The organism is Arthrobacter sp. SLBN-53 (assembly GCF_006715585.1).
GTDB lineage: Bacteria > Actinomycetota > Actinomycetes > Mycobacteriales > Mycobacteriaceae > Mycobacterium > Mycobacterium neoaurum_A.
In genome coordinates, this window is the sequence record NZ_VFNN01000001.1 from 2,173,115 (window position 1) to 2,229,855 (window position 56,741).

General features: G+C 67.0%; 56 protein-coding genes (2 of these 56 running past the window's edge). 26 read left to right on the forward strand and 30 right to left on the reverse strand.

Features of this window, described 5'->3' with window-relative positions:
* Positions 1–458 carry the 5' end (the start) of a guanine deaminase gene (locus FBY28_RS10340; protein ID WP_141866459.1) on the reverse strand. The gene continues 889 nt to the left of window position 1, outside the view, so only the first 458 of its 1,347 coding nucleotides appear in the window; it begins with the start codon at positions 456–458; its stop codon lies off the left edge, out of view.
* A gap of 85 nt (positions 459–543) precedes the next feature.
* Here FBY28_RS10340 and FBY28_RS10345 point away from each other — a divergent pair, with 85 nt between their 5' ends.
* Positions 544–1,368, forward strand: a complete 825-nt coding sequence (locus FBY28_RS10345) for an FAD binding domain-containing protein (protein ID WP_141866461.1) — start codon at positions 544–546, stop codon at positions 1,366–1,368.
* Complete coding sequence (locus FBY28_RS10350) at positions 1,365–4,079, forward strand: molybdopterin-dependent oxidoreductase (protein ID WP_141866463.1); 2,715 nt, start codon at positions 1,365–1,367, stop codon at positions 4,077–4,079. Before FBY28_RS10345 ends, FBY28_RS10350 begins: the two co-directional genes overlap by 4 nt.
* On the opposite strand, the gene fadA6 is transcribed toward FBY28_RS10350, so the two are convergent.
* Complete coding sequence (gene fadA6 / locus FBY28_RS10355; RefSeq protein WP_019512536.1) at positions 4,076–5,260, reverse strand: steroid 3-ketoacyl-CoA thiolase FadA6; 1,185 nt, start codon at positions 5,258–5,260, stop codon at positions 4,076–4,078. The two genes, FBY28_RS10350 and fadA6, sit on opposite strands and share 4 nt — an antisense overlap.
* Positions 5,260–5,853, reverse strand: a complete 594-nt coding sequence (locus FBY28_RS10360) for a TetR/AcrR family transcriptional regulator (RefSeq protein WP_141866466.1) — start codon at positions 5,851–5,853, stop codon at positions 5,260–5,262. Before FBY28_RS10360 ends, fadA6 begins: the two co-directional genes overlap by 1 nt.
* A 450-nt stretch (positions 5,854–6,303) precedes the next feature.
* Between FBY28_RS10360 and FBY28_RS10365 the strand changes: the two genes are divergently transcribed.
* Positions 6,304–8,196, forward strand: coding sequence for a hypothetical protein (locus FBY28_RS10365; RefSeq protein ID WP_141866468.1), 1,893 nt, complete (start codon positions 6,304–6,306; stop codon positions 8,194–8,196).
* 83 nt (positions 8,197–8,279) lie between these two features.
* On the opposite strand, the gene ipdF is transcribed toward FBY28_RS10365, so the two are convergent.
* Together ipdF and ipdE1 are read right to left on the reverse strand one after the other, a co-directional pair.
* Positions 8,280–9,068: a (5R,7aS)-5-hydroxy-7a-methyl-1-oxo-2,3,5,6,7,7a-hexahydro-1H-indene-carboxyl-CoA reductase gene (ipdF, locus tag FBY28_RS10370; protein WP_141866470.1), complete on the reverse strand. Its 789-nt coding sequence runs from the start codon at positions 9,066–9,068 to the stop codon at positions 8,280–8,282.
* Positions 9,068–10,231, reverse strand: coding sequence for an acyl-CoA dehydrogenase IpdE1 (ipdE1, locus tag FBY28_RS10375; protein WP_141866472.1), 1,164 nt, complete (start codon positions 10,229–10,231; stop codon positions 9,068–9,070). The genes ipdF and ipdE1 overlap by 1 nt, the downstream gene beginning before the upstream one ends.
* Positions 10,232–10,278: 47 nt before the next feature.
* On the opposite strand from ipdE1, the gene fadD3 reads away from it, so the two are divergent.
* Genes fadD3 through ipdE2 form a run of 4 tightly spaced genes read left to right on the forward strand, consistent with a single transcriptional unit; the run spans position 10,279 to position 14,888 of the window.
* Positions 10,279–11,853 (forward strand): 3-((3aS,4S,7aS)-7a-methyl-1,5-dioxo-octahydro-1H-inden-4-yl)propanoate--CoA ligase FadD3, encoded by a 1,575-nt coding sequence (gene fadD3 / locus FBY28_RS10380; RefSeq protein ID WP_141866474.1) that lies wholly within the window; start codon positions 10,279–10,281, stop codon positions 11,851–11,853.
* A gap of 1 nt (position 11,854) precedes the next feature.
* Complete coding sequence (locus FBY28_RS10385) at positions 11,855–13,003, forward strand: acyl-CoA dehydrogenase family protein (RefSeq protein WP_141866476.1); 1,149 nt, start codon at positions 11,855–11,857, stop codon at positions 13,001–13,003.
* Positions 13,000–13,956 (forward strand): acyl-CoA dehydrogenase family protein, encoded by a 957-nt coding sequence (locus FBY28_RS10390; protein WP_141866478.1) that lies wholly within the window; start codon positions 13,000–13,002, stop codon positions 13,954–13,956. Before FBY28_RS10385 ends, FBY28_RS10390 begins: the two co-directional genes overlap by 4 nt.
* The gene (gene ipdE2, locus FBY28_RS10395; RefSeq protein WP_141866480.1) at positions 13,953–14,888 is read left to right on the forward strand and encodes an acyl-CoA dehydrogenase IpdE2; all 936 of its coding nucleotides are present in this window, start codon (positions 13,953–13,955) and stop codon (positions 14,886–14,888) included. The genes FBY28_RS10390 and ipdE2 overlap by 4 nt, the downstream gene beginning before the upstream one ends.
* Before the next feature lie 39 nt (positions 14,889–14,927).
* On the opposite strand, the gene FBY28_RS10400 is transcribed toward ipdE2, so the two are convergent.
* Positions 14,928–15,479 (reverse strand): isochorismatase family protein, encoded by a 552-nt coding sequence (locus FBY28_RS10400; RefSeq protein ID WP_141866481.1) that lies wholly within the window; start codon positions 15,477–15,479, stop codon positions 14,928–14,930.
* A 26-nt stretch (positions 15,480–15,505) separates the two neighbouring features.
* Here FBY28_RS10400 and FBY28_RS10405 point away from each other — a divergent pair, with 26 nt between their 5' ends.
* Positions 15,506–16,678 (forward strand): pyridoxal phosphate-dependent aminotransferase, encoded by a 1,173-nt coding sequence (locus tag FBY28_RS10405; protein ID WP_141866483.1) that lies wholly within the window; start codon positions 15,506–15,508, stop codon positions 16,676–16,678.
* Here the strand turns inward: FBY28_RS10405 and FBY28_RS10410 are convergent, their stop codons facing one another.
* Positions 16,679–18,259 (reverse strand): HNH endonuclease signature motif containing protein, encoded by a 1,581-nt coding sequence (locus FBY28_RS10410; RefSeq protein ID WP_141866485.1) that lies wholly within the window; start codon positions 18,257–18,259, stop codon positions 16,679–16,681.
* A 60-nt stretch (positions 18,260–18,319) separates the two neighbouring features.
* On the reverse strand, positions 18,320–19,144 hold the full coding sequence (locus FBY28_RS10415) for an alpha/beta fold hydrolase (protein ID WP_141866487.1): 825 nt from the start codon (positions 19,142–19,144) through the stop codon (positions 18,320–18,322).
* A gap of 194 nt (positions 19,145–19,338) precedes the next feature.
* Between FBY28_RS10415 and FBY28_RS10420 the strand changes: the two genes are divergently transcribed.
* Positions 19,339–20,748 (forward strand): xylulokinase, encoded by a 1,410-nt coding sequence (locus FBY28_RS10420; RefSeq protein WP_141866489.1) that lies wholly within the window; start codon positions 19,339–19,341, stop codon positions 20,746–20,748.
* Here FBY28_RS10420 and FBY28_RS10425 read toward each other — a convergent pair.
* The 3 genes from FBY28_RS10425 to FBY28_RS10435 are packed head-to-tail and all read right to left on the reverse strand — an operon-like array spanning position 20,745 to position 24,801.
* Positions 20,745–22,661: an acetoacetate--CoA ligase gene (locus FBY28_RS10425; protein ID WP_141866491.1), complete on the reverse strand. Its 1,917-nt coding sequence runs from the start codon at positions 22,659–22,661 to the stop codon at positions 20,745–20,747. The two genes, FBY28_RS10420 and FBY28_RS10425, sit on opposite strands and share 4 nt — an antisense overlap.
* A complete protein-coding gene (locus FBY28_RS10430) occupies positions 22,658–23,449 on the reverse strand; it encodes a 3-hydroxybutyrate dehydrogenase (protein WP_141866492.1) in 792 nt (263 codons plus the stop codon). Before FBY28_RS10430 ends, FBY28_RS10425 begins: the two co-directional genes overlap by 4 nt.
* The gene (locus tag FBY28_RS10435) at positions 23,446–24,801 is read right to left on the reverse strand and encodes an MFS transporter (protein ID WP_141866494.1); all 1,356 of its coding nucleotides are present in this window, start codon (positions 24,799–24,801) and stop codon (positions 23,446–23,448) included. The genes FBY28_RS10430 and FBY28_RS10435 overlap by 4 nt, the downstream gene beginning before the upstream one ends.
* A 74-nt stretch (positions 24,802–24,875) precedes the next feature.
* On the opposite strand from FBY28_RS10435, the gene FBY28_RS10440 reads away from it, so the two are divergent.
* Both FBY28_RS10440 and FBY28_RS10445 read left to right on the forward strand, forming a co-directional pair.
* Positions 24,876–25,775: a LysR family transcriptional regulator gene (locus tag FBY28_RS10440; protein ID WP_286177918.1), complete on the forward strand. Its 900-nt coding sequence runs from the start codon at positions 24,876–24,878 to the stop codon at positions 25,773–25,775.
* 67 nt (positions 25,776–25,842) lie between these two features.
* Positions 25,843–26,832 carry a hypothetical protein gene (locus tag FBY28_RS10445; RefSeq protein ID WP_141866498.1) on the forward strand — a complete coding sequence of 330 codons (990 nt, stop codon included), beginning with the start codon at positions 25,843–25,845 and terminating at the stop codon, positions 26,830–26,832.
* A gap of 68 nt (positions 26,833–26,900) precedes the next feature.
* Here the strand turns inward: FBY28_RS10445 and hsaB are convergent, their stop codons facing one another.
* The 4 genes from hsaB to hsaA are packed head-to-tail and all read right to left on the reverse strand — an operon-like array spanning position 26,901 to position 30,443.
* Positions 26,901–27,467 (reverse strand): 3-hydroxy-9,10-secoandrosta-1,3,5(10)-triene-9,17-dione monooxygenase reductase subunit, encoded by a 567-nt coding sequence (gene hsaB / locus FBY28_RS10450; RefSeq protein ID WP_141866500.1) that lies wholly within the window; start codon positions 27,465–27,467, stop codon positions 26,901–26,903.
* 7 nt (positions 27,468–27,474) lie between these two features.
* Entirely contained in the window at positions 27,475–28,374 is a 900-nt protein-coding gene (gene hsaC / locus FBY28_RS10455; RefSeq protein WP_141866502.1) for an iron-dependent extradiol dioxygenase HsaC, read from the reverse strand.
* A gap of 12 nt (positions 28,375–28,386) precedes the next feature.
* Positions 28,387–29,259, reverse strand: coding sequence for a 4,5:9,10-diseco-3-hydroxy-5,9,17-trioxoandrosta-1(10),2-diene-4-oate hydrolase (gene hsaD, locus FBY28_RS10460; protein ID WP_174241595.1), 873 nt, complete (start codon positions 29,257–29,259; stop codon positions 28,387–28,389).
* Positions 29,259–30,443: a 3-hydroxy-9,10-secoandrosta-1,3,5(10)-triene-9,17-dione monooxygenase oxygenase subunit gene (hsaA, locus tag FBY28_RS10465; protein ID WP_141866506.1), complete on the reverse strand. Its 1,185-nt coding sequence runs from the start codon at positions 30,441–30,443 to the stop codon at positions 29,259–29,261. The genes hsaD and hsaA overlap by 1 nt, the downstream gene beginning before the upstream one ends.
* 149 nt (positions 30,444–30,592) lie before the next feature.
* Between hsaA and FBY28_RS10470 the strand changes: the two genes are divergently transcribed.
* Positions 30,593–31,648 (forward strand): ferredoxin--NADP reductase, encoded by a 1,056-nt coding sequence (locus FBY28_RS10470; protein ID WP_141866508.1) that lies wholly within the window; start codon positions 30,593–30,595, stop codon positions 31,646–31,648.
* Between the two features lie 37 nt (positions 31,649–31,685).
* Positions 31,686–32,261 carry a hypothetical protein gene (locus FBY28_RS10475; protein WP_216847613.1) on the forward strand — a complete coding sequence of 192 codons (576 nt, stop codon included), beginning with the start codon at positions 31,686–31,688 and terminating at the stop codon, positions 32,259–32,261.
* A 47-nt stretch (positions 32,262–32,308) separates the two neighbouring features.
* Here the strand turns inward: FBY28_RS10475 and FBY28_RS10480 are convergent, their stop codons facing one another.
* The gene (locus FBY28_RS10480) at positions 32,309–34,438 is read right to left on the reverse strand and encodes an acyl-CoA dehydrogenase family protein (RefSeq protein WP_174241597.1); all 2,130 of its coding nucleotides are present in this window, start codon (positions 34,436–34,438) and stop codon (positions 32,309–32,311) included.
* 251 nt (positions 34,439–34,689) lie between these two features.
* Between FBY28_RS10480 and kstR the strand changes: the two genes are divergently transcribed.
* From kstR to FBY28_RS10495, 3 genes are read left to right on the forward strand one after another with little or no spacing between them, the layout of a single operon-like run.
* Positions 34,690–35,295, forward strand: a complete 606-nt coding sequence (gene kstR / locus FBY28_RS10485; protein WP_162269047.1) for a cholesterol catabolism transcriptional regulator KstR — start codon at positions 34,690–34,692, stop codon at positions 35,293–35,295.
* 3 nt (positions 35,296–35,298) lie between these two features.
* Positions 35,299–36,051: a trehalose-phosphatase gene (gene otsB, locus FBY28_RS10490; RefSeq protein WP_141866511.1), complete on the forward strand. Its 753-nt coding sequence runs from the start codon at positions 35,299–35,301 to the stop codon at positions 36,049–36,051.
* Between the two features lie 48 nt (positions 36,052–36,099).
* On the forward strand, positions 36,100–36,756 hold the full coding sequence (locus FBY28_RS10495) for a class I SAM-dependent methyltransferase (protein WP_141866513.1): 657 nt from the start codon (positions 36,100–36,102) through the stop codon (positions 36,754–36,756).
* On the opposite strand, the gene FBY28_RS10500 is transcribed toward FBY28_RS10495, so the two are convergent.
* From FBY28_RS10500 to FBY28_RS10515, 4 genes are all read right to left on the reverse strand, one after another.
* Positions 36,722–37,822 (reverse strand): Rv3575c family transcriptional regulator, encoded by a 1,101-nt coding sequence (locus FBY28_RS10500; protein ID WP_141866515.1) that lies wholly within the window; start codon positions 37,820–37,822, stop codon positions 36,722–36,724. The two genes, FBY28_RS10495 and FBY28_RS10500, sit on opposite strands and share 35 nt — an antisense overlap.
* 64 nt (positions 37,823–37,886) lie before the next feature.
* Entirely contained in the window at positions 37,887–38,744 is an 858-nt protein-coding gene (locus tag FBY28_RS10505; protein ID WP_141866517.1) for a metal ABC transporter permease, read from the reverse strand.
* Positions 38,741–39,508 (reverse strand): metal ABC transporter ATP-binding protein, encoded by a 768-nt coding sequence (locus FBY28_RS10510; RefSeq protein WP_141866519.1) that lies wholly within the window; start codon positions 39,506–39,508, stop codon positions 38,741–38,743. The genes FBY28_RS10505 and FBY28_RS10510 overlap by 4 nt, the downstream gene beginning before the upstream one ends.
* A complete protein-coding gene (locus tag FBY28_RS10515; RefSeq protein WP_216847614.1) occupies positions 39,508–40,488 on the reverse strand; it encodes a metal ABC transporter solute-binding protein, Zn/Mn family in 981 nt (326 codons plus the stop codon). The genes FBY28_RS10510 and FBY28_RS10515 overlap by 1 nt, the downstream gene beginning before the upstream one ends.
* 81 nt (positions 40,489–40,569) lie before the next feature.
* On the opposite strand from FBY28_RS10515, the gene FBY28_RS10520 reads away from it, so the two are divergent.
* Entirely contained in the window at positions 40,570–41,706 is a 1,137-nt protein-coding gene (locus FBY28_RS10520) for a GTP-binding protein (RefSeq protein ID WP_141866522.1), read from the forward strand.
* A gap of 58 nt (positions 41,707–41,764) precedes the next feature.
* Here FBY28_RS10520 and aztD read toward each other — a convergent pair whose 3' ends face one another.
* Genes aztD through aztB form a run of 3 tightly spaced genes read right to left on the reverse strand, consistent with a single transcriptional unit; the run spans position 41,765 to position 45,878 of the window.
* Positions 41,765–42,961, reverse strand: coding sequence for a zinc metallochaperone AztD (gene aztD, locus FBY28_RS10525; protein WP_174241598.1), 1,197 nt, complete (start codon positions 42,959–42,961; stop codon positions 41,765–41,767).
* A 20-nt stretch (positions 42,962–42,981) separates the two neighbouring features.
* Positions 42,982–43,887, reverse strand: a complete 906-nt coding sequence (gene aztC / locus FBY28_RS10530; protein ID WP_141866524.1) for a zinc ABC transporter substrate-binding protein AztC — start codon at positions 43,885–43,887, stop codon at positions 42,982–42,984.
* Positions 43,884–45,878, reverse strand: a complete 1,995-nt coding sequence (gene aztB, locus FBY28_RS10535) for a zinc ABC transporter permease AztB (RefSeq protein ID WP_141866526.1) — start codon at positions 45,876–45,878, stop codon at positions 43,884–43,886. Before aztB ends, aztC begins: the two co-directional genes overlap by 4 nt.
* Positions 45,879–45,898: 20 nt before the next feature.
* Here aztB and aztA point away from each other — a divergent pair, with 20 nt between their 5' ends.
* Positions 45,899–46,561 (forward strand): zinc ABC transporter ATP-binding protein AztA, encoded by a 663-nt coding sequence (gene aztA, locus FBY28_RS10540; RefSeq protein WP_141866528.1) that lies wholly within the window; start codon positions 45,899–45,901, stop codon positions 46,559–46,561.
* An 11-nt stretch (positions 46,562–46,572) separates the two neighbouring features.
* Complete coding sequence (locus FBY28_RS10545) at positions 46,573–47,331, forward strand: LamB/YcsF family protein (RefSeq protein WP_141870160.1); 759 nt, start codon at positions 46,573–46,575, stop codon at positions 47,329–47,331.
* Here the strand turns inward: FBY28_RS10545 and FBY28_RS10550 are convergent.
* On the reverse strand, positions 47,324–49,477 hold the full coding sequence (locus tag FBY28_RS10550) for a heavy metal translocating P-type ATPase (RefSeq protein ID WP_141866530.1): 2,154 nt from the start codon (positions 49,475–49,477) through the stop codon (positions 47,324–47,326). The two genes, FBY28_RS10545 and FBY28_RS10550, sit on opposite strands and share 8 nt — an antisense overlap.
* A 19-nt stretch (positions 49,478–49,496) precedes the next feature.
* Positions 49,497–49,781, reverse strand: a complete 285-nt coding sequence (locus FBY28_RS10555) for a DUF1490 family protein (RefSeq protein WP_141866532.1) — start codon at positions 49,779–49,781, stop codon at positions 49,497–49,499.
* A gap of 65 nt (positions 49,782–49,846) precedes the next feature.
* Here FBY28_RS10555 and FBY28_RS10560 point away from each other — a divergent pair, with 65 nt between their 5' ends.
* The gene (locus FBY28_RS10560; protein ID WP_216847616.1) at positions 49,847–50,833 is read left to right on the forward strand and encodes a permease; all 987 of its coding nucleotides are present in this window, start codon (positions 49,847–49,849) and stop codon (positions 50,831–50,833) included.
* Entirely contained in the window at positions 50,830–51,528 is a 699-nt protein-coding gene (locus FBY28_RS10565; RefSeq protein WP_141866534.1) for a TIGR03943 family putative permease subunit, read from the forward strand. The genes FBY28_RS10560 and FBY28_RS10565 overlap by 4 nt, the downstream gene beginning before the upstream one ends.
* On the opposite strand, the gene FBY28_RS10570 is transcribed toward FBY28_RS10565, so the two are convergent.
* A complete protein-coding gene (locus FBY28_RS10570; protein ID WP_141866536.1) occupies positions 51,516–51,848 on the reverse strand; it encodes an ArsR/SmtB family transcription factor in 333 nt (110 codons plus the stop codon). The genes FBY28_RS10565 and FBY28_RS10570 overlap by 13 nt on opposite strands.
* Before the next feature lie 99 nt (positions 51,849–51,947).
* On the opposite strand from FBY28_RS10570, the gene FBY28_RS10575 reads away from it, so the two are divergent.
* Positions 51,948–53,153: an MFS transporter gene (locus FBY28_RS10575; protein WP_141866538.1), complete on the forward strand. Its 1,206-nt coding sequence runs from the start codon at positions 51,948–51,950 to the stop codon at positions 53,151–53,153.
* Positions 53,154–53,162: 9 nt separating this feature from the next.
* Positions 53,163–53,828: a 5,6-dimethylbenzimidazole synthase gene (bluB, locus tag FBY28_RS10580; protein WP_141866540.1), complete on the forward strand. Its 666-nt coding sequence runs from the start codon at positions 53,163–53,165 to the stop codon at positions 53,826–53,828.
* Here bluB and rpsR read toward each other — a convergent pair.
* From rpsR to rpmB, 4 genes are read right to left on the reverse strand one after another with little or no spacing between them, the layout of a single operon-like run.
* The gene (gene rpsR / locus FBY28_RS10585; protein ID WP_141866542.1) at positions 53,825–54,076 is read right to left on the reverse strand and encodes a 30S ribosomal protein S18; all 252 of its coding nucleotides are present in this window, start codon (positions 54,074–54,076) and stop codon (positions 53,825–53,827) included. The two genes, bluB and rpsR, sit on opposite strands and share 4 nt — an antisense overlap.
* Entirely contained in the window at positions 54,076–54,381 is a 306-nt protein-coding gene (gene rpsN / locus FBY28_RS10590) for a 30S ribosomal protein S14 (protein ID WP_141866544.1), read from the reverse strand. The genes rpsR and rpsN overlap by 1 nt, the downstream gene beginning before the upstream one ends.
* Entirely contained in the window at positions 54,381–54,551 is a 171-nt protein-coding gene (gene rpmG / locus FBY28_RS10595) for a 50S ribosomal protein L33 (protein WP_187697610.1), read from the reverse strand. Before rpmG ends, rpsN begins: the two co-directional genes overlap by 1 nt.
* Positions 54,548–54,784, reverse strand: a complete 237-nt coding sequence (gene rpmB / locus FBY28_RS10600) for a 50S ribosomal protein L28 (RefSeq protein WP_019512585.1) — start codon at positions 54,782–54,784, stop codon at positions 54,548–54,550. The genes rpmG and rpmB overlap by 4 nt, the downstream gene beginning before the upstream one ends.
* Before the next feature lie 114 nt (positions 54,785–54,898).
* Between rpmB and mrf the strand changes: the two genes are divergently transcribed.
* The 3 genes in view from mrf to FBY28_RS10615 are tightly spaced (at most 25 nt apart) and all read left to right on the forward strand, a layout consistent with a single transcriptional unit that may run on beyond the window.
* Positions 54,899–56,095 (forward strand): ribosome hibernation factor-recruiting GTPase MRF, encoded by a 1,197-nt coding sequence (mrf, locus tag FBY28_RS10605; RefSeq protein ID WP_141866545.1) that lies wholly within the window; start codon positions 54,899–54,901, stop codon positions 56,093–56,095.
* Positions 56,092–56,334, forward strand: coding sequence for a type B 50S ribosomal protein L31 (locus FBY28_RS10610; protein ID WP_141866547.1), 243 nt, complete (start codon positions 56,092–56,094; stop codon positions 56,332–56,334). Before mrf ends, FBY28_RS10610 begins: the two co-directional genes overlap by 4 nt.
* Before the next feature lie 25 nt (positions 56,335–56,359).
* On the forward strand, positions 56,360–56,741 hold the beginning of the coding sequence (locus tag FBY28_RS10615) for an MBL fold metallo-hydrolase (RefSeq protein WP_141866549.1). 533 nt of this gene lie beyond the right edge of the window; only the first 382 of its 915 coding nucleotides appear in the window; it begins with the start codon at positions 56,360–56,362; the stop codon falls past the right edge of the window.

Below are 56,741 nucleotides of genomic sequence, written 5' to 3' on the forward strand. Positions count from 1 at the left end.
CCGGTGCGGCAGGATTCCTCGAAGAGCGCGTCCTGGGCCTCGGGGAACGCCGAGCCGAACACCATTGCGGTGGTGGTGCCGACCGCGATCCGGCGCGCGCAGAAGTCGCCGGCCACCGCACGTGCATACTCGGTGTCGGCCAGCATCGCCTCGGCGGGAAAGATGCAGCGCTGCAACCAGTCCAACAGCTGCCCGCCACCGTAGGAGTCGGTGCAGCGGGTCTGCGGGAAGTGCAGGTGTGTGTCGACGAATCCCGGCAGCAGGAAGCCCGGACGGCAGTCCACAACCGTGGCCTCGGCATAGCGGGCCGGCAACCTGTCGTATCGGCCGCTGAAGCCGATGGTGCCGGTATCGTCCACCGCGAGAACCCCGTCGGAAATGCTCACCAGGTGGTCCCGTGCCTGCGTCAACTCTGGTGACCCGCCGATGTGGATCAGGTGTCCGCGGTACACACGCATCCTCTGATTGTCACAGTGTCTGCACGACTGCGCAGTTCGACGGTTTCGGGCTGCGCGGCCATCATGTTGCCCTTAGGGTCGTCAGATGGACCTCAACAGCGTCGAGGCGGTGCGCACGCCCGCCCGCCGTGACGAGGTGTGGCCACTGAGGTCGACCGACGCCATCCTGGCCGGCGGCACCTGGCTGTTCTCCGAACCTCAGCCCGCCGTATCCCGCCTTGTCGACATCACCGGACTGGGATGGGCACCGGTCACACTGAGCGAGGAGGGCGTGGAACTCGCGGCGACGTGCACGGTGGCCGAACTCGGCAAGCTCTCGACACTGCTGCCATCCGACCAACCGCACTGGATCGCGGCTCCGCTGTTTGCGCAGTGCTGTACCGCGTTGTTGGCCTCGGCCAAGATCTGGCGCACCGCCACCGTGGGCGGCAACATCTGCCTGTCCTTCCCCGCCGGGGCGATGATCTCCCTGGTCTCCGCTCTCGACGGCACCGTCACCGTATGGGGCGCCGATGGGTCCGATCGTGTCCTACCGATCACCGACTTCGTCATCGGCGACTCCCGCAATGCGCTGCAGCCGGGAGATCTCCTGCGCTCGGTTCGGATACCTGCCCGTGCGCTCACCGCGCGCACCGCCTATCGCAAGCTCGCCCCGTCGCCGCTGGGCCGGTCCAGCGCCGTGGTCATCGGACGGCGCCACGCCGACGGCGAGTTCGTGGTCTCCGTCACCGCAGCCACGGTGCGCCCGCTGGTGTTCCGCTTCGACGCCCTGCCCACCGCCGCCCATCTGCGTGACGCGCTGGGGGCAATCGCCGAGCAGGACATCACCCGCGATGTGCACGGTGATCCGGACTGGCGGCGGGCGGTGACGCTGACCCTTGCCGAACAGATTCGTACCGAGCTGACATGAAGGTCACGGTCAACGGCAACGACTGCACCGACATCGCGCGTCCCGGCCAGTGTCTGCGTACCTACCTGCGCGAGCGTGGCCACTTCGAGGTGAAGAAGGGCTGTGATGCCGGCGACTGCGGCGCCTGTTCGGTGCTGGTCGACGGTGATCCCGTGCATTCCTGTGTGTTTCCCGCCTTCCGGGCGGACGGACGCCACGTCACCACCGTCGCGGGGCTGGGCACGCCCGAGAACCTGCATCCGGTACAGCGACGTTTTCTGGAAGCCGCGGGATTCCAGTGCGGATTCTGCACCGCGGGCATGGTCACCACCGCGGCGGCACTGCCCCCCGCCGGTTCCACCGACCACACCGACGACCTACCTCAGCAGCTCAAGGGAAACCTTTGCCGATGCACCGGCTATCGCGCCATCGGGGACGCGATAGCCGGCGTCACGAATACCGAGAAACCCGGTGGCAGCGATGTCGGTCGATCGATCGGCGCGCCCGCCGGTGTCGCGGTGGTCACCGGCACCGAGCAGTACACGATGGACGAGACACCGGACGGATTGCTGCACCTTGCGGTGCTGCACAGTCCGGTGCCACACGCCCGCATCCGATCGATCGATATCGACGCGGCCCAGTCGATCCCGGGCGTACGACTGGTCCTGACCCACCATGACAGCCCACCGGTCCGATTCTCGACGGCCCGCCACGAATCACGAGATGACGATCCTGACGACACCGCGATCCTCGACGACACCGTACGTTTCGTCGGCCAGCGGGTGGCCGCGGTGATCGCCGATGATCCGGGTACCGCCGAAAAGGCCTGCCGGGCAATTGTTGTCGACTACGAGATCCTGCCCGCGGTGTTCGATCCGGAGGCCGCGCGGGCGCCGGGCGCGCCGGCGCTGCATGCCGACAAGGGACCCGAATCCCGCATCTGCGATCCGGCGCGCAACCTGGTCGCCGAACTGCACGGCGAGGTGGGTTCGGTTCAGGACGGTATCGCGGCGGCCGAATCGGCCGGGGGTGCCGTCGTGCACGGCCGCTGGCAGACCCAGCGGGTACAGCATGTGCATCTGGAGACCCATGGCTGCACCGGATGGCGGGATCCTCACGGGCGCTTGGTCATCCGGACCAGCTCACAGGTTCCCTTCCTGGTGCGCGACGAACTGTGCCATATCTTCGGCCTGGAGCCGGACGGGGTGCGGGTGTTCACCCGCCGTGTCGGTGGCGGATTCGGCGGCAAGCAGGAGATGCTGACCGAGGATCTGGTGGCGATGGCGGTGCTGCGGCTGGGCAGACCGGTGCGCTACGAGTTCAGTCGCACCGATCAGTTCACCGTGGCGCCGTGCCGGCATCCGTTCCGGGTGGACGTCACCGTCGCCGCCGATGCCGACGGCATTCTCACCGCACTGGCGGTCGATGCACTGGTCGACGCCGGCGCCTACGGTAACCACAGTCCCGGTGTGATGTTCCACGGGTGCGGGGAATCCGTTGCGATATACCGCAGTCCGAACAAACGGGTGGATGCCCACGCCGTCTACACCAACAACCTCCCATCCGGCGCGTTTCGCGGTTACGGTCTCGGACAGGTCATGTTCGCCGTCGAATCCGCGATCGACGAATTGGCGCATCGGCAAGGCATCGACCCCTTCGAGTTCCGACGGCGCAATGTCGTCGTTCCCGGTGACCGGTTCGTGGACTCCCACGTCCTCGACGACGACCTGACCTTCGGGAGTTACGGCCTCGACCAGTGCCTGGACCTCGCTGAGGCTGCGCTGCGGGCCGGCAACGGAGCGGTCGCACCCGCTGGGTGGGCGGTCGGCGAGGGCATGGCCATCGCGATGATCGCCACGATCCCGCCGCGCGGGCATTACGGCGAGGCGACGGTAACCGTCGATGCCGACGGTGTGTACACGCTCGATGTCGGGACCACCGAGTTCGGCAATGGCACCACCACTGTGCACACCCAACTCGCGGCGACCGAACTGGGCACCGTTCCCGAACGGATCGTGATACGTCAATCCGACACCGCAACAACCGGTTACGACACCGGCGCGTTCGGCTCGGCGGGAACCGTGGTCGCCGGCCGAGCCACGCTGCTGGCGTGCCGAGAACTGAGCACCCGGTTGACCGCGGCCGCCAGTGCATTGAGCGGAGCCGACCGCGCGACATGCACGTTGGGACGCAACGGTGTTCAGTGCGGTGATCGCCTGGTGGACTTTTCGGCGCTGCCCACACCGATGAGCAGCACCGCGGTCCACGACGGCACACCACGGTCGGTCGCGTTCAACGTGCAGGCCTTCCGGGTCGCGGTCAATACCGAGACCGGCGAGATCCGGATCCTGCAGTCGGTCCATTCCGCCGATGCCGGAGTGGTGATGAATCCCCAGCAGTGCCGTGGTCAGGTGGAAGGCGGAGTGGCACAGGCGATCGGCTCGGCGCTGTTCGAGGAGATCCAGATCGACCCCGACGGTGTGGTGACGACCGCGACGCTGCGCAACTACCACATTCCCCAGTTCGCGGATGTTCCGTTCACGGAGGTGTACTTCGCCGATACATACGACGAGTTGGGGCCGCTCGGCGCCAAGTCGATGAGCGAGTCCCCGTACAACCCGGTCGCCCCCGCGCTGGCAAACGCGATAGCCGATGCATGCGGTGCGCGCATGCATCGGCTACCGATGACGCCGGCCCGGGTGTGGCGGGAGTTGCGCTCCGCGCAGTCCTAGAGCCGTTCGATGATGGTGACGTTGGCGGTGCCGCCACCCTCGCACATCGTCTGCAGGCCGTAACGCCCGCCGGTGCGCTCCAGGGTGTTGAGCATCGTGGCGAACAACTTGGCACCGGTGGCACCGAGCGGGTGGCCGAGCGCGATGGCCCCGCCACTGGGATTCACCTTGGCCGGGTCCACCCCGGTCTCCTTGATCCATGCCTGGACGACGGGCGCGAACGCCTCGTTGATCTCGACCGTGTCGATATCGTCGATGGACAGTCCGGTCTTCTCCAACGCGTAATGGGTGGCCGGGATCGGGCCGGTGAGCATGTACACCGGATCGGCACCGCGGGCACTGATGTGATGGATCCGGGCGCGCGGCGTCAGGCCGTGCTGCTTCACCGCGTCCGCGGAGGCGAGCAGCACCGCGCTGGCACCGTCGGAGATCTGGCTGGCCATGGCGGCAGTCAGTCTTCCGCCATCGACGAGGGTCTTGAGCCCGGCCATCTTCTCCAGGGTCGTATCGCGAGGGCCCTCGTCGGTGACGAAGGCGGTCCCGTCGATCTGGACCGGGATGATCTCGTTCTCGAAGTAGCCCGCGCGGATGGCTTCCTGCGCCCGTTGGTGGCTGGCCAGGGCGTAGCGCTCCATGTCCTCGCGGGACAGGTTCCACTTCTCGGCGATCATTTCGGACCCGCGGAACTGCGAAATCTCCTGGTCGCCATAGCGGTGCAGCCAACCCTTGGACTCGTTGGTCGGCGAGGTGTAACCGAATTCCTTACCGACGATCATGGCCGAGCTGATCGGGATCTGGCTCATGTTCTGCATACCGCCGGCCACGATGAGATCGGCCGTGCCGGACATGATCGCCTGCGCCCCGAAGGAGATGGCCTGCTGGCTGGATCCGCACTGGCGGTCGACGGTCACGCCGGGGACTTCCTCGGGGAAGCCGGCGGCCAGCCACGACAGCCGTGCGATGTTGCCTGCCTGTCCGCCCACCGCATCGACACAACCCGCGATCACGTCGTCCACCGCACCGGGGTCGACGTCATTGCGATCGAAGAGTCCGCGCCAGGCCGTGGCACCGAGGTCGACGGGGTGCACGCCGGCCAGTGACCCGTTGCGCTTTCCGATAGCGGTGCGCACGGCGTCGATGACAAATGCTTCTGAGGCCACTGCCTTTGAGCCCAAGGCCATTACGAGACTCCTTCTGTGGTGATACCGCCAAGAACGATGGCGAGGTACTGGCGGCCGACTTCTTCGGCCGTGAGCGGTCCACCGGGTTGGTACCAACGCACGGAGACCCAGGTGGTGTCGCGGATGAAGCGATAGATCAGGTCGACGTCGAGGTCGGGCCGGAACGACCCGTCGGCAACTCCGTCGTGCAACAGGTCGACCCACATCTTGCGCTGTTCCCGGTTGCGCTCGTCGACGAAGCCGAACTGATCCAGCGCAGACAGGCGTTTGGCCTCATCCTGGTAGATCACCACCTGCGCGTGGCGGTGTTCGATCGCTTCGAAGGACGCCATGAACAGCCCCTTGAGCCGGTCAAGGGGCGTCGATTCGCTCGAGAGGACCTGTTGATAGCGCTCGAAGAGCCAATCGAGGAAATCGCGGAGGACCTCCTCGACCATCTGTTCCTTGGATTTGAAATGGTGGTAGAGGCTGCCCGAGAGAATTCCCGCGGAATCGGCGATATCGCGCACGGTGGTGGCCTTGAGGCCACGCTCGGCGAACATCGTCGCCGCGAGCTGCAGTAGCTCGTCGCGACGGCTGGCCGGCTGTGTCATTGACACAGCGTACCAACCAAGCACTTGCTAGGTCGAGCACCTGGCACATGCGGCGGCGCGAGAGCACTATCCAGCCCGCGCAGAATGTGACCTTCATCACACTTAGCTTGGCTCAGCATATTCACGAAGGAACCGTTCCGTGCACACTTGTTCACCACACCCTCGCAGTCGGTGAGATTCCGGCAATCTGCGCGTAACAACGTTTCCTGTGCAACATCTGCAGGAACGCTGACAAGACACCGCGCACAGCAATGTCCGAACAGCCATCGGGCGCCCTCGAGGACGGCCCACCCCCTGTTCGATCGACAGCGATACCGCCGGTTCAGCTAATTCGTGTGCGATCTAGCTAGAACTGACGTTCTCGCAAAATGCGACCGTATCGGCCCCCCGCTCCATAAGCTCACCGTGATCTATTCGATACAACTGACCAGTTTCAAGGGGAAACCGCATATGGAGATCTCAGCCCGTCCCTACTTCAAGGCGGGAGTCGCCCTGACAGCGGCCAGCGCCATCGCGCTCACCCCGCTGATGGTCCCGACCGAGGGCCGTACCTTTGCGATACCCAAGGTCAGCACGGCTGAGGTGCAGTTGGCTGCCGTCATCAACCCCGCCGATGTCGACCGGTTGATCGCGGCACTGCGCACCGGCCTCGCCGATATCACCAACGGCATCGGGTCGGTCGAGACCTTCACCACCGACACCCTTGCCGGTGCCCTCGCCGAGGCCCAGCGCCTCAACACCGGTTTCTGGGATCCCATCGTCGCTGCCGCCGGAACCGGTGTCCTCGGCTCACTGGTGACCGCGGTCAGCAACTACTCTCAGGCCAGCCTGGCGATGACGGCGGAGAGCATCAACGGGGTCGCCGGCTCGACTGTCACGCTGCCCGGCGATATCACCAACATCATCGGCAGCACCCTGATCGGCTCGCTGAACACCGCGCTGTACGCCATCACCGATGTGATCAACAACCCGTTCAAGTTGTCCAGCTACACCGGTCTGCTGGCCGGCGTGGTGAACATCATCGGCGACGCCCTGGTGGGGCAGGACCCCAACCATGACACCGGCCTGTTGTCCGGGCCTGCCGGGACCAACAGCATTTTGTCGACCGCGCTGATTGCCACCCTCGGCGGCGTCGTCGGCACCGTCGGACTGGGCTTCAGTGGGATCACCGGCCAGGTCAATCTCGCGGTGGACTCGCTGAACGCCGCACTGGACACACTCGCCCAGCAGAGCGGCAGTCAGCTGCTCACCGGAGTGGTCGGTCTCATCCAGGGCCTGGCCATCAACCCGATCAAGATCATCAACAACGCCGGCGTTCTCAACGGGCTGGTCGAGATCGGCTTCCCGCTGCTCGGTGCGGTGTCCCCGATCACGGACGCCACGGCGAAAGCCGTGATCGGCGTGCAGAACGGACTCAATGTCGCACTGGACGCCATCGGATCCAATCCTCTCGATCTGGCCAGTTACACCACCGCGCTGGGTGGACTGTTCAACGGCGGATTCGACGTCACGGGTGCCGGTATCACGATCGGCACCTCGCTGCTCACCACGCCAGGCAGCCTGCTGGCCGGTGTCACCAAGACGACCGCGGGCCTCGTCACCGAGCTGACCACCAATCTCGCCGCGACCGTCGCCGCGGCCCTCACCCAGATCGGCCTGGGCCAGGCCGCCGAACTGGTGGTCAACCTGGGCGCCGCGGTGAACACCGCGGTCAACTCGGTCCGCGACATCGTCGCCGACAACGTGTTCGGTGGGATCAACGGTGTCATCACCAACATCAGCACCGGCCTGAACGGTGTCAACGAGAACGCCAGGACCATCATCGATAACCTGCTCAACTACCACCCGGTGGCACCGGCCGGCGCGACTGCCGACTCGCTCGGCGCCGGTCCGGAGGGCGGCGAGGTGTCTGCGTCGTTGGTTGCCGACAACACCACCAACGAGACCGAGGCCGAGGCCACCAACGAGGCCGAGACTCAGGAAGCGGCCGCATCCGATGAGACGGCAGCGGTGACGGAGGAGTCAACCGAGGAGCTGACCTCGGTCACCGAAGCCTCGACCACTGAACAGGATTCCGAGGACTCGGAGACCGCCGAGTCCACCCGGACGGCCTTCATCTCCTCCGCATCCGAGAGTGCCGAATCCGAGAGCACCACCGACGGAACCGAGGACACCGGCAAGACCGCTGCGCGGACGAACGGGGCGGGTACCGCTGCGCCGTCCGTCACCGAGTCGGTGTCCACAGATACCGCCGCGGCCAACGAGTCGACCGACCGTGAGTCGACCGATCGTTCCGAAGGGCCCGACCGGAGTGCGTCCGCCGGAGGCGACAGCACCGACTGACCGGACCCGATATCAAGCACCACGCCGCAGCGCCCTGTCCGGGCCGCTGCGGCGTGGTGTTTTTCGGGTCAGCTGTCGGTCGGTCAGGCGCGCTGACTGGAGACCGAGATGACCTCTCCGGTCAGGTAACTGGAGTAGTCGCTGGCCAGGAAGGCGATGGTGGATGCGATCTCCCAGGGTTCGGCCGCACGGCCGAAGGCCTCGTCGCCGGCGAGGCGGTCCAGCAGCTCTGCCGACGAGGTCTTCTCCAGAAACTTGTGCCGCGCGATGCTCGGGGACACCGCATTGATCCGGACCCCGTACTCGACGGCTTCGATTGCGCTACAGCGGGTCAGCGCCATGACGCCGGCCTTGGCCGCGGCGTAGTGCGACTGCGAGTGCTGGGCACGCCAGCCCAGCACGCTGGCGTTGTTGACGATGACACCGCCGTGCGGCGCGTCCCGGAAGTAGCGCAACGCGGCCCGGGTGGCGCGCATGACCGAGGTCAGCGTCACGTTGACGACGCGGTCCCATTCCTCGTCGGTCATATCGACGACGGGAGTCTGCCCACCGAGACCGGCATTGTTGACCAGAACATCCAGGCGGCCCGCCTTCTGCACCGATTCGGTGATCAGGTTGTCGACGGCGGCGGTGGAGGTGACATCGCAAACCACCGAATCGACCTTGCCAAGTCCCAGTGCCGCGAGCTCCTCTCGGGTCTCACCGAGCCGACGCTCGTGGAAGTCGGAGACCACGACGTCGGCACCCTCCAACAGTGCCCGCCGGGCGGTGGTCGACCCGATCCCGGTACCGGCCGCCGCAGTGACCAGGACGACCTTTCCCTTCAGAAGTCCGTGTCCGGCAATCTCTTCGGGTACTTCTGACAGGCTCATCAGCCTTTGGCCTCTCGTGGTAGGCCGAGCACCCGCTCGGCGATGATGTTGCGCTGGATCTCGTTGGATCCGCCGTAGATGGTGTCGGAGCGGGAGAACAGGTACAGCCGTTGCCATTCGTCGAATTCGCCATTGTCGAGGGTGAGCCCAGCGGTCCCCTGCACGTCCATCGCGATCTCGCCGAGCTCGCGATGCCAGTTGGCCCACAACAACTTCGACACGTTGTCTTTTCCTGGGGCGGCCTGGCCGCCTCCTTCGACGTCCATCGTCGCAAGCGAATAGGAACGCATCGCCTTCAGACCGGTCCAGGATCGAGTCAACCGCTCGCGGATCAGTGGGTCATCGGCGGCACCGGTGCGCTTGGCCAGTTCTACCAAGTTGGAATGCTCACGGGCATAACGGATCTGCTGACCCAGCGTCGACACACCACGTTCGAAGGTCAGCAGGCCCATCGCGACCCGCCAGCCGTCACCGGGTTCCCCGACGACAAGGTCGGCCTCGGTACGGGCGTCGTCGAAGAACACCTCGTTGAACTCGGAGTCGCCGGTCAGCTGAATGATCGGGCGGATCTGCACGCCCGGCTGATCCAGCGGCACCAGCAGGAAGGACAGCCCGGCATGTCGCTTGGACCCCTTCTCGGATCGCGCGACCACGAAGCACCACTGCGCCCAGTGCGCCAGCGACGTCCAGACCTTCTGCCCGTTGAGCACCCAGTGGTCACCATCGAGCACAGCAGTGGTCGACACATTGGCCAGATCGCTACCGGCATTGGGCTCGGAGTAGCCCTGGCTCCACAGCTCGGTGACATCGCGGATACCCGGCAGGAAACGCTGCTGCTGTTCGGGCGTTCCATAGGCGATCAGCGTCGGGCCCAGCAGTTCCTCACCGAGGTGATTCACCTTGTCCGGCGCGTCGGCCTTGGCGTACTCCTCGTAGAAGGCCACCCGGTGCGCGACCGTCAGACCACGGCCGCCGTGCTCCTCCGGCCAGCCCAGGCAGGTCAGGCCTGCCGCGGCCAGATGCTGGTTCCACGCCCGGCGTTCCTCGAAGGCCTCATGCTCACGACCCGGGCCGCCGAGGCCCTTGAGCGCTGCATATTCACCGACGAGGTTGTCGGCGAGCCACTGCCGGACCTCGGCCCGGAACTCCTCGACCTCAATCACCCTTGTAGGCTAACCTACCAAGCACTTGCTTTGTTAGAGGAGCGTCAATGACGAGCGACCCGCAGGCCGGTGGGCAGGAGCGCAGCGACCGGGGAATCAGAACCGTTCCGGCGGTCCTGGACCGGATTGCCGTGCAGTTTTCCGACCACGATGCGGTGGTGACGGCCGACAGACGTCTCACCTACCGGCAGCTCCGCGACGAGGTTCGGCGCGCAGCCGCGGCAATGATCGATCTCGGAGTGGCCGCGGGCGACCGCGTGGCCATCTGGTCGCCGAATACCTGGCATTGGGTGGTCGCCGCGCTGGCCACCCACCATGCGGGCGCCATCGTGGTCCCGCTGAACACCCGCTACACCGCCTCCGAGGCGGCCGACATCCTTGCGCGCACAGCAGCCCCACTGCTGATCGCCGCCGGAGCGTTCCTCGGCGCCGACCGCACCGGCCAACTCGACCGTGCCGCGTTGCCCGCGCTGCGCGATATCGTGCGCATCCCGATCGACGCGCAGGACGGCACCTGGGACGACTTCATGGCCCGCGGTGACAAGGATGGCGCATTGGCCGCCGTCGATGCCCGCGCCGCCGCGGTCTCCCCCGACGACGTATCCGACATCCTGTTCACCTCCGGCACCACCGGCCGCAGCAAGGGCGTGCGGTGCGCACACCGGCAATCCCTGGATGCCTCGGCCGCCTGGGCGGCCTGCGGGCAGGTCACCGACACCGACCGCTACCTGTGCATCAACCCGTTCTTTCACAACTTCGGTTACAAGGCAGGCATTCTCGCGTGCCTGCAAACCGGAGCTACGCTGTATCCCCTGCTCACCTTCGATCCCGAGCAGGCCATGAAGGCCGTCGCCGAACACCGGATCACCGTGCTGCCCGGTCCGCCCACGATCTACCAGACCCTGCTGGACCACCCACGCCGCGCCGACTACGACCTGTCGTCGCTGCGGTTCGCGGTGACCGGGGCCGCCGTCGTGCCCGTCGTGCTGATCGAACGGATGCAATCCGAGCTCGACATCGACATCGTGCTGACCGCCTACGGATTGACCGAGGCCGCCGGCTTCGGCACCATGTGCCGCGCCGACGACGATGCCGTCACCGTGGCCACCACCTGCGGACGCCCCATCGCCGACTTCGACCTTCGCATCGACGACTCCGGTGAGGTCCTGCTGCGCGGGCCCAATGTCATGCTCGGCTACCTCGATGATCCGGAGGCCACCGCGGCCGCCATCGACGACGAGGGTTGGCTGCACACCGGCGATATCGGCAGGCTCGACGACGCAGGCAATCTCACCATCACCGACCGGCTCAAGGACATGTACATCTGCGGTGGGTTCAATGTCTATCCCGCCGAGATCGAACAGGTGCTGGCCCGTCTCGACGGGGTGGCCGAGTCCGCGGTGATCGGTGTCCCCGACGATCGCCTCGGCGAGGTCGGCAGAGCCTTCGTGGTGGCCAAGCCCGGTGCCGATCTCGACGAGGAGACCGTCATCGCCCACACCCGTACACATCTGGCGAATTTCAAGGTGCCCCGTTCAGTGGTGTTCCTCGACGTGCTGCCACGCAACCCTGGAGGCAAAGTGGTCAAACCGACACTGCGCGAACTCGACGGGAGGAGCTGAGATGGATCTGGCATTCGACGAGGACAGCGAGGCGTTCCGCCACGAGGTCCGCGAATTCCTCGACGCCAACCGGGATTCGTTCCCCACCAAGTCTTATGACACCCGTGAGGGATTCGACCAGCATCGGACCTGGGACAAGGTGCTCTTCGACGCCGGGCTGTCGGTGATCGCCTGGCCGCAGAAGTACGGCGGCCGGGACGCCAGCCTGCTGCAGTGGGTGGTCTTCGAGGAGGAGTACTTCCGCGCCGGTGCCCCCGGCAGGGCCAGCGCCAACGGCACCTCGATGCTGGCGCCGACACTGTTCGCGCACGGCACCGAAGAACAGCTGGACCGGGTGCTGCCCAAAATGGCCAGCGGTGAGGAGATCTGGGCGCAGGCCTGGTCCGAGCCCGAGTCGGGCAGTGACCTGGCATCGCTGCGTTCCACCGCCACCCGCACCGAGGGCGGCTGGCTCCTCAACGGTCAGAAGATATGGAGTTCGCGCGCCGTGTTCGGCGAGCGGGCCTTCGGCCTCTTCCGGTCCGACCCGCAGGCCCAGCGACACAAGGGCCTGACCTACTTCATGTTCGACCTGCATGCCCAGGGTGTCACGGTGCGGCCGATCGCCCAGCTCGGCGGCGACACCGGTTTCGGTGAGATCTTCCTCGACGATGTGTTCGTACCCGACGAGGACGTCATCGGCGAGCCCAATGACGGCTGGCGCGCGGCGATGAGCACGTCGAGCAACGAGCGCGGTATGTCCCTGCGCAGTCCGGCGCGATTCCTCGCGCCGGCGGAACGACTTGTGAAGCAGTGGAAGGCCAACCCGGATCCGGTGTTCACCGATCGCGTTGCCGATGCCTGGATCAAGGCCCAGGCCTATCGCCTGCACACCTTCGGCACCGTCACCCGGCTGGCGGGCGGTGGTGAACTCGGCGCGGAATCCTCGGTGACGAAGGTGTTCTGGTCGGATCTGGATGTCGCACTGCACCAGACCGCGCTGGATCTGCAGGGCGCCGAGGCCGAGATCGTCGACCAGACGACCGAGGGTCTACTGTTCGCGCTCGGCGGGCCTATCTACGCAGGCACCAACGAGATCCAGCGCAACATCATCGCCGAGCGCCTGCTGGGCCTGCCACGTGAGATTTCTGGGGGGAAGCCCAAGTCATGAACTTCGAGATAGACGACCAGCAGCGCGATTTCGCATCGAGCATCGATGCCGCACTCGGCGCGGCCGACGTCCCGGCCGCCATCCGGGCCTGGGCCGACGGTGATTCCGCCCCCGCCCGCAAGGTGTGGGCACAGCTCACCGACCTCGGCGTGACCGCCCTCTCGGTGGCCGAGAAGTTCGACGGGATCGAGGCGCAACCGATCGATCTGGTGGTGGCACTGGAACGGCTCGGTTACTGGGCCGTGCCGGGTCCGGTCACCGAATCGATTGCCGTGGCGCCCATCCTGCTCGCCGATGACGAACGGTCCGCGGCGCTGGCTGCCGGGGAACTGATCGCCACCGTGGCACTGCCGCCGCAGGTGCCCTACGCCGTCAACGCGGACTTCGCGGGGCTGACGCTGTTGGCCGGTGATGGTCTGGCGGCCGAGGCGACAACGGGTGCCGCGCACGATTCGGTCGATCCCACGCGGCGGCTCTTCGAGGTCGACGCATCCGGGGACGGACAGTCTGCCGATACCGCACGCGCCTACGAGTTCGGGGTGCTGGCCACGGCCGCCCAGCTGGTCGGTGCCGGGCAGGCGATGCTGGACCTGTCGGTGGCCTATGCCAAGCAGCGCACCCAGTTCGGCCGGGTGATCGGGTCCTACCAGGCCATCAAGCACAAGCTCGCCGATGTCCACATCGCGGTCGAGATGGCGCGCCCGCTGGTTCACGGTGCGGCGTTGGCGCTTGCCGACGGGTCACCGGACACCGCCCGCGATGTGAGCGCGGCCAAGGTGGCCGCCGCCGATGCCGCGCTGCTCGCGGCGCGTTCGTCGCTGCAGACCCACGGCGCCATCGGATTCACCCAGGAACATGACCTGTCGCTGTTGCTTCTTCGAGTCCAGGCATTGCGCTCGGCCTGGGGTGACCCGAGCCTGCACCGTCGTCGCCTGTTGGAGGTCCTCTCGTGAGTGAAGAACGCGAACTGCTGCGCTCCACCGTTGCGGCATTGGTCGACAAGCACGCCACCCCCGAAGCGGTCCGTGCCGCGATGGAGTCCGACCGCGGCTACGACGAGTCGCTGTGGAAGCTGTTGTGCGAGCAGGTCGGTGCCGCGGCACTGGTCATCCCCGAGGATCTCGGTGGGGCCGGAGGTGAGCTCGCCGACGCCGCCGTGGTCCTGGAGGAGCTCGGTAAGGCGCTGGTTCCCACACCGCTGTTGGGGACCACGCTGGCCGAGCTGGCCCTGCTGCATACCGGGGACCACGAGTCGTTGGAGGGTCTTGCCGAGGGTGCCTCGATCGGCACGGTGGTCTTCGATCCCGAGTATGTGGTCAACGGTGACATCGCCGATATCGTGATCGCCGCCGACGGAACCGAGCTGACCAGGTGGACGAATGTCACCGCGCGGCCGCACGCGACGATGGACCTGACCCGCCGGCTGTCATCGGTGACCGCCGGCGAGACCGCCGCGTTGGGAACCGATCCCGGACTCGCCGACACCGCTGCCCTGTTGCTGGCCGCCGAACAGATCGGTGCCGCCGCCCGGGCGCTGGACCTCACGGTGGCCTACACCAAGGACCGGGTGCAGTTCGGCAGGCCGATCGGCAGCTTCCAGGCGCTCAAACACCGAATGGCCGATCTCTACGTCACGGTGCAATCGGCACGGGCGGTCATCTACGACGCGATCGCCGATCCCTCCCCGGCGTCGGCCTCGCTGGCACGGGTGTTCGCCAGCGAAGCGCTGACCGACGTGGCCGCCGAGGCGGTGCAGCTCCACGGTGGCATCGCGATCACCTGGGAGCACGACATCCAGCTGTACTTCAAGCGGGCGCATGCCAGTGCCCAGCTGCTCGGGCCGCCCCGTGAGCACCTGCGTCGTCTGGAGGCTCAAGTTTTCTAGGCGGCTCGCCGCCGTTGTTTTCTAGGCGGCCTTTGTCCGCTAGGCCAGTTCCACATCATCGGCATCGACGACGGCGGCCGTGCGTCCCGGCGCGCTCTGGTGCGCCCAGTACAAGTTGGTGTGTGCGACAACCATTTCCGGCGGCGGTGCACCCCACTGCGTGAGATCGACGGTGGTGTGCGCGTCCCCGACCAGCGTGACGTCATAGCCGCGGACGAAAGCACCGTGGATGGTCGATCGGACGCACTGATCACTGCAGGCGCCCGCCACCACCAACCTGCCGACTCGCAGGCCGGCCAGCACATCCTCGAGGTCCGTCGCTTCGAACGAGTCACCGTGTTTCTTCTCGATGACCGATTCGGTGTGACCGGGCACCAATTCGTCGACGACGCGCCAGCCGGCGCTGCCGTACACCAGTTCGTCGTCGGAATGCTGCACCCAGACCACCGGCGTCCTCTCGGCCCGCGCCCGGTCGACCAGCCTGGCGATGGCGGCGACGACCTCGTCACGACGTACCGCGTCGGCAACGACCTGTTCCTGGACGTCGACGACGAGGAGTGCGCTGTGCGGCCGGTCGTGCAAGGTGGTCATGGTGACCGCAGACTAGCCTGGATTCGATGTCTACTGAAGCTCTGCGCGCCGGAATTCCGCCGTTCTACGTGATGGACGTCTGGCTGGCCGCGGCCGAACGCCAGCGCACCCACGGCGACCTGGTCAACCTGTCCGCGGGCCAGCCCAGCGCACAGGCCCCGGAACCGATCCGGGCCGCCGCCGCAGCGGCGCTGGCCGGCCACAACCTGGGATACACCGTGGCACTGGGCATCCCGGAATTGCGGACGGCCATCGCGGAGTCGTACCACACCAAGCATGGGATAGACGTCGACATGGACGCCGTGGTCATCACCACCGGGTCGACCGGCGGATTCCTGCTCGCCTTCCTGTCCTGCTTCGACGTCGGCGACCGCGTCGCGGTGACCAGCCCCGGATACCCGTGCTACCGCAACATCCTGTCGGCCCTGGGATGCGAGGTCGTCGAGGTGCCGTGCGGTCCCGACACCCGTTTCCAGCCGACGGTGGCGATGCTCGATGCGCTCGACCCGCCGGTGAAGGGGTTGATCATCGCCAGTCCGGCCAACCCGACCGGCACGATCATCCCGTCCGCAGATCTGGCCGCCATCGTGTCGTGGTGCGACGAACGCGACGTGCAGCTGGTCAGCGATGAGATCTACCACGGTCTGGAGTATCAGGGTGCGCCTGCGACCAGTTCCGCATGGGAGACCTCCCGCAATCCCATTGTGGTCAACAGCTTCTCGAAATACTTCGCCATGACGGGTTGGCGACTGGGCTGGCTCCTGGTGCCCGCGCCGCTGCGTCGTGCGGTCGACCGGCTGACCGGGAACTTCTCCATCTGTCCGCCGACGCTGCCGCAACTGGCCGCGGTCGCGGCGTTCGACCCGGCGTCGCTGGCCGAGGCGGAAGCATTGGTTCGGGACTACACCGCCAATCGTGAGGTGCTGCTGACCGGCTTGACCCAGATCGGTCTGGACCGCCTGGCCCCGGCCGATGGGGCGTTCTACGTGTATGCCGACATCTCCGAGTATTCCAACGATTCCCTCGACTTCTGCGCCCGCCTGCTGGCCGATACCGGTGTGGCCATCGCGCCGGGCGTGGATTTCGACACGGTGCATGGTGGATCGTTCGTGCGGTTGTCCTTCGCCGGTGCCGCATCGGATATCACCACCGCGCTCGAGCGGATGGGGCCGTGGTTGGCAGGCCAGAGCGGCCGGTAGTCAGAACGGCGGGTCACCGTCGAGGGCGATAGCGGTGGCGTTGCGGGTGCGTTCGGTGTGGATGCGGTAGTCGCGGTCGTGTTGTCGGGTGCGTTGGCGCCGTGGGATGTCGGGTTCGCGGTCGCCGAGATTGTTGTGGTCGCCGATGAGGGTGATGTGGCGTGTTCTCGGTATCGGGGTGTCGATGGTGTTGTGGGGGAACAGAATCGGCCCCAGTGGCATCGTTGTGTACCGGTGTCCGGTGGGTGCAGTCCATGTGGTGGTGCCGTCGGGGTGGGCTGCCGGTGTCCAGCCGGTTTTCATGGTTTTGAGTAGGTGGTGTTCGCGGCAGAGCGGTCGCAGATTGCCCGGATGGGTCGCCCCCGCCGGCCACGGGGCGAGATGGTCGAGGTCGCAGCGTTGGGCGGGTTTCCCGCACCCGGGGAAGCAGCACGTCATCGATGTCATGTGGACGTAGGCGGCCAGTTTCGCCGAGGGGCGGTAGCGGGGTTCGGAGCCCAGGTTGGTTGCGCTGCTCAGGGGCCGGACCCTCGCGCCGGTGGCGATGAGCTCGGTGAGCAGGTGGGCGGGGATGATCGCCCCGTCCAGGGTGATCCCGGCACCCACGTCTGGTGGAGCGCTGGCGGCCGGTGCCGTGGGAGTCGAGGGCGCCGACGGTGGCTGTGGCTCGGCTCCAAACTGGGTGGGCGCGGCTTCCTCGGGCGCTGCTGGTCCCTGCATACCGCTGTCATCGGGCGTCGGCCCGGCAGCCGGTTTCGCCCCGTGCCCGCTATCGGGTTCCTGTCCGGTGAGCACGTAGATGGTCACCGCACCCGCCCGAGGATCCTTGCCCGACCTCGCGCAGTCGGGGTTACCGCACAGGCAGGTGAGTTGGTCGGCGCCGGCCAGGACGGCGGCCAGGGCGTCGGCGCGGCGTTCGGCCATGGTCCGCGGATCACCGTCGCAGACACCGTTGGCGAGGGTGTTGAGGCGGGTGTCGCTGATCGCGGCGTCGGTGGTGCGCATCCGTCCCCAGAACGAGACCACCCCGTCGGGGTCGTCACGGTCACCGAAGTCGATGTAGCGGTCTTTGGCGGCGGCCTTGGATCGGATGACCGCGACCGGGTCGAAGGTGTGCACCCAGAAGTCGACCGCGGTGATCAGCGCGCTCTCTGACAATGCGCCGTATTGGTGGGCGGTGCCGGCGATCCCGGCATCGATCAACGCCAGCGCCTCCTCGTCACAGACCAGCTGGGTGCGCCAGCAGATCGCATTGATCACCTTCGCCGAGACCAAGCCGCGAGCGAACACCTCGGCGGTCCTCGGTAGCCGGTCACGCAGGGCCATCGCAATACGCATCTGGGCACTGGCGGCCCGGGGGCTGAGGGTGCAGGCGGCACTGATCTCGGCTTTGGCCAGTGCCCATCCGTCGACCAGCTTCAACGCCGACGATTCGTCTTCGTCCTCGCAGTGCCGGGCGGTGACCTCGGCGATCGCGGCCAGCCGCCGGGCCGCCGCGGCCGCCTCGGCACGGGTGGCATCGGTGACCTCGGCGATGAGCGCCTCATCGCTCAACCCCGACAAACCCGATCGTTCGAACATGTGTTCGAGTGTATCGAGACCCTACGACAAGTACCGACAATCGGACCCACCGCAGCCGGTTCAGGACTGCAGGAACGACAGCAGGTCTGCGTTGATGACATCCGCATGCGTCGTCGGCATCCCGTGCGGAAAATCCTCGTAGGTGATCAGCGTGCCGTTCTGCAACAAATCGGCCGACTTCGGACCGGCCGCAACGTAGGGCACGATCTGGTCGTCGCGGCTGTGCATCACCAGTGTGGGCACCGTGATCTTCTTGAGGTCCTCGGTGAAGTCGGTCTGGGAGAAGGCAACGATCCCGTCGTAATGGGAGAGTGCGTCACCCATCATGCCCTGCCGCCACCAGTTTTCGATGATCGCCGGATCCGACTGCGCGCCGGGACGATTGAACCCGTAGAACGGACCCGACGGCAACGCCCGATAGAACACCGAGCGGTTGGCCGCCAGCTGTGCCTGCAGGTCGTCGAACACGCTCTTGGGCAGCCCCTCGGGATTGGCCTCGGTCTGCACCATGAGCGGCGGCACCGCGCTGATCAACGCGGCCTTGGACACTCGGCTCTCGCCGTGGCGGGCCAGATAGCGCACCACCTCACCACCACCGGTGGAATGCCCGACGTGGATCGCGTCGCGCAGGTCGAGATGGTCGGTGAGCGCGGCGAGGTCATCGGCGTAGTGGTCGAGGTCATGCCCGTCCGGCGTCTGTGTCGACCGCCCGTGCCCACGGCGGTCGTGGGCGATGACCCGGTAACCGTGGGACAGGAAGAACAACATCTGGTTGTCCCAGTCGTCGGAGGACAACGGCCAGCCATGGCTGAAGACAATCGGCTGCCCGGATCCCCAGTCCTTGTAGAAGATCTGCGTACCGTCACCTGTGTTGAGAACGCTCATGACAGATCAGCCTGCACCTTCGCTCGCCGGAAGTCGTTACCGCTAGCCGCCATTGTGCCTGCAGGTCGGCATCCATGCCCGGAATCAACCCGACCCCGTCGAGCGACGGTCGTCGTTCCTGCCCACGGACTGATCTAGCCTTTTGTCTTTGCGCGAACACACAATGAGACGCGGGCTCCCCGGGAGGTTCTGACATGGCAGGTTCGCACACGACGCTGGTCGCCGGAATCGATTCGTCCACGCAATCGACCAAGGTGGTGGTCTGCGACGCGGCGACCGGTGCGGTGCTGCGCACGGGCAGTGCCCCGCATCCCCGCGGCACCGAGATAGACCCCCAGCACTGGTGGCACGCGCTGCAATCGGCCATCCAGACTGCGGGTGGTATCGACGATGTCGCGGCGGTCTCGGTCGGCGCCCAGCAACACGGCATGGTCTGTCTCGACGATGCCGGTCGAGTCGTGCGCGATGCCCTGTTGTGGAACGACACCCGGTCAGGAGAAGCCGCCGGCCAGCTCGTCGCCGAGCTCGGCGGCCCTTCGGCGTGGGCGGAGCGCGTCGGGGTGGTCCCGGTCGCGGCGGTCACCGCGGCCAAGCTGCGCTGGCTCGCCGACCACGAATCGCGCAATGCCGATGCGACGGCGGCGGTATGCCTGCCGCACGACTGGCTCACCTGGCGGCTGAGCGGGTCGCAGGACATCGCCGAGCTGCGCACGGACCGCAGCGATGCCAGCGGGACCGGGTACTTCTCGGCTGCCACCGGCAGCTACGAGTACGACCTGCTCGAATGTGCCCTTCGCGGTCGCCGGCCGGCGGTTCCCGCCGTGCTCGGACCGCGAGACCGCGCGGGGACGACGTCCGGAGGCGCCGTGTTGGGTCCCGGTGCCGGTGACAACGCCGGGGCGGCACTGGGATTGAGTGCCACGGTCGGTGACTGTGTGGTGTCGCTGGGTACATCCGGGGTGGTCAGCGCCGTCGGCACGACGCCCGCCCACGATGGCGAGGGCATCGTCGCCGGGTTCGCCGACGCCACCGGCAGGCACCTGCCGCTGGTGTGCACCCTCAACGGCGCACCCGTGCTGGCGGCGGTCGCGGCGATGCTCGACGTCGATTTCGATGAGTTCGACCGACTCGCATTGTCGGCACCCGCCGGGGCCGACGGATTGGTTCTGATTCCGTACTTCGATGGTGAGCGCTCCCCCAACCTGCCCGACGCGGCCGGTGCGATGCACGGGGTCACCACGCGAAACCTGATTCCTGCCAATATCGCTCGGGCGGCCGTCGAGGGCCTACTCGGCTCCATGGCCTACTGCATGCAGAAGATCGCCGGCCAGGGCATTCCGACCCAGCGCATGATCCTGATCGGTGGCGGGGCCCGCTCACAGGCGGTGCGGCAGATCGCCCCCGCGATATTCGGCACGACCGTCGACGTGCCCGAGACCGGCGAGTACGTCGCGCTCGGCGCCGCCCGCCAGGCGGCCTGGGTCCTGTCCGGCCGAGAAGAACAGCCGGAGTGGGACGGCGGGGCGACCCAGACCTACCGGGCGGACCCCACACCGGAAGTCCTGGACCGCTATCTGGGCCTGCAGGAACTGACGGTGCGCTAGCGACGCTGGGCGGAATACCAGTCGAGCAGATCCGGATTGTCGACGGCGCTGCGCTCGACCACCTTTGACACATCGGCACCCTGGAACAGCTTCTTGATCGGCACCTCGAGCTTCTTGCCGGTGCGCGTGTGCGGGATGCCGGGCGCGAGGATGACCTCGTCGGGTACGTGCCGCGGCGAGACCTCGGTGCGGATGGTCTGCTTGATCTTGTCGACCAGTTCGTCGGTCAACGACACCCCGTCGGCGGGCACCACGAACAGCGGCATCCAATAGCCACCGTCGGGCTGCTCGGCACCGATCACGAGGGCCTCGGCGATCTCGGGCAGCCGCTCGACGGACTGGTAGATATCCGCACTGCCCATCCGGATTCCGTGCCGGTTGAGGGTGGAATCGGACCGGCCGTGCACGATGACGCTGCCGCGTTCGGTGATGGTGATCCAGTCGCCATGCCGCCAGACACCGGGGAACATATCGAAATACGCTTCCCGGTAACGAGATCCGTCGGGATCGTTCCAGAATGACACCGGCATCGACGGAAGGGGTTTGGTGATCACCAGCTCGCCGACCTCACCACGGACCGGTGTGCCGGACTCGTCCCAGGCGTCCACCGCCGCGCCGAGGAACGGCACGGACAGCTCCCCCGGCCACACCGGCACCGTGCGCACCCCACCGATGAACGCCGACACCACATCGGTACCACCACTGATCGAGGCGACCTGCACGTGTGCCCCGAGGTTGTCCCGCATCCACAGCGCCGTCGACGCCGGCAACGACGATCCGGTGATCCCGACGGTGCGCAGGGCGCGGAGGTCATGATCGGCGCGGGGCACCGCTCCGGCCTTGGTGCAGCTCAACACATAGCCGGGGCTGGTACCGAGCACCGTGACGCCGAGCCGGGCGGTCATCTCCCACAGCGCATCCGGGGTCGGGTAGGACGGGCTGCCGTCGTAGCAGACGATGGTGGCGCCCACCAGCAGACCGGCGACCTGGAAGTTCCACATCATCCAACTCGGGCTGGTGTACCAGAAGAAGGTGTCCGCGGGCCCGATATCACTCTGCAGGGCAACGGCTTTGAGGTGTTCGACCAACACGCCACCGTGGCCGTGCACGATGCCCTTGGGCAGCCCGGTGGTTCCCGAAGAGAACAGGATCCACAGCGGGTGGTCGAATTCGACCTCGGTCGTCCTCAGCTCGGTGTCACCGGCGGTGACGGTCGCGAAGTCGAGCTGCCCCTCGGGTGTCGGCGCCAGCCGGGACACCGAGACGGTAGCGGTCAACGAGGGCAGTCCGGCTCGCAACTCGGCCACATCGGCACTCTTGTCGTGGGTCCTACCGCCGAACCGGTAGCCGTCGGCGGTCACCAGCACCACCGGCTCCAGTTGACCGAGCCGGTCCAGCGCGGCCTTCGCCGAATAGTCCTGGCCACAGGCGCTCCACACCGCACCGATCGAGGCGGTACCGAGAAAGGCGATGACCGCCTCGGCAATATTGGGCAGATATCCCACCACGCGGTCACCCGGCCGCACCCCGAGCTCGACCAGCGCATCCGCGAAGGAAGCTGTGCGACTGAGCAATTCGCCCCAGGAGAGCTCGGTGACAGCGGAATCCTCGCCGAGACTCAGGATGGCGGGCCGGTCGGTGCGGGCCTGCCGGGCGATCTGGTCGACATAGTTCAGGCGCACACCGGGGAACCAGACCGCACCCGGCATCGAGTCATCGGCCAGGACCTCGCCGGGGATCTCACCGAGGTCGAAGTAGCGCCACAGCGCGCCCCAGAAGGCCTCGGGTTCGTCGACCGACCACCGCCACAGGTCGCGGTAGTCACCCTCCTGTCCGGCGAACCGGGCAAAGGCGGTGACCTGTGCGTCGGCGATATCGGCTGCTGTCGGTTCCCACTGGGGCTCGGGGCTCACCGGGCGCTCCACCCACCATCCATCGTGTACGACGCGCCGGTGACCATGCCGGCCTGATCGGAGGCCAGCCAACCCACCAGCGAGGCCACCTCCTGCGGTTCCACGAGACGTTTGATGGCGCTCTCCTTGAGCAGGATCTGCTCGACGACCTGCTGCTCGTCGATACCGTGGGTGCGGGCCTGATCGGTGATCTGCTTGTCCACCAGCGCCGTCCGCACATATCCGGGGTTGACGCAGTTGCTGGTCACCCCGTGCGGGCCGCCCTCCAGCGCGGTCACCTTCGATAGCCCTTCCAGCGCATGCTTGGCCGTCACATACGCGACCTTATATTCGGAGGCCCGCAGTCCGTGCACCGACGACAGATTGATGACGCGGCCGAATCCGGCCTCGTACATGTGCGGTAGCGCCGCCCGGATCAGTAGGAAGGGCACCTCGGTCATCAGCGTCAGCAAGGTGCGGAAGGCTTCCGGCGGGAACTCGACTATCGGCGCCACCCGCTGCACGCCCGCGTTGTTGACCAGGATGTCGACATCGAGGCGCAGACCCTCAAGACCGGACACGTCGAGCAGATCGACCGGCCACGCGGTGCCGCCGATCTCATCGGCCAGTGCCTGCGCCCCCTCGGCATCCCGGTCGGCCACGGTCACCTTCGCGCCGCGGGTAGCCAGTTCGCGGGCGCAGGCCGCACCGATACCGGCGGCCGCCCCGGTGACCAGCGCGGTCTTTCCCGACAGGCCCGATGCCGTTGATTCGCTCAGAACCGTTGATTCGCTCGCAGGCTCGCTCATGCCCGCGCCCCGGCAATGTCACGGGCATCGGCGTCGTCGAGCGTCTTGAGGTCGATGCCCTTGGTCTCCCGGGTGACCAGTGCCGCCAGGAACGAAACACCGCATGCCAGGCCGAGATACACCGCGATCGGCACCGACGAGTCGTAGATGTCGAGCAGTTTCACCGCGATGATCGGCGCCAGCGATCCGGCGACGATCGAGGTGACCTGATAGCCAAGCGAGACACCGGAATAGCGCATCCGGGTGGGGAACATCTCGGACATGATGGCCGGTTGCGGCGCGTACATCAGCGCGTGGATCATCAGACCGATTGTCACCGAGGCCGTCACCACCGCGTAGTTTCCGCTGTTCATCATCGGGAAGGCGAAGAAGCCCCAGGAGGCCCCGAGCAGCGCACCCACGATGTACACCGGCCGGCGACCGTAATGGTCGGACAAGCGGCCGACCAGCGGGATGACCGCGAAGTGCACGGCGTGGGCGAAGAGCAAGTACCAGAGGATGGTGCTGGTGTCGGCGCCCACCTGGGTCTTGAGATAGGTGATGGAGAACGTGACCACCAGGTAGTACATGATGTTCTCGCCGAACCGCAGACCCATGGCGGTGAAAACGCCTCGGGGGTAACGCTTGAGCACCTCGACGACCGACAACGAGCTCGCCTTGATGCGCTCGGCCTCCTGCTGCGCTTCGACGAAGATCGGCGCATCGGTGACCTTGGTGCGGATGTAATAGCCGACCAGCACCACCACCGCCGACAGCCAGAACGCGACCCGCCAGCCCCAGGACAGGAATGCGGCATCGGAGAGTGTGGTGGTCAGGACCAGCAGCACGATGGTGGCGAGCAGATTGCCTGCGGGCACACCGGCTTGCGGCCAGCTGGCCCAGAATCCGCGCTGTCGGCTGGGGCTGTGCTCGGCGACCAGCAGGACCGCACCACCCCACTCGCCGCCGACGGCGAAGCCCTGGATGAACCGCAGTGTCACCAGCAGCGCCGGCGCCCAGTAGCCGATCTGGTCGAAGGTCGGCAGGCAGCCCATCGCGAAGGTGGCCGCGCCGACCAGCAGCAGGCTGAACTGCAGCAGCTTCTTGCGACCGTACTTGTCGCCGAAGTGGCCGAAGACGATGCCGCCGAGCGGGCGGGCGACGAACCCGACGGCGTACGTGACGAACGCGGCGAGGATGGCGTCGAGTTCACTACCGGTCTGGGCGAAGAAGACCTTGCTGAAGACCAGCGTCGCAGCCGTGCCGTAGAGGAAGAACTCGTACCACTCGACGACCGTTCCGGCCATCGATGCCGCGACGACGCGTTTGAGCCCGGTGGTCGACTGGGGTGAATTGTGATCGGCAGCACACATAGGCCTGAGTATTCATGCAGGTAACACCGCGCACAATGACCAGAAACGCACCACTTATCTGCAAAAATGCAGATATGTCCGTGCCGAGCGCCGATGATCTGCTGATCCTGCTGGCCGTCGGGCGGACCGGACGCTATGTCGGTGCCGCCGATCAGCTCGGCGTCAACCACACCACCATTTCGCGGCGGATCGCCGCGCTCGAGCAGGCCATCGGTGCACGCGTGCTCACCCGCGTCGGGGCCGGCTGGGAGCTGACCGACCGCGGTCGTGAAGTGCTCGCCGCCGCCGAGGCCGTCGAAGCCGCGGTGCGCTCGCTGGCCGACGCCGACGGCGGTCCGCGCGCGCTGGAGGGTGTCGTGCGGATCTCGGCCACCGATGGATTCAGCGCCTATATCGCCGCGCCGGCCGCCGCGGACGTGCAGCGCAACCACCCCGGTGTGTCGGTCGAGATCGTGGCGGCCACCCGCCGGGCCAGTCAGCAACGGGCCAGCGTCGACATCGAGATCGTGGTGGGTGAACCAACCGTGCATCGCGCACAGGCCATCCGGCTCGGTGACTACTGCCTCGGGCTGTACGGCTCACGGCGCTATCTTTCCGAGCACGGCACACCGCACGAGGTCCACGAGCTGGCCGGACATCCGTTGGTCTACTTCATCGACTCCATGCTGCAGGTCGACGAGTTGGACCTGGCCGCCAACTTCGCCCCGGCGATGCGGCAGTCGGTGTCCTCGACCAATGTCTTCGTGCACGTCGAGGCGACCCGGGCCGACGCGGGCCTCGGTCTGCTGCCGTGCTTCATGGCCGATCGACACGACGATCTGGTCCGGGTGCTGCCCGCCGAGGTGTCGGTGCGGCTGACCTACTGGCTGGTGACCCGCGCCGAGACGTTGCGCAGGCCCGAAGTCGAGGCGATCGTCGAGGCGATAGGTGACCGGGTGCGCGAGCACGCCGACGTACTGCTGGGCTCGGTATGAGCACCGACGTCGCCGTTGTATGGGATTGCGTTCCTGCCAACCACTCTGGGATGGCATTCTTACGGCGATGGCAATTGGGCTGAGCAAGGACACCAAGAGCACGCTGGTCAAACTTCTGGCCGCGGCCGCGCTGGTCGCTGTCCTGCTGGGCGGCTTCGCGGCCTGCCTGCACACCGTCCGGGACAGTGGTGGTGAGCAGGCGGCGAGCAAGACCGGTCCGGCATTGGAGGGCACCTTCAAGGTCGATGTCGGTCCGACCGCGACGCCGGACGGCAAGCCGGTCGCCGGCACGGCCCGCACCGAGACGTGGGTGGCGCGATCGGTCTGCAAGGGCACCGACTGCGTTGCCACGGTGGCCGTGGTGAATCCGCAGGACGCCGCCGGAGCGCCGTTGTACACCATGGTGTTCGACTACCTCGACGGTGATTGGCTGCAGGTGCGCGAGGCTCCCGACAAATGCAAGGTCGGTGATGTCGACACCGATGTCCAAGGGTGGACCGTCATTTCGCTGACACCGCAGCTCGACGGGTCGATGAACGGTGAGTACACCTGGGCCACCGCGCCCGCCCTGTGCGCGAACAAACGCGCCATCCATCTGACCCCGACCACCGGGTCGGGGGTCAGCGTCACCGCACCGGATCCGGCCGCGGAACCGCCGCTGCGTCCGGCACCCGGCGCGGCTCTGCGGGGTGTCTACACCTACTCACAGACCTACCGGGAGACCGGGCAGACCTTCCCGCCGCACGACTACAAGGCGACGACCTACTGCCTGCGCACGGGCGACCGGTGCGTGAGCCTGATGTCCACGATCGACACCAACAATCTCTTCGTGATGCTTTACGGTGACGGACGTTTCAGCGCCAGCTTCCCGGAGGGCGACGCCGAGTGCACCGACGGCGTCGGCAAGGTCCGGCAGACCTCGCGCGACGACCTCCCGTTGCCGCAGGGCCCGCAGAACCCCATCGTCGCGCTGACGGGTACCTCGTTCCAGGAGTACATCGGAGACTGCCCGGCGAAGGTCGAACTCGACGTGAAGCTGCAGCGGGTGGGCGACTAGAGGGTCAGAGGGCCCCAGGCGAGCGAAGCGACGGGATTACAACGTCCCGGGCGAGCGAAGCGACGGGATTACAGCCAGGTATCCGAGGTCGTGGTGGTCAGGAAGGCCTCCAGGTCGTCACGCCACTGGGCCGGGGTGTTCTTGTCCGGCTCGATCCCGGTGTACTGGCCGCGGTAGAACAACAGCGGCCGCGGTTTGAGCGAAGGCGGCTCCGACAACGAATGCACCGCGCCGAACACCACGAAGTGGTCGCCGCCGTCATGCACCGAGGCGACGGTGCAGTCGATATGAGCCAGGCTGCCGTCGATGATCGGTGAGCCCAATGGCGATGCGGTCCAGTCGATCCCGGCAAACTTGTCCGGTGCCTTGGATCCGAACTGCGCAGAGACGTGCTGCTGATTCTCGTGCAGCATGTTCACGCAGAACCTGCCGCTGGTCTCGATGGCCTGCCAGGCCCTGGACTGTTTGGTCGGACAGAACAGCACCAAAGGTGGGTCAAGGGACAACGCCGCGAACGACTGGCAGGCGAAACCGATGGGCACGTCATCGGCCGTGGTGGTGATGACGGTGACACCGGTGCAGAACTGCCCGAGCACATTCCGGAAGGCGCGCGGATCGATGGCTTCGGCGGTCATGAGGCGACTACTTGAAGCCGACGCTGAAGTCGTGCCCCCATAGGCTGACCGCGGTGCTCTCCCGCGCTACCCAGTTCTGGTCCTCGACTTCCAATCCCTCGCAGCCGAATTCGATATCGAAGCCGCCGGGGGTCTTGATGTAGAAGGACAGCATCTTGTCGTTGATATGCCTGCCGAGGGTCGCCGACATCTTCACATTGCGACGCAACGCCCGGTCCAGGCACAGTCCGACGTCATCGGACTCCTCGACCTCGACCATCAGGTGCACGATGCCGGTCGGGTTGGGCATCGGCATGAACGCCAACGCATGGTGGCGCGGGTTGCAACCGTAGAAGCGCAGCCATACCGGGTCGCCGTCGGCCGGCCGGCCGGCGAGCTGGGGCGGCAGGCTCATCGAGTCGCGCAACCGGAAGCCCAGCACGTCCTGATAGAACGCCTGCGCCGCGGCATCGTCGTCACACGTGAGCACCACATGCCCGAGACCCTGCTCACCGGTGACGAACTTGTGGCCATACGGACTGACGAACCGACGGCCCAGGTACTGCGCCCCGTGGAAGGCCTCCAGGACGTTGCCTGCCGGATCGTTGAAGCGGATCAATCCCTCGACGCGGCGCTCGGCACGCTCCTCGCGGGTGCCCTCGGCATACTCGACGCCGGCCTTGGACAGTGTTTCGCGCAGCGCCTGCAGCGCGGGGGCGTCGGCCACTTCCCATCCGGAGATCAACAACCGGTCGTGCTCGCCGGGCACGATGACCAGGCGCGCGGCGACCTCGTCCATCCGCAGATAGAGGGCACCGGGGGTGGACCCCTGCCCCTCGACCATGCCGAGCACCTTCAGGGCGAACTCGCGCCACGCGGCCACATCGGTTGCCTCGATGCGCATGTACCCCAGCGACTTGATGCTCATGAAAGGGCCCTCCTAGCCCAGGAAATCAATGGTGAGCTTGTTGAATTCGTCGAACTTCTCGACCTGCGCCCAGTGCCCGCACTGCCCGAAGACGTGCAGCTGCACGCGCGGGATCTGCTTGACCGCAACGAGTGCGCCGTCGAGCGGGTTCACCCGGTCCTCACGACCCCAGATCAGCAATACCGGCTGGCGCAGCTTGTACACCTCGCGCCACATCATGCCGAGCTCGAAATCGGGACCCGCGAACGACTTTCCCATCGCTCGGGTGGCCGCCAGTGACTCCGGGGTGCTGGCGATCTTGAAGCGTTCCTCGACCAGTTCCGGGGTGACCAGCTTCTGGTCGAAGACCATGATCCTGATGAAGGCCTCGAGGTTCTCACGGGTCGGCTCGAAGTTGAACTTCGCCAGTGCCTTCACGCCCTCGGTCGGGTCGGGGGCGAACAGGTTCACCGACAACCCGCCGGGGCCCATCAGGATGAGCTTGCCCGCGCGATCCGGGTAATCCAGCGCGAAGCGCACCGCCGTGCCGCCGCCGAGTGAATTGCCCAGCAGCGGTACACGTCCCGTGATCTCCAGCGTGTCGAGCAGGCCTAGCACCGCCTTGGCACTGTAGCGGTTGTACTGCTCGTGCTCGGTGTGCTTGTCCGACAGCCCGTAACCGGGCTGGTCGATGGCCAACACGTGGTAATGCTCGGCGAGTACGGCGATGTTGCGGCCGAAGTTCGACCAACTCGACGCACCCGGGCCGCCGCCGTGCAGCAGCACGATGGTCTGCGACGTCGGGTCGCCTGCCTCGTGGTAATGCAACCGCATGGCCAGGTCGCCGGCCTGCACGTCGGCGTACCGCGAGGTGGACTCGAAGGTTAGTTCGGAGATCGCAGTCATCAGACCATCGTGTCCGCGGGCGGCAGACCGAACTCGTTGTTACCGAAGATCAGATACGCACGCTCGGGCTCGTTGGCGGCGTGCACCCGGCCGGCGTGGGCGTCCCGCCAGAACCGCTGCAGCGGAGCGCCGGTGACCAGTGCGGTGGCACCGGCCGACTCGAACAGCAGGTCGATCGAGGCGATCGCGCGCGCGGTCGCCCGCACCTGGTCGCGGCGCGCACGGGCGCGCAGCTCGTAGGGGATCTCCTTGCCGGCCTGCAACAGGGCGTACTCGTCGCCGACGTTGCCGATCAGCTGGCGCCATGCCGCGTCGATATCGCTGGCGGCCTCGGCGATGCGCACCTTGGCGAACGGATCGTCCTTGGACTTCTCACCGGCGAAGGCGGCCCGGACACGCTTGCCCTGATGCTCGACATGCGCGGCATACGCGCCGTAGGCCATACCGACGATCGGTGCCGAGATGGTGGTGGGATGCATGGTGCCCCACGGCATCTTGTAGACCGGTGCGGTGTTGTTCTGGTAGCCGCCCGCGGTGCCGTCGTTCATGGCCTTGTAGGACAGGAAACGGTGCGAGGGCACGAACACGTCCTTGACGACGACGGTGTTGCTGCCGGTGCCCTTGAGCCCGACGACATGCCAGACATCGTCGATCGTGTACTCGGTGCGCGGAATGAGGAAGCTGCCGAAATCGACCGGCCGGCCGTCCTTGATGACCGGACCGCCGAGGAAGGCCCAGGTGGCATGTTCGCTACCGGAGGACCACTGCCATGCTCCGCTGACCAGGTAACCACCGTCGACCACGGTGCCTGCGCCCATCGGGGCATAGGAGGACGAGACGCGCACGGTCGGGTCGTCACCCCACACCTCGTCCTGGGCGCGCTGGTCGAACAGCGCCAGATGCCAGTTGTGCACGCCGATGATCGAGCTGATCCAGCCGGTCGACCCGCATGCGCTGGCCAACCGGCGGACCGCCTCGTAGAAGACCGTCGGATCGGCCTGCAGCCCGCCCCACTGCTCGGGCTGCAGCAGTTTGAAGAAGCCGACCTCGTCGAGTTCGTTGATGGTCTCGTAGGGAACCTGGCGCTGATCTTCGGCGATCTGGGCGCGTTCCCGCAGGTTCGGCAACAGATCGTCGATACCGCTCAGAACTGCCTGCACGTCACGCTGTTCAATGGACGTCACTGAATTGCCTCCTGGATCGAGATCCGTCACTAGCAAAAGATTAGAACACGTTACGATTTGTGTCGAGTAGCGCGCTCAATCAACGGCTGGACCTGCGCAACTGCAGTTTTGTAACATGTTCTAGTTATGAGGGAAATGAGGCCAGGCCTGTGACGGAGGAACCGCTCGGCAGCCATGTGCTCGAACTGGAGATCGCCGCCGTCATCGAGGAGACCGCCGATGCCCGGTCGCTCGTGTTCGACATCCCGGCCGGCAGCGATATGCCCGCCGAGAGGTTGCGGTACTCGCCCGGCCAGTTCCTGACGCTGCGCGTGCCCAGCGAGCGGACGGGGTCGGTGGCCCGCTGTTACTCGCTGTCCAGTTCGCCCGCACGGGATGAGAAGCTGACCGTGACCGTCAAGCGGACCGCCGACGGGTACGCGTCGAATTGGCTGTGCGACAACGCCCATCCCGGTATGCGCATGCATGTGCTGGCACCATCGGGCACCTTCGTGCCCAAGACGCTGGACACCGATTTCCTGCTGTTGGCCGCGGGCAGCGGGATCACCCCGATGATGGCGATCTGCAAGTCCGCCCTCGCGAAGGGCACCGGAAAGGTCGTCCTGGTCTACGCCAACCGTGACGAGAACTCGGTCATCTTCGCCGAGGCGCTGCGTGAGTTGGCGGCCGCGCACCCGGACCGGCTGACGGTGATCCACTGGCTGGAGACCGTGCAGGGGTTGCCCAACACCGACACGCTGGCGACGCTTGTGCGACCGTTCGCCGCGCATGAGGCATTCATCTGCGGGCCCGGCCCCTTCATGTCCGCCGCCGAGGCGGCGTGCAAGACCGTCGATGCCAGACATATCCACATCGAGGTGTTCAAGTCGCTGGATTCCGACCCGTTCGCCCAGGTCGTCATTGACGTAGAAGAAGACGACGACCGCGGCCCCGCGCAGGCGATCGTCGAACTCGACGGCACCACGCACGAGATCGAATGGCCGCGTAAGGCCAAGTTGCTCGATGTGTTGCTGAACAAGGGTCTGGACGCACCGTTCTCCTGCCGGGAGGGCCATTGCGGGGCGTGCGCGGTACTGATGCGCAAGGGCGATGTCGAGATGGAGATCAACGACGTCCTGGAGCCGTCCGATCTCGACGAGGGCCTCATCCTGGCCTGCCAGGCTTTGCCCACATCGGATTCGGTGGAAGTCACCTACGACGAATAGTGCTCGGGCTAACGTGCAGACGAGCGGAGGGATGGCTGTGAAGAAGATTCTTGGTGCAACCGCGGTGGCGTGTGCTGTCCTGGCCACCCTTTCCGTCCCGACGGCATCGGCCGCCTCGAACACCGGGACCTCGTCGATACCGACACCGCAAGGCATCGTCGAGATGCAGGTGACCGCCGACTGCCCGGGCACCGATGGCAAGTGTTTCTTCCGGACCCAGGCCAGCCTGCTGACCCCTACGGGGCCGATCGGGCTGCCCCAGGACACCTGGGCGCGTCAGACGATCGTCATCCGCAACATGAATCGCAGCACCTGGCAGGAGGCCTGGTACAGCGCACCGGCCGGGATGCCAAGGGAACTCAAGGGCTCCAACCACGACAACGTGCTGTCCAAGGCCTACAAGGCCAACAGCGACTACACGGTCTCGGTGACCTATTTCGGTGGTGGCCCGTTGCAACGCTTTGCCACCGACGGCGATTCGGTGCAGACCGACTGGCGCTCCGGGCGGCCCACCACCGACGGCAGTTTCGTCGTCTGCTCCGATATCCAGGTGGTGTTCGGCGGTGCCAACGTGACCACGCCGAAGGCCTGCGCCCAGACGACATTCGGCTGAGCTACCCGGCCACCCGCCGGTGGTGCCGGTGCTGCTGGGGTACCTGACTAGCGCGGCAACCCCAGCAGCCGCTCACCGGCGAGGGTGAGCAGGATCTGCTCGGTGCCCCCGGCGATACTCAGGCAGCGGGTGTTGAGGAAGTACCGCACATCGGGTGAGTCGACGATGCCGCCGCCGTCCTGGAAGTCCATCGCCGCCTCGGCCAACCCCTGCCGGTAGCGGACGCCGATCAGCTTGCGCACGCTCGACGGAGCACCGGGATCGTTGCCGCCCAACGCCATTCGCGCGATGAGTTGATCCAGCAGCGAACCGACCTGGGCCAGGGTGATCAGGGCACCGAGCCGATCGGCCTCGGCGCCGTCGAGCTCTCGGTCACCGATCACGGCGAGCAGATGCTCCATACCCTTGTCCAGCGCCCCACCGGTGGCGATGGCGACGCGCTCGTTTGCCAGCGTGGTACGGGCCAGCGGCCAGCCGCCGTCCACCTCACCGACCACGCAGTCGTCGGGAACGAACAGGTCGTCGAAGAAGACCTCGTTGAACAGGGCCTCACCGGTGATCTCGCGCAGCGGTCGGATATCGATACCCGGTGAGCTCATCTCGACCAGGAAATAGGTGATGCCCTTGTGTTTCGGAGCGTCCGGATTGGTCCGGGCCAGGCAGATACCCCAGTTGGCGCGGTGCGCGTTGGAGGTCCACACCTTCTGTCCAGTCAGAGACCAGCCAGTGCGGCCATCCTTCTCCACACGAACGGCCTTGGTGCGCAACGCCGCCAGATCCGACCCCGCGCCGGGCTCGGAGAACAGCTGGCACCAGAAGATGTCGCCGTTGAGGGTGCCGGGGATGAACCGATCGATCTGTTCGGGCGTACCCGCGGCAAGGATCGTCGGAGCGGCCCACCAGCCGATCGAGATATCGGGGCGCGCCACCTCGGCAGCCGCCAGTTCCTCGTCGATCACCAACTGTTCGGCCGGGGTCGCGTCCCGCCCGTACGGTGTCGGCCAATGCGGGGCCAGCAACCCGGATTCGGCGAGTGCCCGCCCTCGTTGGTCCTCGGGTAACGCGGCGATGCGGGCGGCGGCCGCGGCGATCTCGGGACGGATGGCATCGGCATCGGCGGTGTCGACATGCAGTTCGCGGCGCACGCCGGCACGGGTCAGTTCGACGACGCGGCGCAACCAACGCGACCGGCCACCGAGGAACTGCGCGTTCGCATATGCCCGACGCAGGTACAGGTGCGCATCGTGCTCCCAGGTGATACCGATCCCGCCGAGCACCTGGATGCAGTCGCGCGCGTTCAGCTTCGCGGCGTCGATACCGATGGCCGCCGCCACCGCCGCGGCGACGGACAGCTGGTCGGCATCGTCACCGGCGGCGGCCGCGATCGCGTCGGCGGCGGCGACGGTGACCTGCTGGCTGCGCAGCAGCATCTCCGCGCACATGTGTTTGACGGCCTGGAAGCTGCCGATCGGCTTGCCGAACTGTTCGCGCACCTTGGCGTATTCGTTGGCGGTGTTGAGCAGCCAGCGGGCCAACCCGGCCATCTCGGCGGCCAGCACGGTCGCCATCAGGTCGGTGACCCGCTGCGCCGAGGCATTCAACTGCTGCGCCGGTGCCGATGTCAGCGTCACCCGGGCCAGCGGCCGGGAGAAGTCGGTGGCCTCAAGCGGGTCGATGGTCACGCCGTCGGAACTCGCGTCCACCAGGATCCAATGCTGCCCGGCGGGCAGGATGAGCACCCCGCCGGGATCGGCACCCAGCACGTAGGGCGCGGTGCCGGTGGCGGTACCGGAATCGACCGTGATGTCGGAGGTCATGGCGATTGCGGCGCTGCGCTCCCCGGTGGCCAACGCCTCCAGGACGGCCGGATCATCGGCGACCAGGGTGGCCAGAGCGGTCCCCGCGACCGGTCCCGGGATCAGGCCGGCGGCCGCCTCGTCGATCATCGCGAGCAGATCCGCCACCGTGCTGCCGGCCCCGCCATACTCCTCGGGTACCGCGACGCCGAATACCCCTAGTTCGGCGAAGCCGGCAAACGGCGTGCGCCAGGCCTGCGGATCGCCGAGTTCGACGTTGCGGATCGCGGTGATCGATCCGGAGCTCGGAACCCAGTCTCTGACCAGTTCACGGGCCGCGGCCTCATCCGATGTATCGGTCGGGACGGACAGCACAGACACCGGCTACTCCTCGCATAGGGTGAGAAGGCCGCGCTTCCCACTAGAACGTGTTCTAATAGTGCCAGCGTCCCAGCGTCAAGTCGACTGCCGTCGCAGCAGGACACGCCGCTGTGATCTATGCCGGGGAGGTGGTGGATCCGCATGCAGCTTGCGTATCGTTTTCCCGGCACACGCATCACGAAGGAGCCCGGCAGATGTCATCGCCAGCACAACCCGGATCGGGTTCTGATTCACCTCGACAGGTGATGGCCGTGGCCGTGCTGTCCGAATCCGAACTCGGGTCCGAGGCCCAGCGGGAACGACGCAAGCGCATCCTGGATGCCACCCTGGCCATCGCCTCCAAGGGCGGTTACGAGGCGGTCCAGATGCGTGCGGTGGCCGAACGCGCCGATGTCGCGGTGGGCACCCTGTACCGCTACTTCCCGTCGAAGGTGCACCTGTTGGTGTCGGCCCTCGGCCGGGAGTTCGAGCGGATCGACGCCAAATCCGACCGTGCCACGCTCACCGGCGGAACACCCTACGAGCGCCTCAACGTGATGGTGGGCAGGCTGAACCGCTCCATGCAGCGCAACCCGCTGCTCACCGAGGCCATGACCCGCGCCTTCGTCTTCGCCGATGCCTCGGCGGCCGGTGAGGTCGACCATGTCGGGAAACTCATGGACTCGATGTTCGCCCGCGCGATGAGCGAGGGCGAGCCCACCGAGGACCAGTACCACATCGCCAGGGTGATCTCCGATGTCTGGCTGTCCAATCTGCTGGCCTGGCTGACCCGCCGCGCCTCGGCCACCGATGTCGCCAAGCGCCTGGATCTCGCGGTCCGGCTCCTGATCGGGGACGGCGAACAACCTAAGGTGTGAGGGGTGTTCGACACCGGCCTGCAGCGCACCCTCATCGAGACCGCCGGCACCGCCCGCCTGCTGGTCACCTCCGACTTCGACGGCACACTCGCGCCGATCGTCGCCGATCCCGCCGATGCCCGACCACTCCCCGAGGCGGCCGCCGCACTCGAGACGCTGGCGGCACTTCCCGATACCGATGCGGCCCTGATCTCCGGACGCGAACTGGCGGTGTTGCGCGAGCTGTCCTCCGCGTCACCCGCCGTGCACGCGGTCGGTAGTCACGGTGCCGAGTTCGACACCGGATTCGTCCACGATATCGACACCACGCTGCTGGCCGAGATCATCGCAACCCTGCGCTCCATCGCCGAGAACCGGCCGGGGATCGCGGTGGAGACCAAACCGGCCAGCGTCGCACTGCACGTCCGCAACGCATCCGCCTCAGACGGCGAGGCGGCACTCGCCGCGGCCCACGAAGCGGCCGCGTCGTGGGATGCGCATCTGACAGAAGGTAAGGCCGTCCTCGAATTCGCGGTGATCGTCACCGACAAGGGCGAGGCGCTCGACGTGTTGCGCGACCGTTGTGCCGCAACGGCTGTGGTGTTCCTCGGCGATGACGTCACCGACGAGAAGGCATTCCGGCGGATGCGCAAGGGCGATATCGGGGTCAAGGTCGGCCCCGGCGAGAGCCTGGCCGAATTCCGGGTCGAGTCCCCCACCGACGTCGCCGCGGTACTGGGCGTGCTCGCCGCGGCACGCACTCGTCGACTTGCCTGATCGGCAATACTGTTTGCACAACTGGCGTTCGGTGGCCAGCCTGGTGGAATGACCGAAACACCACATTCTGCACAGGTTTTCGATGAATGGGACGAGCGCTACACCGCCTTCCTGGACCGGCTGCCCGCGCATCGCCCCAACCCCGTAGTCGTCGCCGAGGCCGCCGGGCTCCCGACGGGCTCGGCCTTGGACATCGGCTGTGGACTCGGCGCCGATGCGGTGTGGCTGGCCGGTCAGGGCTGGCAGGTGACCGCACTGGACGTATCCCAGGTGGCGCTCGAACAGGCGGCCGCGGCTGCCGCAACCGCCGGGGTGCACGTTCGGTGGTTACGAAACCGACTGGAGGACATGCAGATCCCAGCCGGAGGTTTCGACCTGGTGAGTGCGCACTATCCGGCGTTGCTGCGCACACCGGACGGCGCGGCGGGAAGGGCGTTGCTCTCGGCAGTGGCTCCAGGAGGGACGCTGCTGGTGGTCCACCACGCCGATATCGACATCGAGTTGGCCAAATCGCACGGCTTCGATCCGGCGATGTATCTGCTCCACGACGATGTCCGCGCGCTGTTCGACGACCGTTGGGAGGTGCGAGTCGAGCGTGGCCGACGTCGTGAGATTCCGGCAGGTGCGGACGGCCAGCACACCCACGACGACATCATCGTGGCGCGACTGGTCAGCCCGGCGGCCCCGACGTCCGGCCGCGGATGAGCTCGGTCTCGAGCATCTCGACGACCGGTAGGCCGGAACGCGGCGGGTGATGCAGCAGTTCCCCGGCGCGGCGGCCCTTCTCGATACCCGGCTGCGAGACCGTCGTCAGCCCACGGGCCAGCGCCTCGGGGACTCCGTCGAAACCGGTCACGGTCAGCTGTCCTGGCACGAAGATCCCCCGCGCACGGAGGTGATCCATCGCCGAGAGGGCCAACACGTCCGCGGTGCACATCAGCGCGGTGATGCGCGGATTCGCGGCCAGCGCCACCTCGGCGGCGGCCCCGCCGGAGCCGGGCAGGTGCTCATAGCTCTCGACGACGGTGAGGGAAGCCGGATCCAGACCGGCGGCCGTCATCGCGTCGTACACCCCGTGCACGCGCTCACACTGCACGTGAAAGTGCGGTGAGTTCAGCCGTTCCGGGTCGGCGACCATCGGCGCGGTGGTTTCCAGCGGCCACTCCCGACCGAGTCGCATTGTCAGCAGGCCGATCTCCCGATGGCCCAGCCCGATCACATACTCGGCCAGTTGCCGCATCGCGGCGCGGTCGTCGATGCCGACCCGCGAAGCACCCGGTACGTCGATCGGCTGGTCGACGATGACGATGGGCAGCTGACGCTGCAGCAGTACCGGAAGATAGGGATCGTCATCGGAGGCCGAGTACACCACGAATCCGTCGACGCCGGCCGACAACACCGCCGCGGTCCCGTCTTCGACGCTGCGGTTGGGGCCGACCGCGATGAGCAGCAGGCCCTGGCCGGCGATCTCACACGATTCGGCAAGACCGGCAACGAAATCCAGCGCAGCCGGGTCGCTGAACGAGTAGTTCAACGGCTCGGTGATCATCAGGCCGACCGCGCCGGCACGCCGGGTCCGCAACGAGCGCGCCACCGGGTCGGGGCCCGGGTAGCCGAGTTCCTTTGCCGCCGCCAGGACCCGCTCGCGCAGATCGGCCGACAGTTGGTCGGGCCGGTTGTAGGCGTTGGAGACGGTGGTGCGCGAGACGTTGAGTTCGGCGGCCAACGAAGCCAGCGTCGCCCGCCTCCGCGGGCCCGGACTTCGGGACATGCCTCATGAGGCTAGCGGATGGCCGGGACCGCGACCGCCGAGAGATGCTCCGGCGCGCTGTGTGTCAACGATGCGAGGGGTCCCGGTTCGTTATCCGGCTACCGGTCCAGACCACGAGCCAGATCAGACAGGCGACGGTCACGATGACGAAACTGGGCGGCAGATTGAACACCGCCGAGACGCCGAGGCCGAGCCACACCGAGGCCAGGCTGATACCCGTCGAGATCGCCATGGCCGCCAACGGCTGCGCCGTCAGCATGATCGCGGTGGCCGCCGGTGTCACGATGAGCGCGAAGAGCAGCAGCGTGCCGACGGCCTGCACCGCCATCGTCACCGCGACCCCCAACAGCGCCATGAAGAGCACCGACAGCATCCGCACCGGCACCCCCTTCGCCTCGGCCACCTGCGGATTGACCGAGGCGAACAACAGCGGACGGTAGATGACGACCACCGCCACGGCGATCGAGGCCAGCAGGGCGGCGAAGGTGAGCAGTTGCTCGTGGGTGATGGCCAGCAGATTGCCGAACAGCACATTGGTCAACGTCGAGGAGTTCTTGGTCGCCAGCGAGTTGAAGAACAACCCGAAGGCGGTGGCCAGTGCCAGCACGGTGCCGGTGGTCACCTCGCGGTCACCCGCGCGTTTACCCATCGCGCCGATGACCAGCGCTCCGCCGACACAGAAGACACCCAGCCCGAGCCCCGCCGGAAGCCCGAGCAGGACGGCACCGGTGGCGCCCGGCAGACCGATATGAGCCAGCGCGTGTGCGGCGAAGGCCGTATTGCGCACGATGATGAAGTAACCGATCAGGCCCGCCGCCAGCGCGACGAGCGTGCCGCCGATCAACGCGTTGCGCATGAACGCCGAAGACAGGATGTCCCACCAGTTCTGCTGATAGCCCAGGGCGAGGACGCTCGTCGTCATTCCCCGCTCCTCATGTACATCCGGCCCTGCAGGGTGTTGGCCACCTGGATCCGGGTGCCGTACAGGTGCGTCAGCAGGTCGGCGTCGATGACATCGTCGATCGGGGCGTGATGTGCGTGCCCGTCGAGCAGGTAGATCGCACTGCTCAGCACCGACAGCAGCGGGTTGAGGTCGTGCGCGACAACCAGAATCGTCACCGCGAAATCGGCGTTGAGTCTGGCCAGCAGCGCCACGATCTCGTGCTGATTGCGCAGGTCGAGGGCGGCCAGCGGTTCGTCGAGGATCAGCAATCGCGGACGGGACACCAAGGCGTTGGCCAGCGCGATGCGCTGGCGCTGTCCACCCGAGAGCTGTGACACCCGGCGATCCGCGAAATCGTCGGCCTCGACCGCGCTCAGCGCCTCTTCGACCGCGGCCCGGTCGGCTCGTGTGGTGCGGTGCAGGCCCCAGCGGGTGCCGGTAAGGCCCAGCGTCACGGCATCACGGGCGCGGATCGCCTCCCCGGCGCCCGCCACGTAATCCTGTGGTACATAACCGATCACGTCGTTGTTAACACCAGGCTTGGCACCCAGCACGCGGATCGTGCCCGACGCCACGGGCAACAACCCGAGGATCGCCGACAGCATGGTCGACTTACCTGACCCGTTGGGCCCGATGAGGGCGACGATGCCGCCGGCCGGGATCGCGAAGCTGCCCTCGGACCAGATGAGCCGCCCGCCCCGGACGACACTCACATCGTCGAAGACGAGCGCGGGTTCGGACACTAGGTTGCTATGCCGAGAGCCTCGGCGAGGGCGGTGAGTTGGTTCACCTGCCAAGCCTCGAACGTCTCGGCGCCCGGCGCAATCGTTTCGGTGACATTCACCACCGGCACACCGGCGGCTTCGGCGGCGGCGCGCACCTGCTCGGGCACCGAACCCTCGGTCTGGGTGTTGTAGATCAAGACATCGACACCCCGGTCGCCGAGCAACCGCAGGAACGCGTCGAGGTCTGCCGGGGACGGATCGGCCTCGTTCGACGAGGCCACCTGGTAGCCCTGCGGGGTGCGATTCTGCAGCTCGAGAGCGGCGGCCATATCGTCGAAGAGGCTTTCGGTGGCCGCGTAACTCTTCCCCGCGGCACCGTCCTTGATCTTGTCGATGAGGGACCGGTAGGGCTGCATCGATCGGGTGAACTCGGTCTGCTTGCCTGCGAAGTACTCACCGGCGGCCGGGGCCAGTTCGGTGAGTTTGGCGGTGACCGCTTCCGCGACATCGGTCACCGCGACCGGGCTGTACCAGGTGTGCGGATTGGTTCGGTCGGCGTGGTCGTGACCCTCGTGACCTGGCTCGTCATGGCCCGGCTCGTCGTGGTCACCGTTGAGAATGTCCATCGCGTTCACGACGGGCGCATCGGGAGCCGTGCTCTGGGCGAGCTTGGTGGCCCACTCGTCGTAGTGCCCGCCGTTGACGACGACCAGTTGCGCACCCTGGAAATCCGCGGCGTCCGAGGGCGCCGGTTCGAAATCGTGCGGGTCCACCGATGAGCCGGCCAACACCGTGGTCACCTGGGCACACGCGCCGCCGAGGGCCGAAACGATCTGGCCCCATTGATCGACGCTGACGACCACCCGGACCGGGGTCGTCGGGCAATCCGCGGTGGTCGCCGGCGATGCCGCCGGGGACTGGTCACCGGAGCCGCAGGCGGCAAGGGCGAGCGGGAGTGCCACCGCGATGGCGGCAAGCAGGCGGGGTGTGTGCGTCACGGCGATAACGATAACCGTTTGCATTAATCGCCGTCGAATCGGAGGATGTCTTATTGATAATCATTTTCAATAAGGAGTGACATGTCAGCCCCATTGCCCGTCACCGTCCTGTCCGGCTTCCTCGGCGCAGGCAAGACCACCCTGCTCAATCACATCCTGGCCAACCGCGACGGACTCCGCGTGGCGGTCATCGTGAACGACATGAGCGAGGTCAACATCGATGCCGCCCTGATCGCCGGACAGGGCCACCTGGAGAGGTCCGAGGAGAAGCTCGTCGAACTGACCAACGGCTGCATCTGCTGCACCCTGCGCGAGGACCTGGTCGAGGCCGTCGGCGCGCTCGCCCGGCAGGACCGGTTCGACCACCTGGTCATCGAATCGACGGGGATCTCCGAACCGATGCCGGTCGCGGCCACCTTCGAGTGGGAGTTCGAGGACGGCTTCCAGCTCGGGCGGTTGGCCAAGCTCGACACCCTGGTCACCGTGGTGGACGCGTCGACCTTCCTGACCGAGGTGGTGCGCGGTGAGGGGCTGGCCGAGCGTGACATGGCTGCGGGCGAGGGCGATGCCCGCAGCATTGCCGACCTGCTGACCGACCAGGTCGAGTTCGCCGATGTCATCCTGCTCAACAAGACCGACCTGGTGACGCCGGCGACCCTCGACACCGTCGAGACGCTGCTGCGCAGGCTCAATCCCAGCGCCAGGTTGATCAGGACCGATCACGGTGTGGTGGACATCTCCGAGGTGCTCGGCACCGGGCTGTTCGATCCCGAGGCCGCCGCCGCGACCCCGGGCTGGGATGAGGAGATCGCCGACGGCCACACCCCGGAAACCGAGGAGTACGGCATCAGCTCGATGACCTTCCGCTCCGATCGGCCGTTCCACCCGCAGCGTCTCGGCGATGCACTGGGTCAGGTGACACGGGTGTTGCGCAGCAAGGGGTTCTGCTGGATCGCGAGCCGGCCCACCATTGCCGCCATCTGGTCGCAGGCCGGTCCGAACCTGGTGATCGAACCCGCCCAGTACTGGTCGGGCACCGAGATCGCAGCGGGCCAGGAGATCGTGCTCATCGGCATCAAACTCGACCGTGACAAGGTCACCGAGCTCCTCGGCGCGGCGCTGCTGACCGATGTCGAACTTGCCGCCGGACCGGACGCTTGGCGCGACTACCCCGATCCGCTGCCGGCCTGGGCCGTGGCACAACAGCATTCGCACTGAACGACAGCCGAACGGCCCGGCGGGAAGTAACCCGCCGGGCCGTTTGCGTGCGCTGGGATCAGTGGTCGTGGCCGAGCACCCCGCTCAGCTCGTTGGGCGTCTGCTCCAAGGTCACCGATTCGGTGACGGTGCCACCGGCCAGATCCACCAGGTGAATCTGCTTGGTCCCCGGATCGGAGACATACACGGCATCCCCTCGGGTGAACACGGCCGGACCGGGCTGCTGCCAGTCGTCGGGCTCGGTCCACGGCCCGGTCACCGCAATCGATTTCACCAGATCGCCGGTGGCGGGGTCGAAGACGTGCAGCTTGCCGTCGGTGCCCATGATCAGCGCCTCGGCCTGCGGGCCGCGCCCGAGTGACCGGAACCAGTAGCTGACTCCGGCCGGCAGCCGGACGATCTTCATCTGATCGGTGACGGTATCGATGAGGGCGAACTGCTCGGGGCGCTCGTGTTCGGCGTCGGCGTCGATCTTCATGTCTCCCAGCACCACCGGCGAGTCCTGGTGACCACGGGTGTTGCCGACCCGGCCGTAGGGTGTCGGACTGGCGATCTTGGTGAACCGGCCGTCGGCGAACGTGATCACGCCGTTCTCGCAGCCCAGGATCACCACCTCGTCGGCGGCCACCGCCTCACCGTGCACGCCTGGGCAGTCCCGGTTACCTGCGATCTCCCGATCCCCCTGCAGTGCAACGGCACCCGTCCTGGTGTCCGGATTGCCCCTGGTCTCCAGAAGTGTCCCGTCCGACAGGATCACCGCGACACCATGGTGTGGCTCGGGAGTCGTGAAGGTGCGCGTCGGCGGCAGGCCGCCCTTTCCCAGATCGTGCGGGTCGAACGCGGTGATCTCACCGGTACCGTCGTCGAACAGGACGGTGTTCTCCCCGTGCGGGGTGACGTGACCGGCATCGACGGCGGGGAAGGTGTCCTCGGTCAGCCGACCGCTCGCCGCATCCAGAATCCGAAAGCCCGCACTGGTGGTGACCAGGACATGCGCGTCGTCCCCGGCCGGGTTGACGCGCAGGAATCCGCCGAGCGGGATGTCCTTTTTGACTTCCAGTGTGCGTCCGTCGAGCACATACAGCCCGCCGTCATACGTGGTGACCAGCGGCTCGACGATCGGCGCTGCTGATTGTGAGGTGCCGGTCGACGTGGCGGGACTGCTTGCGTTGTCACTGCCGGTTGAGCACGCAGTGAGCGCAGCCGCCGCAAACGTCACGGCTCCGACGCGGTACATCCACCGCGAGTGGGACATTGTTGCTCCTTTTCTGGCCGCTAACGCAGGCCGGTGACGATGGCGTCGGTATTGGCGCGCATCATGTCCAGATAGGTGGCACCCGGAGTTCCTGGTGCAGAGAGGGATTCGCTGTAGAGCCCGATGATGCGCACTTGCACGCCGGCATCCTCGGCCAGCACACGAGCGAGTTTGTCCGGCTGCGACGAGTCGACGAAGATCGCCGGCACCCCGGCGTCCTCGATCGCGCCGACCAGCGATTGCAGATCCGACGGACTGGGGGCGGCCAGGGTGGTTCCGCTGGGCACCACGGCGCCGATGACCTCGAAATCGAATCGCTGTGCCAGATATCCGAGTACATGGTGATTGGTGACGAGCTTGCGGCGGTCGGGCGGTAGCGTCGCGAAACCGTCGGCCATCTCTCGGTCGAGTGCACGCAGCTGCCCGCGGTAGGCATCTGCGTTACGGGACAGCGAATCCCGGTCGATATGGGCGATATCACGCAACAGCGCCTGTTCGATGACGTCGACGGCGGTGATCATGCGTTGCGGATCCGTCCAGAAGTGTGGGTCCGCCGTGCCTGCGCTCGCCCCTTCGGCGTACCGGATCGGGCCGATGCGCTCACCGACCGCGATCGCCGTGACACCCTGGGCGGCCGCGTTTTCCACATTGCGAGCGAGGTTCTCTTCGAGGCCGAGACCGTTGTGGACGATCAGCGCGGCATCGTTCATGGCGGCGGCATCCTGCGCGGAGATCCCGAAGGAGTGCGGGTCGGCACCCGCCCGCATCAGCACCCGTACGGGTGCGGTGTCGCCGACGATATTGCGCACGACATCGCCGAGGATGTTCGTGGTCACCACGATGTCGCCGTCGTGGGCGGTGCGGCCGCCGCATCCTGTCAGCACTGCCACGACGAGCGTCAGCAGCAGCGCGAGGAGGTGCCTCACCGACCGGCCTCCACCATCAGGCCCGGGCTCACGGCGGTCCGCAAGGTGCGTGCGATCCGCAACCCGTCGGCATAGTCGATCTCGTACACCGCACGCGCGTCGGTGTCGTTGACATACGCGCGATCGGAGTCGATCTCGATCACCGGCTGGGGCCCCGATCGGGAGATTCCGTTGACCAAAAGGGGAATCCGAGTCGTCTCTGCGCGAGTCGTCGCGTCGTGCGCGCTGAGTGCGCCGTCGCGGTGCAACACCAGGATGGTGCCGTCACCGGCGGTGTTCGCCGCCACGGCGTCGGCGATCGGCAGCACCGTCCACGACCGTTGCCTGCTGTCGAGCATCCAGACCGTCCCGTCGGCGACACCGGCGACGACATCGGCGCGGGCTCGGTGCTGCATTCGTGTTGGTCGTTGCGCCGGCGCGTCGGCCGGGTACGGGGTGGCCGTCACGGTCAGGTTCTTCTCTCCACCGGTGATCCGGATGGCGCCGTCGGCGCACCCGAACAGCACGGCGCGCCGGGTGGCCACAGCCCACGAGGCGTGCCGGCACTGGCCGGGAACCTCGGCACTGCCTGCCCCATCGGTGACCCAGATCCGCCCGTCGGTGGTGACGGTGACCGCCCGACTGCCATACGGCACCACCGCAGCGGCATCGGCCGGCAGTACCAACGGTGATTGCTGCACCGACTTCTGGCCGAGTTGTTCACGCATGAGCAGCCGTATCGCACCGTTCTCGGGCCGAACGGCCACCGTCGAGTTGCTGGCGGCGACAGAGGCCACCGGCACGTCCAGCGTCGCGACCTGCGCAGGTGTACTGGCGAAGTAGTGGTAGTGATCGCCGTGATCGAAAGTCCATGCACCGGAATCGATCACCGCGGTACGGGGACCGGTGCGCAGATAGGCGAAGCGCCCGTCACCGGCCACCGCGTCGACAGGCCCGAAGGTGCCGATGCGCGTCTCGGTCTCGTCGACGGCATCGTAGACAGAGGCGTCCCCTGTCGACGGGTCGACGAGAACGAGCTTGGTGAGCGGTCCGTCGGCCTCGCCGGCACCGCCCTCGACGGCCACCCCATCGGACGTGGCGGACTCCGGCACCGGTGCCGGAGGCGTGGTGTCCGACGCGTTTGTGTCAGTGGCACATCCGGCGACGACGCAGCCCACCACCACCGCTGTCACCCACCGGGCGCGCAGACGCGTGAGCAATGCTGAACCGAAGAACAGCAGGACGGAAACGCCGGCGATGGTGGCCCCGCCCGCGGTACCCGCGTGCCAGGAGATGAGCAGGCCGAGATAGACCGCCGCCGTGCCGAGCGCGGCCGACACCATCATGATGCGCGGGATCGATCTCGCCCACAACAGTGCTGCGGCCGGTGGTGCCACCAGCAATCCGAGCACCAGCAGCGTGCCAACGATATGGAAGGCGGCGACCATCGCCACTGCCATCAGCACGGTCAACGCAGCGATCGCCAGGTTCGGGTGCAGCCCCAACGTCGCGGCCTTGCGCGGGTCGAAGGTGACCGCCACAAAGGCGCGATGGCCGGTGACCACCGCGATGAGCGTCAGCAACAGCGCCGTACCCAGGATCACCAGATCGGTTGCCCGCACGGCGAACACATCACCGAACAGGAAGCCGGTGAGGTCGACGGCGAAACCCTGCGATCGTGACACCACGATGACGCCGAGTGCGAGCATGCCGACCAGCAGCAGTCCGATGCCGGTATCCGAGGACAGCCTCGGCGACCGGCCGATCGCCGCCACCCCGACGGCCATGACGAGTGCGGCGACCAATCCGCCGGCCATCAGACTGACACCGAGCAATGCCGCGATGGCCACCCCCGGCAGCATGCCGTGTGTCATGGCCTCCCCCAAGAAGACGCTGCGCCGCAACAAAACCCAGCATCCAACCAATGAACACAGCCACGCGGCGATGACTCCGGCGACCAGCGCCCGCAATACCATCTCCGCCTGGAAGGGTTCTGTGAGCCAGGACGTCATGCCGTACACTACTATCAGTAATGACTATCATTTTCAATAAGGCGGCGCCGCTCACTTCTCCCATCTACGTGTCTTCGGTGAGCTTCGGCTATTCCGGCACAACGGTTTTCCGAGACCTCACGTTGTCCGTCATGCCCGCAACGGTCACCGCGATCGTCGGTTCCAACGGGTGCGGGAAATCGACGCTGCTCGCGCTGCTCGCCGGTATCCACGCCCCGGACACCGGGACGGTCGACGTCGCGGCCACCGATATCGCGTTCGCGGTCCAGCGCAGTGCGGTCACCGATTCGTTCCCCCTCACCGCGGCCGAAGCCGTCATGATGGGCCGCTGGCGCCGACTGGGGTTGTTACGCCGCCCCCGCGCAACCGATCGGGCGGTTGTCGAACACTGCCTGATCGAGCTCGGCCTCGCCGACCTGCGTGACCGCACGCTCGGCGAATTGTCCGGCGGGCAACGCCAGCGTGTCCTGCTCGCCCAGGCCTTCGCCCAGCAGGCTCCCCTGGTGTTACTCGACGAGCCGACCACCGGGCTCGACGAGGAATCGGCCACCGCAGTGATCGGGCACCTCACCCAGCTGGCCGCGGCAGGCTCGACGATCATCGCGGCCACCCACGACCCGGCGGTGATCGCCGCGGCGCATCACCGCATCGACCTCGACGAGCATCGGTGCGCACTAGGCTGAGGGCCGTGACCGTGGCACATGTGGATCTCAACGCCGACCTCGGCGAGGGATTCGGGGTATGGACGCTCGGTGACGACGAGGCCATGCTCGATATCGTCACCTCGGCCAATGTGGCGTGCGGCTTCCACGCCGGAGATCCGGCGGGCCTGCTGAGGGTCTGCCGGGCCGCCGCCGATCGCGGAGTCCGTATCGGCGCTCAGGTCGGTTACCGAGACCTGGCCGGGTTCGGGCGCCGGTTCGTCGACGTCGAACCCGCCGAACTGACCGCCGAGATCATCTACCAGATCGGCGCATTGTCCGCATTGGCCGCCGCGGCGGGCAGCACGCTGTCCTATGTCAAACCCCATGGGGCGTTGTACAACTCGATCGTCGCACACGAGGCACAGGCGGATGCCGTCGCACAGGCCGTCCACGCGGTCAACCCTGCGCTACCGGTGCTCGGGCTGGCCGGTTCGGTGTTCTTCGACGCCGCCGAACAGTTGGGTCTGCGCACCGTCGCCGAGGCCTTCGCCGACCGGGCCTATCAACCCGACGGCCGGTTGGTGTCCCGGCGCGAGCCGGGCGCGGTGCTACACGATGCCACCGCGATCGCCGATCGGGTACACACCATGGTCGTTGCCGGCACGGTGACCGCGGTCGACGGTACGGACATCCCGGTCGCTGCCGAATCGGTGTGCGTACACGGTGATTCACCCGGTGCGGTACTCATTGCCACCGCCGTGCGGGACCGCCTGATCGCCGCCGGCGTGCGGCCCGCACCGTTCAGCTAGCCGACTCGCGCTCCAATTCGTAGCGGATCAGCCGAGAGCTGTTGGCCACCACCGCAACCGACGAGGCGTTGTGCAGAACGGCAGCCAGCACCGGCGACAGGGCGCCACCGGCGCCGATCAGCAGGCCGATGGCGTTGACCGCAATCGACATCGCGTAGTTCTGCCGGATGACGTCCACGGCGCGGCCACCGAGGTTGCGCACGTCGAGCAGCCGGTTGAGATCGTCACTGGCCAGCGCCACGTCGGCGGTCTCGACCGCCACATCGGTGCCGCCGAGACCCATCGCGATGCCGATATCGGCCTCGGCAAGGGCCGGAGCATCGTTGACACCGTCGCCGACCATGGCCACCGTGTATCCCTCGTCGCGCAACCGGCGCACGACGGCGAGTTTGTCCTCGGGCAGCACCTCGGCCTGCCACTCGTCGATACCCAGTTCCGCGGCCACGACGGCGGCGGTGTCGGGATGGTCGCCGGTCAGCATGACGATGCGGCTGACACCGTTGGCGCGCAACCGTTGCAGCACCGCGGCCGACTCGGGGCGGATCTCGTCGCGCAGGCTGATCAAACCGACCAACTGTCCGTCGACGGCCAACAGCAGCGGAGTCTCGGACTGCTTACGCAGGGTGTCCACCCACTCGGCGGCCTTCGCGCTCACCTCGACCTGTTCGCGGCGCAGCAGTGACGGACTGCCGAGCAGCAGCGTGCGTCCGTCGGAAATGGTCCGCATGCCCAGCCCGACGAGCACCTCACACTCCTCGTGCGGTGGGATCTCGATATGCCGTTCCTGCGTGGACCGGATGACCGCCTCGGCCAACGGATGCCTGGAGTGGATCTCCGAGCTCGCCGCGTAGGCGAGCACCTGCTCGGGCTGCCAATCGTGATGGAAGGCAACGAGGTTGGTGACCACCGGACGACCCACCGTCAGCGTTCCGGTCTTGTCGAACACCACCGCGTCGACCCGGCCGGCCTCCTCGAGGTGCGAGCCACCCTTGATCAGGATCCCGCGCCGGGCTCCGTTGCCGATGGCCGCACTGATCGCGGTCGGGGTCGACAATCCCACCGCGCAGGGGCAGGCCACCAGCAGCATCGTCATGGCCCGGCGCACATCCCTGGTCACGACCAGGGTGAGCGCGGACAGCAGGAAGGATGCCGGCACGAAACGCCTTGAGAAGCTCTCGCCGACGGTCTGGATCGGGGCGCGGTGCTGGTGGGCCTCCTCGACCCTGGCGATGATCCGCCCGATGGTGGTCTCGTTGCCCACCGCCTCGGCGCGGACCACCAGCCGTCCGCGCACCACGACCGATCCGGCAAAGACGCGCGCCGGGGCGGCCACCGCCACCGGAAGATTCTCCCCCGTGATCGCCGACTGGTCGATGATGGCTTCCCCGTCGACCACCATGCCGTCGATCGGCAGCGCCACCTGGTCGTGGATCACGACCTCGTCGCCGATCCGCAGTTCGGCGGTGGCGATCTCGACCTCGGTACCGTCGTCCAGACGCACCCAGGCGGTGTCCTGATTGCCCTGCAGCAGGTTGGCGATCGCGCGCCGCGTCCGGCGCAGGGTCAGGTCCTGCAGGTACTCGCCGATGTTCAGCAGCCACAGCACGGTGAGCGCGACGACGTTCTCTCGCAGCACCAGGCTCGCCAACGTCGCCGCACTGACCAGTACGTCGGTGCCCGCGGTGCGTCCACCGCGCAGTGTCCGCAACGCGCCGCGCAGGAACGGGTAACCGGTGAAGATGGTGACACCGGTGGCCGCCAGCCTGCTCGTCGGGCCGAGCAGTGGCGGGCGGGCGAAGACGTAGCGCCGAATCCCGAGCAGCACCAGTGCCGCACCGCCGACCGCCATGCGCAGCACATCGGCATTGGTGACATCGGCCGAGCGCGGCATCCGGGCGGGCAACAGGTCCGTTGCGACCACGGTGGCGGCGTCGATGGCAGCGAACACGGACGCCTTGTCACATCGCTTCGGCGAGTACCAGACGACGATCGACGCGGTCCGCGGGTAGGCGTGCACGGCCCGCACACCCGGCACCTGCTCCACCGCATCCTCGATGGCCACCGCACGTCGGATATCACCGCGAAACCAGTCAGCGCGCAACCGGATTCGCCCGCCGGCGTCAGAGATGACGGTCAAGGCCGCCATATCGGTCAGCAGCTCGCGATCAGTGTTCGTGATCGTGCTGGTGATCGGAGACCGCCGGCGGCGGCACCTCCTCACCGATGCGTTCACGGGCCTCTGCCACCACATCGGAGACCGTCAGGCGGGCGGACTCGGCACCCTCCTCGGCCTTACGCACCCCACGCAACGCCCAGGTGGTGGCCGTGACGGACGCCTCCCGGAGCGGCGCCTTGGCGACCGCCTTTTTTACGCCTTCGTAAGCGGCCACGCCGACGGCTCCCGTCACCACCGTGGAGGCTGCCTTGACCAAAAACGCAGAGAAGACCATTCGACGATCTTAACCGCAATTTCGCTGTGACCGGCGGCCAAGTTGTGCTGGCAGAATGGCCGACCGTGACGGTGGGTACCCCGGCCGGGCACCGGATCGGTTCGATGCCGATCCTGGTGGTGGTCATCCTCGGCCTGGCGCTGGTCGGGACGACGGCACGCGACGCGGTGGCCGGCCACCCCGCGATCGCGACCGCGGCCACCGTGTTCTGCGGAATCTTCCTGCAGGCGTTGCCTTTTCTGGCGTTGGGGGTACTGATCAGCGGCGTGATAGCCGCCACGGTGACGCCGCAGAAGTTGGCGCGCCGGCTGCCCCGCCGCGCCGCCGCGGCGATTCTGACCGCGGGCGTGGGGGCCGCGGCGTTGCCCGGCTGTGAATGCGGATCGGTTCCCATTGCCCGACGGCTGTTCGGCGATGGGACCGTCGGGGCCGCGGCGCTGACGTTCATGCTGGCTGCACCCGCGATCAACCCGGTTGTCCTGGTGGCCACGGCCGTTGCGTTTCCCGGCGAGCCGCTGCTGGTGCTGGCGCGGTGTCTGGCGTCGCTGCTCACCGCGGTGACAATGGGTTTCCTGTGGACACGCTTCGGCAATCCTGACTGGGTCACCAGGACGTTGCCGACGTCTGCACCGGGTGACGAATCCCGGTGGACGGTGTTCACCGAGGCAGCACGGCACGACTTCTTGCAGGCGGCATCGTTTCTGGTGCTCGGCGCCGCTGCGGCGGCGGCACTGCACGTCGTGGTACCCGAATGGGTGTACGCGCACCTGGCCGGGCAGCTGATGCTGGGCATCGTGGTGATGGCCGTGCTGGCGGTGGTGCTGTCGCTGTGTTCGGAGGCCGATGCGTTCGTGGCGGCCGGCATGTCGATGCTCCCGCTGCTGCCGCGGCTGGTGTTCCTGGTGGTCGGTCCGGCAGTCGACGTCAAACTGTTCGCCATGCAGGCCGGAATGTTCGGTCGGGCCTTCGCGATACGGTTCGCCCCGCTCACCTTCGCCGTGGCCGTGCTGGCCGGCACCGGCGTCGGCCTGCTGCTGCTGGGTGATCGATGAGTCGCGAGACCGAGAACACCCTGCTGTTACTCATCGGCCTGAGCACCGCGATCATCGCGACCACCGGTTCTTTCCTGCGGTATGTCAAACCCGCACTGCTGCCGTGGTTGTGGATCACCGCCGCGGTACTGATCGCCCTGGCGCTGACGGCCATCATCGGCGATATCCGCCGCGGGCCCCGCCGATACTCAGACCACGGGCACCGCACCGGCATCGGCTGGTTGCTGATTGTCCCGATTGCGCTGCTGGCCTTCGTGGTTCCGCCGGCCCTGGGACCTCAGGCGGCGCGCCCGATCGCTGCCGATACCGCTCAGACGGCCCCGCGGCGGCCGTTCCCACCGCTACCGGCAGGCGCACCGGCCGAGCTGTCCCTGCCCGCCCTGCTGATCCGAATCGCCCAGGACTCCGCGGAGACCCTGCGTGATCGCGAGATCACCGTCACCGGATTCACCATCCGTGACGGTGAACGAACATATCTCGGTCGCATCGTGATCCTGTGCTGTGCCGCCGATGCGCAGCTGGCGCGCGCCACACTGACCGGACCCGCGGCGCGTGCCGCGGCCGACCTGCCGGACGGCTCCTGGGTTCGGGTCCGCGGCGAGGTGAAGGATCTGTTCCAGCATGCCGCGGTGCCGGAGTTCAGCATCGACGACGTGGAGTCCGTCGCGCAGCCGGAGAACACTTACGCTTTCTGATGTTCCAACGCGTCGCGGTTGGCGCCGTTGACGACGCTGCTCAGTAACCCCGGCAGCACTTCATCCACTTCGGACATACGCAGGCGCTGATAGGTGAGGCCGTCGATCACCAACCGCTCGGTGACACCGGCCTCACGCAGAATCTTGAAGTGGTGGGTGGCCGTCGACTTGTTGATGCCCTCGTAGAGCGCACCGCACTGGATCGGCACGCCTGCGTTGTACAAACGCCGGACCACTTCCAGGCGTATCGGGTCGTGGATGGCACCAAGTACCTGCTGCACGGTCCCCACCCGGGGTACTTCCGCGGTTCGCTCGGGCATAAATCCGTCCTGATGCGGGTTTGGAATCTATCGAACCGAGCGTACTCTCGACAGGGTTCGATATCCATCATACTCGCCGGACCGGAGGTGTCAGCGCGAATGGTCGCCATCGATCACACAGTTCAGACGCAGCGCTGGGCGTACCCGCTGTTGCTGATCCTCAGTGGTGTCGCGCTCGGGGTCTCGGGGATTCCGGCCCCGTTGTACGGCATCTACGAGGCGAACTGGCATCTGTCGCCGCTGGCCACCACCATCGTGTTCGCGGTCTACGCCGTCGCCGCCCTCGGTGCGGTACTGGTGTCCGGCCGGATCTCCGATGTCGTCGGCCGCAAACCGGTGCTGATCGGCGCCCTGATCGCCCTGCTCGTCGGCCTCGGTGTGTTCCTCGTCGCCGACAGCATGGCCATGCTGCTGCTCGCGCGCAGCATCCACGGCGCGGCGGTCGGTTCGATCGTGGTGGCCGGCGCGGCCGCCCTGCTCGACCTCAAACCCGATCACGGTGTGCGATCCGGACAGCTGAGCGGGGTGGCCTTCAACATCGGTATGACGATCGCCATCCTGGGTTCGGCACTGCTGGCACAGTATGCACCGCATCCGTTGCGCACCCCCTATGCCGTCGTCGCGGTGGTCTGCCTGATCGTCGGGGTCGGCCTGTTGGCGTTGCGGGAGCCGCACACCGCCCGGGCCAGCGGGCCCATCCGGATCGCCAAACCGGCGGTGCCCGAACAGATCCGATCGGATTTCTGGTTCTCCGCGCTCGGCGCCATGGCGTCCTGGTCGGTGTTGGGCGTGTTGCTCTCGCTCTACCCGTCGCTGGCCGCCCAGCAGACCCATATCGACAATCTGGTCTTCGGCGGTGCCGTCGTGGGCACCACCGCCTTCGCCGCGGCATCGGCCCAACTGGCCGCCACCCGACTGCCCGCCAAGTACTCGGCCGTCATCGGGGACATCGGCATGGCCGTCTCATTGCTGTTGACCATTCCGGTGCTGCTGACACACCGCTGGGAACTGGTGTTCGTCACCGCGGTGCTGCTGGGCGCCACCTTCGGGCTCGGGTTCGGCGGCTCGTTGCGCCATCTGTCCGACGTGGTGCCCGCCGACCGCAGGGGTGAGACCATGTCGGCGTTCTATCTGCTGGCCTACACCGCGATGGCGGTGCCGACGCTGATCGCCGGATGGGCGGCCACCCGCTGGGACCTGGCCTCGGTATTCCCCTGGTTCGCCGGCGCGGTGGCCACGGCCTGCCTGGGCGCCGCGGTGGCCGGTCTGCTCTCCAACCGCAGGCGCCGGGCCGCCATCGCCTAGGCTGCCGGTGTGACCGAGCACGCGTTCAGCGCGCAGGAACGCCAGGCCGTCTATCGCGCCATCGCCGAGCGGCGCGATATGCGCCGCTTCGTCGCCGGCGCCACCATCGAGCCCGAGGTGCTGGCCCGACTACTGCAGGCGGCGCACGCCGCCCCCAGCGTCGGGCTGATGCAGCCGTGGCGCTTCATCCGGATCACCGACGACGCACTGCGCGAGGCGATGCACGCGTTGGTCGACCAGGAGCGGTTGCGCACCGCCGATGCGCTCGGTGAGCGCGGCGACGAATTCCTCGCCCTCAAGGTCGAGGGCATCCGGGACTGCGCCGAACTGCTCGTCGTCGCCCTCGGCGAGGGCAGGCGCCGGCACATCTTCGGCCGTCGCACGATGCCGCAGATGGACCTGGCCTCGGTGTCGTGTGCCATCCAGAACCTGTGGTTGGCCGCCCGCGCCGAGGGTCTCGGCATGGGCTGGGTTTCGATATTCGAACCCGCCACGCTGGCCACCCTGCTCGGCATGCCCGAGGATGCCGAGCCGGTGGCCATCCTGTGCCTGGGACCGGTGCCCGATTTTCCGGATCGGCCGGCGCTGGAGATCGACCAGTGGACCTACGGTCGGCCGCTGTCGGATTTCGTGTCGGAGAACGGTTGGGGCACAAGCGCTTCCGCGCGATCCTAGGGACCGTAGGGCAACAGCGCCATCTCGCGTGCGTTCTTGATCGCGGTGGCGACCTTGCGCTGCTGCTGCGGGGTGAGGCCGGTGACCCGGCGCGACCGGATCTTGCCGCGGTCGGAGATGAACGTGCGCAACACCGCGACATCCTTGTAGTCGACATCGGTGATCCCGAGGGCCTTGAACTTGTTCAGCCGAGGTCGTTTGATCTCGACCGGCGCCGGTCGACGCTTCTTGGCCGGACTGCCCGCCATCACCAACTCGCTTTCCGCACACCGGGCAGCTCACCGCGATGTGCCAGTTCCCTGACCTTCACCCGCGACAGGCCGAACTTGCGCAGATGACCGCGGGGCCTGCCGTCCACCGAATCCCGATTACGCAACCGCACCGGGCTGGAATCCCGCGGCAGCCGCTGCAGCGCGGTCTGCGCCGCGGCCCGCTGCTCGGGGGTGCTGGCCGGCCTGCGGATGATCTCCTTGAGTTCGGCCCGGCGCTCGGCATATCGCGCGACGGTCTGCTTGCGCCGCTCGTTGGCGGCGATCTTGGATGCCTTGGCCATCAGCGCTCCTCCCGAAAGTCGACATGCTTGCGGATCACCGGGTCGTACTTGCGCAGCACGATCCGGTCGGGATCGTTTCGTCGGTTCTTGCGGGTCACATAGGTGTAGCCGGTGCCCGCGGTGGACTTCAGCCGAATCACCGGCCGGATATCGGTGCTCTTGGCCATCAGAGCTTCTGCCCCGCTGCCCGCAACCTGCCGACGACGGCCTCGATACCGTCACGGTCGATCACCTTGATGCCTTTGGCGCTGACCCGCAACGTGATTCGTCGGCCCTCCGACGGCAGATAGTAGGTCTTGTTCTGGATGTTCGGATTCCAGCGGCGACGGGTACGGCGGTTCGAGTGCGACACCCGGTTACCGAAACCCGGTGCGCGACCGGTGACCTGGCAGGTCTGGGACATCGGACACCTTCTCATGCACGATCGTTAATGAAAACGATTTTCGACAAGTGGACGTCGACACGGTAGCGTACGGCCCCAGTTAATGACAATCGTTACCAATAAGGGTGTGATGACATGCGGACGCCGGTGTTACTGGTTGCCGGGCAAGGCGCGCGAATCGACCTGGTGGACCTGCTGATCCGAAGGCAGGGAACGCTGGCCGTCGGCTACGCCACCGACGGCCACGTCGTGATCCGGAACGTCACCGAGATGCGTGGCGAGCGACGGATCATCTCGCAGTGGCCGATCGAGTTGGCCGGCGGCTGCGTCACCTGCACCATCCGCAACGACCTGCTGATCCTGCTGCGTCGGCTACACCGCCGAGAGGACGTCACACGGATCGTCGTCGAACTGATGGATTGGATTGACCCCGAACCGATCTGCACCGCCATCAACGAGGTTCCCGTGGTCGTCGGGCCAGGCTACATCGACGGTCCGGCCAGTCGCGATGTCGTCATCTCCGCCGTACTCACGACGGTCGACTGCGCACGCTGGCTGACCCAGGCGCTCGGCGACGACGACCTGGACGACTCACGCACCGTGGCGCAGGTCGTCGTCGGTCAGGCCGCATTCGCCGACGTGCTGGTGCTCAGCGATCCGGAGAGCACCACCTGCGCGGTACTGCGCAGGCTCGCACCGCGCAGCCGCATCACGGTGGGCACGGACCATGTCGAGACCGCACTGGCCAACCTGGACCCGCAGGCCCGCCGCGGCTTCGGCGACGACCCGCATGATTCGCTGCTGGCCGGCCAACCGCCGCTCCAGCCCGCCGGCGAGGTTGCGCTCGTGGAGTTCAACGCGCGCAGACCTTTTCACCCTGATCGACTGCACAAGGCCATCGACGATCTGCTCGACGGGGTGATACGGGTGCGCGGCCGGGCCTGGCTGGCCAGCCAACCCGATGCGGTGGTGTGGATCGAATCCGCCGGTGGCGGACTGGGTGTGGGTGATGCCGGTCGCTGGCTGGCGGCGATGTCCGAGAGCGAACGTGCCTACGTCGACCCCGAGCGGATTGCGTTGGCCGCCCCCGGCTGGGACGAGCAGTTCGGTGACCGACACATCGCGTTGACCGCGTTGGTGTGCGGCGCCCCACCCGAGGTGATCACCGGCGCGCTCAATCGCGCACTGCTCACCGACGCGGAGATGGCCGACCCCGCAGCCTGGGCCGACTACCCCGACCCGTTCGGCGAATGGCACACCGACCCATGCGCCGAGCTGACCGACGAGGTGTCGGTCACCGACGAACACCGCAGCCGAAAGGGCGATTCATGAAACCCGATATCCATCCCGCCTATCACCCCGTGGTGTTCCAGGACGCCGGCACCGGTAAGCAGTTCCTGATCCGTTCGACGATCACCAGTGACCGCACCATCGACTACCAGGGCGCCACCTACCCGCTGGTGGTGGTCGACGTGACCGCCGATTCGCACCCGTTCTGGACCGGGACCAACCGCCACCTCGACACCGCGGGCCAGGTGGAGAAGTTCCGCCGCCGCTACGGAACCCGATAATCCGGGGCGCTCTAGGCTTTGGGCCATGCGCCTCAAAGCCGGCAGGCCCGATCTGGACGCCTACCACCGGTACGTCGACCTACCCGCCGCGCCGCCCGATGCGCCGCTGACCGTCACCTGGGCCGGCGTCACCACGCTGTTGGTCGACGACGGGGCCGGCGCGGTGCTGACCGACGGCTTCTTCAGCCGTCCTTCACTCCTGCGGGTGGGGCTCGGCAGGATCGCGCCATCGCTACCCCGCATCGACGGCTGCCTCGGCAGGCTCGGGATCCGCCGACTGGACGCCGTCCTGCCCGTGCACACCCACTTCGACCACGCCATGGATTCGGCCGTCGTGGCACAACGCACCGGTGCCCGGCTGATCGGTGGCGCCTCGGCCGCCCATATCGGCCATCAACTGCCCGCAA

Coding starts and splice junctions, on each gene's coding strand:
- FBY28_RS10345 (WP_141866461.1), top strand. CDS start 544: ATGGACCTCAACAGCGTCGAGGCGGTGCGCACGCCCGCCCGCCGTGAC.
- FBY28_RS10350 (WP_141866463.1), top strand. CDS start 1,365: ATGAAGGTCACGGTCAACGGCAACGACTGCACCGACATCGCGCGTCCC.
- fadA6 (WP_019512536.1), bottom strand. CDS start 5,260: ATGGCCTTGGGCTCAAAGGCAGTGGCCTCAGAAGCATTTGTCATCGAC.
- FBY28_RS10360 (WP_141866466.1), bottom strand. CDS start 5,853: ATGACACAGCCGGCCAGCCGTCGCGACGAGCTACTGCAGCTCGCGGCG.
- FBY28_RS10365 (WP_141866468.1), top strand. CDS start 6,304: ATGGAGATCTCAGCCCGTCCCTACTTCAAGGCGGGAGTCGCCCTGACA.
- ipdF (WP_141866470.1), bottom strand. CDS start 9,068: ATGAGCCTGTCAGAAGTACCCGAAGAGATTGCCGGACACGGACTTCTG.
- fadD3 (WP_141866474.1), top strand. CDS start 10,279: ATGACGAGCGACCCGCAGGCCGGTGGGCAGGAGCGCAGCGACCGGGGA.
- FBY28_RS10385 (WP_141866476.1), top strand. CDS start 11,855: ATGGATCTGGCATTCGACGAGGACAGCGAGGCGTTCCGCCACGAGGTC.
- FBY28_RS10390 (WP_141866478.1), top strand. CDS start 13,000: ATGAACTTCGAGATAGACGACCAGCAGCGCGATTTCGCATCGAGCATC.
- FBY28_RS10400 (WP_141866481.1), bottom strand. CDS start 15,479: ATGACCACCTTGCACGACCGGCCGCACAGCGCACTCCTCGTCGTCGAC.
- FBY28_RS10405 (WP_141866483.1), top strand. CDS start 15,506: ATGTCTACTGAAGCTCTGCGCGCCGGAATTCCGCCGTTCTACGTGATG.
- FBY28_RS10410 (WP_141866485.1), bottom strand. CDS start 18,259: ATGTTCGAACGATCGGGTTTGTCGGGGTTGAGCGATGAGGCGCTCATC.
- FBY28_RS10415 (WP_141866487.1), bottom strand. CDS start 19,144: ATGAGCGTTCTCAACACAGGTGACGGTACGCAGATCTTCTACAAGGAC.
- FBY28_RS10420 (WP_141866489.1), top strand. CDS start 19,339: ATGGCAGGTTCGCACACGACGCTGGTCGCCGGAATCGATTCGTCCACG.
- FBY28_RS10430 (WP_141866492.1), bottom strand. CDS start 23,449: ATGAGCGAGCCTGCGAGCGAATCAACGGTTCTGAGCGAATCAACGGCA.
- FBY28_RS10435 (WP_141866494.1), bottom strand. CDS start 24,801: ATGTGTGCTGCCGATCACAATTCACCCCAGTCGACCACCGGGCTCAAA.
- FBY28_RS10440 (WP_286177918.1), top strand. CDS start 24,876: ATGTCCGTGCCGAGCGCCGATGATCTGCTGATCCTGCTGGCCGTCGGG.
- FBY28_RS10445 (WP_141866498.1), top strand. CDS start 25,843: ATGGCAATTGGGCTGAGCAAGGACACCAAGAGCACGCTGGTCAAACTT.
- hsaB (WP_141866500.1), bottom strand. CDS start 27,467: ATGACCGCCGAAGCCATCGATCCGCGCGCCTTCCGGAATGTGCTCGGG.
- hsaC (WP_141866502.1), bottom strand. CDS start 28,374: ATGAGCATCAAGTCGCTGGGGTACATGCGCATCGAGGCAACCGATGTG.
- hsaD (WP_174241595.1), bottom strand. CDS start 29,259: ATGACTGCGATCTCCGAACTAACCTTCGAGTCCACCTCGCGGTACGCC.
- FBY28_RS10495 (WP_141866513.1), top strand. CDS start 36,100: ATGACCGAAACACCACATTCTGCACAGGTTTTCGATGAATGGGACGAG.
- FBY28_RS10500 (WP_141866515.1), bottom strand. CDS start 37,822: ATGTCCCGAAGTCCGGGCCCGCGGAGGCGGGCGACGCTGGCTTCGTTG.
- FBY28_RS10505 (WP_141866517.1), bottom strand. CDS start 38,744: ATGACGACGAGCGTCCTCGCCCTGGGCTATCAGCAGAACTGGTGGGAC.
- FBY28_RS10520 (WP_141866522.1), top strand. CDS start 40,570: ATGTCAGCCCCATTGCCCGTCACCGTCCTGTCCGGCTTCCTCGGCGCA.
- aztD (WP_174241598.1), bottom strand. CDS start 42,961: ATGTCCCACTCGCGGTGGATGTACCGCGTCGGAGCCGTGACGTTTGCG.
- aztB (WP_141866526.1), bottom strand. CDS start 45,878: ATGACGTCCTGGCTCACAGAACCCTTCCAGGCGGAGATGGTATTGCGG.
- aztA (WP_141866528.1), top strand. CDS start 45,899: ATGACTATCATTTTCAATAAGGCGGCGCCGCTCACTTCTCCCATCTAC.
- FBY28_RS10550 (WP_141866530.1), bottom strand. CDS start 49,477: ATGGCGGCCTTGACCGTCATCTCTGACGCCGGCGGGCGAATCCGGTTG.
- FBY28_RS10555 (WP_141866532.1), bottom strand. CDS start 49,781: ATGGTCTTCTCTGCGTTTTTGGTCAAGGCAGCCTCCACGGTGGTGACG.
- FBY28_RS10565 (WP_141866534.1), top strand. CDS start 50,830: ATGAGTCGCGAGACCGAGAACACCCTGCTGTTACTCATCGGCCTGAGC.
- FBY28_RS10570 (WP_141866536.1), bottom strand. CDS start 51,848: ATGCCCGAGCGAACCGCGGAAGTACCCCGGGTGGGGACCGTGCAGCAG.
- FBY28_RS10575 (WP_141866538.1), top strand. CDS start 51,948: ATGGTCGCCATCGATCACACAGTTCAGACGCAGCGCTGGGCGTACCCG.
- rpsR (WP_141866542.1), bottom strand. CDS start 54,076: ATGGCGGGCAGTCCGGCCAAGAAGCGTCGACCGGCGCCGGTCGAGATC.
- rpsN (WP_141866544.1), bottom strand. CDS start 54,381: ATGGCCAAGGCATCCAAGATCGCCGCCAACGAGCGGCGCAAGCAGACC.
- rpmB (WP_019512585.1), bottom strand. CDS start 54,784: ATGTCCCAGACCTGCCAGGTCACCGGTCGCGCACCGGGTTTCGGTAAC.
- mrf (WP_141866545.1), top strand. CDS start 54,899: ATGCGGACGCCGGTGTTACTGGTTGCCGGGCAAGGCGCGCGAATCGAC.
- FBY28_RS10610 (WP_141866547.1), top strand. CDS start 56,092: ATGAAACCCGATATCCATCCCGCCTATCACCCCGTGGTGTTCCAGGAC.